45 protein-coding genes and 2 pseudogenes are annotated in these 48,526 nt (G+C 65.4%); 27 read left to right on the forward strand and 20 right to left on the reverse strand.

Features of this window, described 5'->3' with window-relative positions:
* The first annotated feature begins 11 nt into the window (after positions 1 to 11).
* From acpP to purT, 20 genes are all read left to right on the forward strand, one after another.
* Positions 12 to 251 (forward strand): acyl carrier protein, encoded by a 240-nt coding sequence (acpP, locus tag V8Z74_RS02510; protein WP_003058049.1) that lies wholly within the window; start codon positions 12 to 14, stop codon positions 249 to 251.
* Positions 252 to 289: 38 nt separating this feature from the next.
* Positions 290 to 1,534, forward strand: a complete 1,245-nt coding sequence (fabF, locus tag V8Z74_RS02515) for a beta-ketoacyl-ACP synthase II (protein ID WP_349707758.1) — start codon at positions 290 to 292, stop codon at positions 1,532 to 1,534.
* Positions 1,535 to 2,336: 802 nt separating this feature from the next.
* A complete protein-coding gene (gene rpoE, locus V8Z74_RS02520) occupies positions 2,337 to 2,966 on the forward strand; it encodes an RNA polymerase sigma factor RpoE (RefSeq protein WP_066472676.1) in 630 nt (209 codons plus the stop codon).
* A 51-nt stretch (positions 2,967 to 3,017) separates the two neighbouring features.
* Positions 3,018 to 3,788: a sigma-E factor negative regulatory protein gene (locus V8Z74_RS02525; RefSeq protein ID WP_349707760.1), complete on the forward strand. Its 771-nt coding sequence runs from the start codon at positions 3,018 to 3,020 to the stop codon at positions 3,786 to 3,788.
* Positions 3,789 to 4,154: 366 nt separating this feature from the next.
* A complete protein-coding gene (locus tag V8Z74_RS02530; protein WP_349707762.1) occupies positions 4,155 to 5,657 on the forward strand; it encodes a DegQ family serine endoprotease in 1,503 nt (500 codons plus the stop codon).
* Between the two features lie 424 nt (positions 5,658 to 6,081).
* Positions 6,082 to 7,890: a translation elongation factor 4 gene (lepA, locus tag V8Z74_RS02535; RefSeq protein WP_349707764.1), complete on the forward strand. Its 1,809-nt coding sequence runs from the start codon at positions 6,082 to 6,084 to the stop codon at positions 7,888 to 7,890.
* Positions 7,890 to 8,867, forward strand: coding sequence for a signal peptidase I (lepB, locus tag V8Z74_RS02540; RefSeq protein ID WP_349707765.1), 978 nt, complete (start codon positions 7,890 to 7,892; stop codon positions 8,865 to 8,867). The genes lepA and lepB overlap by 1 nt, the downstream gene beginning before the upstream one ends.
* A 79-nt stretch (positions 8,868 to 8,946) precedes the next feature.
* The gene (locus V8Z74_RS02545) at positions 8,947 to 9,297 is read left to right on the forward strand and encodes a DUF4845 domain-containing protein (RefSeq protein WP_066472671.1); all 351 of its coding nucleotides are present in this window, start codon (positions 8,947 to 8,949) and stop codon (positions 9,295 to 9,297) included.
* A gap of 129 nt (positions 9,298 to 9,426) precedes the next feature.
* The gene (gene rnc / locus V8Z74_RS02550; RefSeq protein WP_349707767.1) at positions 9,427 to 10,110 is read left to right on the forward strand and encodes a ribonuclease III; all 684 of its coding nucleotides are present in this window, start codon (positions 9,427 to 9,429) and stop codon (positions 10,108 to 10,110) included.
* On the forward strand, positions 10,107 to 11,213 hold the full coding sequence (gene era / locus V8Z74_RS02555) for a GTPase Era (protein WP_083526502.1): 1,107 nt from the start codon (positions 10,107 to 10,109) through the stop codon (positions 11,211 to 11,213). Before rnc ends, era begins: the two co-directional genes overlap by 4 nt.
* An 82-nt stretch (positions 11,214 to 11,295) precedes the next feature.
* On the forward strand, positions 11,296 to 12,072 hold the full coding sequence (gene recO / locus V8Z74_RS02560; RefSeq protein ID WP_349707770.1) for a DNA repair protein RecO: 777 nt from the start codon (positions 11,296 to 11,298) through the stop codon (positions 12,070 to 12,072).
* Positions 12,069 to 12,842 carry a pyridoxine 5'-phosphate synthase gene (locus V8Z74_RS02565; RefSeq protein ID WP_349707771.1) on the forward strand — a complete coding sequence of 258 codons (774 nt, stop codon included), beginning with the start codon at positions 12,069 to 12,071 and terminating at the stop codon, positions 12,840 to 12,842. Before recO ends, V8Z74_RS02565 begins: the two co-directional genes overlap by 4 nt.
* A gap of 56 nt (positions 12,843 to 12,898) precedes the next feature.
* Positions 12,899 to 13,297: a holo-ACP synthase gene (acpS, locus tag V8Z74_RS02570; protein WP_066472645.1), complete on the forward strand. Its 399-nt coding sequence runs from the start codon at positions 12,899 to 12,901 to the stop codon at positions 13,295 to 13,297.
* Between the two features lie 147 nt (positions 13,298 to 13,444).
* A complete protein-coding gene (nagZ, locus tag V8Z74_RS02575; protein ID WP_349707773.1) occupies positions 13,445 to 14,536 on the forward strand; it encodes a beta-N-acetylhexosaminidase in 1,092 nt (363 codons plus the stop codon).
* Between the two features lie 76 nt (positions 14,537 to 14,612).
* A complete protein-coding gene (locus V8Z74_RS02580) occupies positions 14,613 to 16,424 on the forward strand; it encodes an ABC transporter ATP-binding protein/permease (protein WP_349707774.1) in 1,812 nt (603 codons plus the stop codon).
* A 33-nt stretch (positions 16,425 to 16,457) separates the two neighbouring features.
* On the forward strand, positions 16,458 to 17,522 hold the full coding sequence (locus tag V8Z74_RS02585; RefSeq protein ID WP_066472627.1) for a 6-phosphofructokinase: 1,065 nt from the start codon (positions 16,458 to 16,460) through the stop codon (positions 17,520 to 17,522).
* Between the two features lie 13 nt (positions 17,523 to 17,535).
* Positions 17,536 to 18,006 carry a hypothetical protein gene (locus V8Z74_RS02590; RefSeq protein WP_349707776.1) on the forward strand — a complete coding sequence of 157 codons (471 nt, stop codon included), beginning with the start codon at positions 17,536 to 17,538 and terminating at the stop codon, positions 18,004 to 18,006.
* A gap of 73 nt (positions 18,007 to 18,079) precedes the next feature.
* Positions 18,080 to 18,748, forward strand: coding sequence for a TenA family protein (locus V8Z74_RS02595; protein WP_349707778.1), 669 nt, complete (start codon positions 18,080 to 18,082; stop codon positions 18,746 to 18,748).
* Entirely contained in the window at positions 18,741 to 19,172 is a 432-nt protein-coding gene (locus V8Z74_RS02600; RefSeq protein ID WP_349707780.1) for a hypothetical protein, read from the forward strand. Before V8Z74_RS02595 ends, V8Z74_RS02600 begins: the two co-directional genes overlap by 8 nt.
* 36 nt (positions 19,173 to 19,208) lie before the next feature.
* Positions 19,209 to 20,426: a formate-dependent phosphoribosylglycinamide formyltransferase gene (gene purT, locus V8Z74_RS02605; protein ID WP_349707781.1), complete on the forward strand. Its 1,218-nt coding sequence runs from the start codon at positions 19,209 to 19,211 to the stop codon at positions 20,424 to 20,426.
* A gap of 66 nt (positions 20,427 to 20,492) precedes the next feature.
* On the opposite strand, the gene V8Z74_RS02610 is transcribed toward purT, so the two are convergent.
* From V8Z74_RS02610 to V8Z74_RS02630, 5 genes are all read right to left on the reverse strand, one after another.
* Positions 20,493 to 21,155, reverse strand: coding sequence for a mechanosensitive ion channel family protein (locus V8Z74_RS02610; protein WP_349707782.1), 663 nt, complete (start codon positions 21,153 to 21,155; stop codon positions 20,493 to 20,495).
* Between the two features lie 127 nt (positions 21,156 to 21,282).
* Complete coding sequence (locus V8Z74_RS02615) at positions 21,283 to 22,341, reverse strand: GGDEF domain-containing response regulator (protein ID WP_349707783.1); 1,059 nt, start codon at positions 22,339 to 22,341, stop codon at positions 21,283 to 21,285.
* 146 nt (positions 22,342 to 22,487) lie between these two features.
* Complete coding sequence (locus V8Z74_RS02620; protein WP_349707785.1) at positions 22,488 to 23,507, reverse strand: hypothetical protein; 1,020 nt, start codon at positions 23,505 to 23,507, stop codon at positions 22,488 to 22,490.
* Positions 23,508 to 23,623: 116 nt separating this feature from the next.
* Positions 23,624 to 25,168, reverse strand: coding sequence for a lysine--tRNA ligase (gene lysS, locus V8Z74_RS02625; protein WP_349707787.1), 1,545 nt, complete (start codon positions 25,166 to 25,168; stop codon positions 23,624 to 23,626).
* A 150-nt stretch (positions 25,169 to 25,318) separates the two neighbouring features.
* Positions 25,319 to 25,966 carry an LON peptidase substrate-binding domain-containing protein gene (locus V8Z74_RS02630; RefSeq protein ID WP_066472608.1) on the reverse strand — a complete coding sequence of 216 codons (648 nt, stop codon included), beginning with the start codon at positions 25,964 to 25,966 and terminating at the stop codon, positions 25,319 to 25,321.
* A 102-nt stretch (positions 25,967 to 26,068) separates the two neighbouring features.
* Here V8Z74_RS02630 and V8Z74_RS02635 point away from each other — a divergent pair, with 102 nt between their 5' ends.
* Positions 26,069 to 26,641: a YggT family protein gene (locus V8Z74_RS02635; RefSeq protein WP_349707789.1), complete on the forward strand. Its 573-nt coding sequence runs from the start codon at positions 26,069 to 26,071 to the stop codon at positions 26,639 to 26,641.
* 99 nt (positions 26,642 to 26,740) lie between these two features.
* Here V8Z74_RS02635 and accD read toward each other — a convergent pair whose 3' ends face one another.
* The 12 genes and pseudogenes from accD to V8Z74_RS02695 form a co-directional block, all read right to left on the reverse strand.
* Positions 26,741 to 27,616 carry an acetyl-CoA carboxylase, carboxyltransferase subunit beta gene (gene accD, locus V8Z74_RS02640; RefSeq protein WP_349707790.1) on the reverse strand — a complete coding sequence of 292 codons (876 nt, stop codon included), beginning with the start codon at positions 27,614 to 27,616 and terminating at the stop codon, positions 26,741 to 26,743.
* Positions 27,617 to 27,801: 185 nt separating this feature from the next.
* Positions 27,802 to 28,611 carry a tryptophan synthase subunit alpha gene (trpA, locus tag V8Z74_RS02645; RefSeq protein WP_066472591.1) on the reverse strand — a complete coding sequence of 270 codons (810 nt, stop codon included), beginning with the start codon at positions 28,609 to 28,611 and terminating at the stop codon, positions 27,802 to 27,804.
* The gene (trpB, locus tag V8Z74_RS02650) at positions 28,608 to 29,912 is read right to left on the reverse strand and encodes a tryptophan synthase subunit beta (protein ID WP_349707791.1); all 1,305 of its coding nucleotides are present in this window, start codon (positions 29,910 to 29,912) and stop codon (positions 28,608 to 28,610) included. Before trpB ends, trpA begins: the two co-directional genes overlap by 4 nt.
* Positions 29,905 to 30,618, reverse strand: coding sequence for a phosphoribosylanthranilate isomerase (locus V8Z74_RS02655; protein ID WP_349707792.1), 714 nt, complete (start codon positions 30,616 to 30,618; stop codon positions 29,905 to 29,907). The genes trpB and V8Z74_RS02655 overlap by 8 nt, the downstream gene beginning before the upstream one ends.
* Positions 30,615 to 31,466: a tRNA pseudouridine(38-40) synthase TruA gene (gene truA / locus V8Z74_RS02660; protein WP_349707793.1), complete on the reverse strand. Its 852-nt coding sequence runs from the start codon at positions 31,464 to 31,466 to the stop codon at positions 30,615 to 30,617. The genes V8Z74_RS02655 and truA overlap by 4 nt, the downstream gene beginning before the upstream one ends.
* Positions 31,467 to 31,504: 38 nt before the next feature.
* Positions 31,505 to 34,324: a motility hub landmark protein FimV gene (locus V8Z74_RS02665; RefSeq protein ID WP_349707794.1), complete on the reverse strand. Its 2,820-nt coding sequence runs from the start codon at positions 34,322 to 34,324 to the stop codon at positions 31,505 to 31,507.
* 393 nt (positions 34,325 to 34,717) lie between these two features.
* Entirely contained in the window at positions 34,718 to 35,830 is a 1,113-nt protein-coding gene (gene asd, locus V8Z74_RS02670) for an aspartate-semialdehyde dehydrogenase (RefSeq protein ID WP_349707796.1), read from the reverse strand.
* Between the two features lie 376 nt (positions 35,831 to 36,206).
* Positions 36,207 to 37,282 (reverse strand): annotated as a pseudogene (leuB, locus tag V8Z74_RS02675) (3-isopropylmalate dehydrogenase).
* 119 nt (positions 37,283 to 37,401) lie between these two features.
* A complete protein-coding gene (gene leuD / locus V8Z74_RS02680; RefSeq protein WP_066472562.1) occupies positions 37,402 to 38,058 on the reverse strand; it encodes a 3-isopropylmalate dehydratase small subunit in 657 nt (218 codons plus the stop codon).
* Positions 38,059 to 38,084: 26 nt separating this feature from the next.
* A complete protein-coding gene (locus tag V8Z74_RS02685; RefSeq protein WP_066472559.1) occupies positions 38,085 to 38,210 on the reverse strand; it encodes an entericidin A/B family lipoprotein in 126 nt (41 codons plus the stop codon).
* A gap of 28 nt (positions 38,211 to 38,238) precedes the next feature.
* The gene (gene leuC / locus V8Z74_RS02690) at positions 38,239 to 39,660 is read right to left on the reverse strand and encodes a 3-isopropylmalate dehydratase large subunit (RefSeq protein WP_349707797.1); all 1,422 of its coding nucleotides are present in this window, start codon (positions 39,658 to 39,660) and stop codon (positions 38,239 to 38,241) included.
* A gap of 71 nt (positions 39,661 to 39,731) precedes the next feature.
* Positions 39,732 to 40,703, reverse strand: coding sequence for a LysR family transcriptional regulator (locus tag V8Z74_RS02695; RefSeq protein WP_066472553.1), 972 nt, complete (start codon positions 40,701 to 40,703; stop codon positions 39,732 to 39,734).
* Between the two features lie 285 nt (positions 40,704 to 40,988).
* On the opposite strand from V8Z74_RS02695, the gene V8Z74_RS02700 reads away from it, so the two are divergent.
* Positions 40,989 to 42,278, forward strand: a complete 1,290-nt coding sequence (locus V8Z74_RS02700; protein WP_349707798.1) for a tetratricopeptide repeat protein — start codon at positions 40,989 to 40,991, stop codon at positions 42,276 to 42,278.
* 132 nt (positions 42,279 to 42,410) lie between these two features.
* Here the strand turns inward: V8Z74_RS02700 and dnaJ are convergent, their stop codons facing one another.
* The 3 genes and pseudogenes from dnaJ to grpE form a co-directional block, all read right to left on the reverse strand.
* Positions 42,411 to 43,535 carry a molecular chaperone DnaJ gene (gene dnaJ, locus V8Z74_RS02705; protein ID WP_066472544.1) on the reverse strand — a complete coding sequence of 375 codons (1,125 nt, stop codon included), beginning with the start codon at positions 43,533 to 43,535 and terminating at the stop codon, positions 42,411 to 42,413.
* 103 nt (positions 43,536 to 43,638) lie between these two features.
* A pseudogene (gene dnaK / locus V8Z74_RS02710) lies at positions 43,639 to 45,586 on the reverse strand (molecular chaperone DnaK).
* A 92-nt stretch (positions 45,587 to 45,678) separates the two neighbouring features.
* Complete coding sequence (gene grpE, locus V8Z74_RS02715) at positions 45,679 to 46,221, reverse strand: nucleotide exchange factor GrpE (RefSeq protein ID WP_066472540.1); 543 nt, start codon at positions 46,219 to 46,221, stop codon at positions 45,679 to 45,681.
* A gap of 316 nt (positions 46,222 to 46,537) precedes the next feature.
* Between grpE and rpsF the strand changes: the two genes are divergently transcribed.
* The 5 genes from rpsF to V8Z74_RS02740 form a co-directional block, all read left to right on the forward strand.
* Positions 46,538 to 46,900 carry a 30S ribosomal protein S6 gene (gene rpsF / locus V8Z74_RS02720; protein WP_066472534.1) on the forward strand — a complete coding sequence of 121 codons (363 nt, stop codon included), beginning with the start codon at positions 46,538 to 46,540 and terminating at the stop codon, positions 46,898 to 46,900.
* A 21-nt stretch (positions 46,901 to 46,921) separates the two neighbouring features.
* Positions 46,922 to 47,212: a primosomal replication protein N gene (gene priB, locus V8Z74_RS02725; RefSeq protein ID WP_066472531.1), complete on the forward strand. Its 291-nt coding sequence runs from the start codon at positions 46,922 to 46,924 to the stop codon at positions 47,210 to 47,212.
* An 18-nt stretch (positions 47,213 to 47,230) separates the two neighbouring features.
* Positions 47,231 to 47,512, forward strand: a complete 282-nt coding sequence (gene rpsR / locus V8Z74_RS02730) for a 30S ribosomal protein S18 (protein WP_027016880.1) — start codon at positions 47,231 to 47,233, stop codon at positions 47,510 to 47,512.
* Positions 47,513 to 47,524: 12 nt separating this feature from the next.
* Positions 47,525 to 47,977: a 50S ribosomal protein L9 gene (gene rplI / locus V8Z74_RS02735; protein ID WP_066472528.1), complete on the forward strand. Its 453-nt coding sequence runs from the start codon at positions 47,525 to 47,527 to the stop codon at positions 47,975 to 47,977.
* Positions 47,978 to 48,205: 228 nt separating this feature from the next.
* The coding region (locus V8Z74_RS02740) for an Arm DNA-binding domain-containing protein (protein WP_349707800.1) at positions 48,206 to 48,526 on the forward strand (321 nt) is incomplete at its 3' end.

Below are 48,526 nucleotides of genomic sequence, written 5' to 3' on the forward strand. Positions count from 1 at the left end.
AGAGGGAAACCATGAGCGATATCGAAGCACGTGTCAAAAAAATCATTGCCGAACAACTCGGCGTGGAAGAGTCTCAAGTCACCAACGAAAAGGCCTTCGTGGCTGACCTGGGTGCTGACTCCCTGGACACGGTGGAGCTGGTGATGGCCCTGGAAGATGAATTCGGCATCGAAATTCCCGATGAAGACGCCGAAAAGATCACGACGGTGCAAAACGCCATCGACTACGCCAACACCCACCAAAAGGCCTGACAGGTCTTTTCCGAGCGATCAGTTAAAGGTTTGAACGCATGAGCCGTCGTCGCGTTGTCGTGACCGGCCTGGGCTGCATTTCCCCCGTGGGCAACACGGTGGGCGAAGCCTGGGCCAATCTTTTGGCCGGCCAGTCCGGCATTGACCTCATCACCAAGTTCGATGCGTCGAACTTCTCCTGCAAGATTGCAGGTGAGGTCAAGGGATTTGATGTGGAGAAATACATGAGCGCCAAGGATGCGCGCTCCATGGATACCTTCATTCATTACGGCATAGCGGCTGCGGAGCAAGCGGTTCTGGATGCAGGCCTGCCCACGGGCGAAGCCTTGTCCGAAGACCTGGCGACACGCATCGCCTGCGTGATCGGCTCGGGCATCGGCGGTTTGCCGCTGATCGAAAACACCCACGCAGAACTGGCGGCGCGCGGCCCTCGCCGCATCACGCCGTTCTTCGTGCCTGCCTCCATCATCAACATGGTGGCCGGGCATGTGTCCATGCGCTTCGGCTTCAAGGGGCCGAACCTGTCGATCGTGACTGCCTGCACCACGGGCCTGCACTGCATCGGCGAAGCGGGACGCATGATTGAATATGGCGACGCCGACATCGTCGTTGCCGGCGGCACTGAAGCCACAGTGTCCCCCTTGGGCGTGGGCGGCTTTGCTGCCATGCGTGCGCTCTCCACGCGCAACGACGACCCCAAGGCTGCCTCGCGCCCCTGGGACAAGGACCGCGACGGCTTTGTGCTCGGCGAAGGCGCCGGTGTGATGGTGCTCGAGGAGTACGAACACGCCAAGGCCCGTGGCGCCAAGATTTACGCGGAGCTCGCAGGCTTCGGCATGAGTGCCGATGCCGGCCATATGACGGCTCCCAACATGGACGGCCCGCACCGCGCCATGCTCAATGCCTTGCGCAACGCCGGTGTGAACCAGGATCAGGTCAACTACCTGAATGCGCACGGCACCTCCACCCCTCTGGGCGACGTGAACGAGTCCAACGCCATCAAGGCGGCCATGGGCGACCACGCCAGGAAGCTGGTGGTCAGTTCGACCAAGTCCATGACCGGCCACCTGTTGGGCGGGGCCGGCGGCATCGAGAGCGTGTTCACCGTCATGGCTTTGCATGACCAGAAGATTCCGCCGACGATCAACCTGGACAACCAGGATCCCGAGTGCGATCTGGACTATTGCGCCAACATCGCACGCGATGCCAAGCTGGATGTGGCCGTGAAGAACAATTTCGGCTTCGGCGGCACCAACGGCACGCTGGTCTTCAAGCGCGTCTGAAATCGTTTGGACAATTCAAAGCCCGCTCTCGAAAGAGGCGGGCTTTTTTGTTGCGCCTGCCCCAAGGCCGAAGTGTCCCCCGGGAGGGCCGGTGTGGGAGCGGCGGCTGCATGAAAGGGGGCAGGGCGATGCATTTTCTGTTGTGTCGACGCTTCACGGGTTTGCCTGGTCGTCCCCGGTGGCGGCGGGCTGCACACTGCAGCCATGACGACACGTTACCGGCCACCAGCAGTGGCTTATGCCGCGCAGCGCCCGCACTGGGCAGGAAAGGCCGCCATCGCCTGCTGGCTGGGGCTGGCCGCCGTCATGCTGGGCTGGGCCGCGCAGCCACAGGCCAGCGCGCTGCAGCAAGGCATGGCGGGGCTTTGCTTGCTGTGGGCCGCCCTGGCGTTGCGGCAGCAGCACCGGCTCTGGCCCGCAGGGTGCCTGCTCTGGGATGGCGAGTGCTGGACGCTGAGGCAGGAAGCTTCGGAGGGAGCCGCGGAGCCGGCAGGCGTGCTGCTGCATGTGGCCTTGGATGGCGGCTCCTGGCTATGGATAGAAGCTTGCGCCATCGGGGATGGGCCGGGAAGGGGGCGGCGGTGCAAGGTATATCGGCTGTATTTGTGCGAAAGCCAGAATCCCGGGCGCTGGGGCGATTTGCGGCGTGCGGTATATTCGCCAGTTGCGCCGATGCCGGAGCCTGGATGAGCAGCTGCTGCGAACGCGGGGCCTGCCGCCGGGACTCTTCACGGAATCCGGTTGGATGGCTGAGGCGTCTGATGGGTTCTGCGCCTGGCGGCGGCGCGCTGCACAGGCTTTCATGACACCTCCCGACTTCCCGACCCCTTCTGCAGACAGCGATCTGGCCCTGGTCGAGCGTGCCAACGCCGGCGATACGCGGGCCTTCGAGTTGCTCGTCATCAAATACCAGCGCCGCATAGAGCGGCTCGTGGGGCGCATGGTGCGCGACCAGGACCAGGTGCAGGATGTTACGCAGGAAACCTTCATCCGCGCCTACCGGGCGCTGCACCAGTTCCGCGGCGAGGCCAAGTTCTATACCTGGCTGTACCGCATTGCGGTCAACACGGCCAAGAAGGCGCTGCAGGACATCAAGCGCTCGCCCGTGCTGACCGAGAGCGCGTTACACACTGGGGATGACGAGGATGAAACTTCTCGCTTCGGACAGGAACTAACCACCGAAGAAACTCCGGAAACCGTGCTGGCCGCCCAGGAAATTGCGCAGGCGGTCAATGCGGCGATGGAGGCTTTGCCCGAGGATCTGCGCCAGGCGGTGACGCTGCGCGAGATCGAGGGCCTGAGCTATGAAGAGATTGCCACAGCCATGAATTGCCCTATCGGCACGGTGCGTTCGCGCATTTTCCGGGCGCGCGAGGCGATTTCAGCCAGGGTCAAGCCTTTGCTGGAGCGCCAGAGCGGCAAGCGCTGGTAAACATGCATGAATGCGCGTGAAGCGGGCAAGCAAGATGAGCAGGTGAATTCCATGAACGACGATCTGATCCAACGTGAACAGCTCTCCGCCCTGGTCGATGGGGAAACATCCGCGTCGCAGATGCAGGCCGTGCTGGCCTATGCCGAAAGCGACGAGGGCCAGCAATCCTGGCGCATGTACCATCTGATCGGCGACGTGCTGCGCTCCCCCGAACTGGCGCACCACAGCCAGCACGACGTGCTCCCGGGCGTGCGTGCGCTCATGGCGCGCGAGCCACGCCCCGGCCAAGCCGTGTCCGGCCTAGCCGATGGCCTGCCCCTGGGGCAGCTGGAGCAGGTGGTGCCGCCCTCCGGCGATCATGCCTCGGAGCGGCTGGTGGGCAATGGTGCGCCCGTGGTGGCGTTCCCGGTGCGCTCTGCGGCCAATGCCTCGGTGTTCCGCTGGAAGATGGCGGCCGGCGTGGCTTCGGTGGCGGCCGTGGCGGCCATCGGCTGGAGCGTGATGCTCGGCAGCCCCGGCCAGCAACCGCCTGTGCAGCTGGCAGGCCTGGGTGCTCCCCAGGCTTCGGCGCTGATGGCCGCAGCTCCGGCGGCGCCCGGCAATGCCGGCGCGAGTGAGCTGCCGCTGGGCGAGCAGGCGCAGTCCTCCTCCGTGGTGGCCGTGGCCGGCCCCTATGGCCAGAGCGTGATGCTGCGCGATCCGCGCCTTGACGAGCTGCTGGCCTCGCATCCGCAGTACAGCAGCGCCCCCAATCTCCAGATGCCGGCCAGCTTTCTGCGCAATGCCAACTTTGCCAGCATGCGGCCCGCGCAGCGTCCCTGAGGCAGAGGGGGGAGGCCAAGCGCCTGCACTGACCGGCGTCCGGTTGCTTTTAAAAAAAGAGCAGCTGGCGCTTGATCTGTAAAATTTTCACCATGTTTTGTGCTTCAAGTGCTTGAATTCTCGGCGCAAGAAGCTATCTTTTTGTTGATTCCCTGGTCGAGGCAGGCGGCCGGCTTGCCGGCTGTGGGCGGGACGTTTCGCCGCCGTGGCCGATCGGCCCGCAACCACCGGCGCCATGGCTGACGCTTCTGCGCTTTGTGGCGGGCCCGGGCTTTGCCAGAATGGGTGTCGGCAAGACTGCATCAGCCGGTGGCGCGCGCGGCGCGGACAGGCCGGTTTCGAGGTTCGAACAAGGAAAGGATGACCATGACCACATTTGCCTGGAAGTCGCTCAAAACCCGCGCGTCGGCCGCTGCATCGGCAACAGCGCTCGCCAGCACCCTGGCGGTGGCCGCCACCGGAGCCTCTGCCATGCTGCCGTTCGCTACGGCGCAGGCCCAGAGCGCTGCCACGGCCCGCGGTCTGCCTGATTTCACCGATCTGGTCGACCAGGTCGGCCCGTCGGTGGTCAATATCCGCACGCTGGAGAAGGTCGCGCCCGGCGACGACAGTCTCGGCGTGGACGAGGACATGCTGGAGTTCTTCCGCCGCTTCGGCCTGCCCATGCCCAATATGCCGCGCCGTTCGCCGCGCCAGTCCCCGCCCAGCGAGGAAGAGCAGCCGCGCGGCGTGGGCTCGGGTTTCATCCTCACGCCCGACGGCTATGTGATGACCAACGCCCATGTGGTCGAAGGCGCGGACGAGGTCATCGTGACGCTGACCGACAAGCGCGAGTTCAAGGCCAAGATCGTGGGCAGCGACAAGCGTACCGACGTGGCCGTGGTCAAGATCGATGCCAAGGGCCTGCCGGCCGTCAGAATCGGCGATGTGAACCGGCTCAAAGTCGGTGAGTGGGTGATGGCCATCGGCTCGCCCTTCGGCCTGGAGAACTCGGTCACGGCCGGCATCGTCTCGGCCAAGCAGCGCGACACGGGCGACTACCTGCCCTTCATCCAGACCGATGTGGCCATCAATCCCGGCAATTCGGGCGGCCCGCTGATCAACATGCGCGGCGAGGTGGTGGGCATCAACAGCCAGATCTATTCGCGCTCGGGCGGCTTCATGGGCATCAGCTTCGCCATTCCCGTGGACGAGGCCATCCGCGTCAGCGACCAGCTGCGCGCCACAGGCAAAGTCACGCGCGGGCGCATCGGCGTGCAGATCGGCCCCGTGACCAAGGAAATCGCCGAGTCCATCGGCCTGGGCAAGGCCCAGGGCGCGCTGGTGTCGGCCGTGGAGCCGGATTCGCCGGCCGCCAAGGCGGGCGTGGAAGCGGGCGACGTGATCACCAAGTTCGACGGCAAGCCCATCGACAAGGTCTCGGACCTGCCGCGCATGGTCGGCAACACCAAGCCGGGAACGCACAGCACGCTGTCCGTGCTGCGCCGCGGCAAGAACAAGGACCTGAACCTGGTCATCGCCGAGGTGGAGCCCGACGATGCGGCCAAGGCCAAGGCACCGGGCAGCAAGTCCTCGCCCCAGGGCACCATCATCAACAAGCCCCTGGGCCTGACGCTGGGCGAGCTGACGGCGGCCCAGAAGAAGGAGCTGGCCATCAAGGGCGGTGTCAGGGTGGTGGCTGCCACGGACGCTGCGGCCCGCGCCGGCCTGCGCGAGGGCGATGTCATCCTGCAGCTGGCCAATGTGGAAGTGACCGACCTCAAGAGCTTCGAGGCCGCCTGGGCCAAGGCCGACAAGGCCAAGCCCGTCAACGTGCTGGTGCGCCGCGGCGAATGGGCGCAGTACGTGCTGATCCGCCCCGCCAGGTAAGCCTCGGGTGCTATCGAACGGGATGAACCGGCGGCTGTCAAGGCGGGTTCATCCCCTCTCGGGTAGTGTCCCTATGCCATTGGGTAGAATCCCACGCAAATGCATGGTGGTTGGACGCAAAAAAACGGCTGATTTCAGCGGTTTCCAGGCGGTGCAAAAGCCCTTGCAATTTCCGGCCACTGATGGGCAAACGAGCGAAATATCTCTGTGAACAAGCTGTTGATAAATGAATTCGGCAGACACATTGGATCGCTTGTCAAGCCTTGCTGGGTCTTGGTTTGCGGCCCGTTTTGCCTACAATGAAGTCCCAACTATCGCAGTTGCCAGAGATTGTTGGTTACGGGCGCGCCGCCAATGGACGCGCCCTTTTTTCTTGCGCGTGCGGCCACCCTTTTTTCCAATTCCATAGTCGTCTTTCTCGTTGATGAATCACATCCGAAATTTCTCCATCATTGCGCACATCGACCACGGCAAGTCGACGCTGGCAGACCGTTTGATCCAGCGCTGCGGCGGCCTTGCCGAGCGCGACATGGAGGCCCAGGTGCTGGACTCGATGGACATCGAGAAGGAGCGCGGCATCACCATCAAGGCCCAGACCGCAGCCCTGCAGTACAAGGCCCGGGACGGCAAGGTCTACAACCTGAACCTGATCGACACGCCCGGCCACGTGGACTTTTCCTATGAGGTGAGCCGCTCGCTGTCCGCCTGCGAGGGCGCGCTGCTGGTGGTCGATGCCTCCCAGGGCGTCGAGGCCCAGACCGTGGCCAACTGCTACACCGCGCTCGACCTGGGCGTGGAGGTGATGGCCGTGCTCAACAAGATGGACCTGCCCCAGGCCGACCCCGACAATGCCAAGGCCGAGATCGAGGACGTGATCGGCATCGACGCCAGCGACGCCATTCCCTGCTCGGCCAAGACCGGCATGGGCATCGACGAGATCCTCGAGGCCGTGGTGGCCAAGGTGCCGCCGCCCAAGGGCAATCCCGACGGCCCGCTGCGCGCCATGATCATCGACAGCTGGTTCGACAGTTACGTGGGCGTGGTCATGCTGGTGCGCGTGGTCGATGGCGAACTCAAGAAGAACGAGCGCTTCAAGATGATGGCCACGGGCGCCGCCTACGAGGCCAACAGCCTGGGCGTGTTCACGCCGGCCAACCAGCCGCGCGACGTTCTGCGCGCGGGCGAGGTGGGCTACATCATCGCCGGCATCAAGGAACTCAAGGCCGCCAAGGTCGGCGACACCATCACGCTCGAGAAGAAGCTGCCCAACAACCTGGGCCCCGCCAGCGAGGCGCTGCCGGGCTTCAAGGAAATCAAGCCCCAGGTGTTCGCGGGCCTGTACCCCACCGAGGCCTCGGAATACGACCAACTGCGCGACGCTCTTGAAAAGCTGCAGCTCAACGACTCGTCGCTGCAGTTCGAGCCCGAGGTGTCGCAGGCGCTGGGCTTCGGTTTCCGCTGCGGCTTCCTGGGCCTGCTGCACATGGAGATCGTGCAGGAGCGCCTGGAGCGCGAATTCGACCAGGACCTGATCACCACCGCGCCCAGCGTGGTCTACCAGGTCGTCAAGGGCGACGGCGAGGTCATCGACGTGGAAAACCCCTCCAAGATGCCCGATGTCGGCCGCATCCAGGAGATCCGCGAGCCCATCGTGACCGTGCACCTGTACATGCCGCAGGACTACGTGGGCCCGGTGATGACGCTGGCCAACCAGAAGCGCGGCGTGCAGATCAACATGCAGTACCACGGCCGCCAGGTCATGCTGACCTACGAGATGCCGCTGGGCGAGATCGTGCTGGACTTCTTCGACAAGCTCAAGTCCGTGTCGCGCGGCTACGCGTCGATGGACTACGAGTTCAAGGAGTACCGCGCTTCCGACGTGGTCAAGGTGGACATCCTGCTCAACGGCGACAAGGTCGACGCGCTGTCCATCATCGTGCACCGCTCGCAGTCGGTGTACCGCGGCCGCGCCGTGGTGGCCAAGATGCGCGAGATCATCAGCCGACAGATGTTCGACGTGGCCATCCAGGCCGCGATCGGCGCCAACATCATCGCGCGCGAAACCGTCAAGGCCATGCGCAAGAACGTGCTGGCCAAGTGCTACGGCGGCGACATCACGCGCAAGCGCAAGCTGCTGGAGAAGCAGAAGGCCGGCAAGAAGCGCATGAAGCAGATCGGCTCGGTGGAAGTTCCGCAGGAGGCTTTCCTGGCCATTCTGCAAGTGGAGGATTGATGCAAGTCATGCAATGGTTCACGGCCGCCGTCCTGGCGGCCTTTGTCGGTTACATCGGCGCCTGGTACACCGGCGCGATCGAGGGCAATTTCGCGCTGCTGCTGTTCCTGGCCACGGTGGTGACGGGCCTGTACTGGATTGCCGAGCGCCTCTATTTCCTGCCCCGGCGCCGCGCCGCGGCACAGGCGCTGGAGCAGTCGGCCATCGCGCGCCGCGCCGAGCTGGATCGCATGGGCATCGCCAAGACGGACATCGAGGTCTCGGAAGAGGCCAAGGGCCGCATCCTCATGCAGCCCTGGTGGCTGGACTGGACGGCGGGCCTGTTCCCGGTCATCGCCATCGTGTTCATCCTGCGCTCCTTCCTGTTCGAGCCCTTCAAGATTCCCTCGGGCTCGATGATTCCCACGCTGCTGGTGGGCGACCTGATTCTCGTGAACAAGTTCACCTACGGCATCCGCCTGCCCGTGATCAACAAGAAGATCACCGAAGGCTCGCCCGTGCAGCGCGGCGACGTGATGGTGTTCCGCTATCCGCCCCAGCCCAGCCTGGACTACATCAAGCGCGTGGTGGGCGTGCCCGGCGACGAGATCGCCTACCTCAACAAGCGCCTGACGATCAACGGCAAGGAATTGCCGGTGGCCGAATTGCCGGACTTCCTGGACCGCGACGTGATGCGCTACTTCAAGCAGTTCGACGAAACCCTGGGCGACAAGCCTCACCGCATCATCGTCAACAACGATGTGCCGGCCTTCATCCAGGGCGCCAGCAATTTCGAATTCCGCCAGAACTGCAGCTACAGCGTCGAGGGCGTGACCTGCAAGGTGCCCGAGGGGCATTACTTCGTCATGGGCGACAACCGCGACAATTCGCTGGATTCGCGCTACTGGGGCTTCGTGCCAGACCGCAACATCGTCGGCAAGGCGTTCTTCGTCTGGATGAACTTCGGGGACTTCAAGCGCATCGGCAGCTTCCACTGAACAGGCTGCCGGCCGCCATCACGCCGTTTTCTGGGAATGAGCGGGCAAATACAAGCCCGCCTTTGAGGAGGGAAAAAGCATGAACAGCATTGCAAGCCGCTCGCGTCAAAAAGGCCTGTCCTTCATCGGACTGGTGTTTCTCGTGGCCGTCCTGGTCGCCGTGGTCGGGATTGGTTCACAATCGCTGCCCGTCTTCCTGGAATACCAGGCGGCGGTCAAGGCGGCGAACAAGGCCGCAGCCGAAGGCAGCACCGTGGCCGAAGTCCGGGCCAGTTTCGACCGCGCGGCGGCCATCGACGACATCAAGTCCGTCAGCGGCAGCGAGCTGCACGTGACCAAGGTGAACGACAAGGTGGTCGTAGGCTTCGAATATTCGCGAGAAATCCATCTGGCGGGTCCGGCCTACCTGGTCTATCGTTTCAAGAAATAACCGCGACTTGCGCAGGCAGGGCAGGGCATTGCGCCAGGCCCTGGCGGAACCCGCGCAAGTCCTATCAACAAGGCCGCGGCATGCGCCAGCCAGGCTCCGTTCTGGAGCGCATGCCGTGGAACCATTCCGGTGGAACCTGCACTCAACGCACTGCAGCAGCGGCTGCAACATCTTTTTGCCAATCCGGCGCTGCTGCAGCGAGCGGTCACGCACCGCAGCTTCTCGGCGGACAACAACGAACGCCTGGAGTTCCTCGGCGACTCGGTGCTGAGCCTGGCCATCTCCAGCCTGCTGTATGCGCGGCTGGCTTCCATGCCCGAGGGCGACCTGTCGCGCGTGCGTGCGAATCTGGTCAAGGAAGAGACGCTGCACAAGATCGCGCTGCAGTTGCAGCTGCCGGGCCTGCTGCGCCTGGGCGAGGGGGAATCCAAGTCCGGCGGCAAGCAGCGCCCCTCCATCCTGGCCGATGCGGTGGAAGCACTGATCGGTGCCGTCTATCTCGACGCCGGCTTCGCTGCGGCCGAGAAAGTGGTCCACCACCTGTTCGAAGGCGTGGACATCAATCCCCATATGCGCGCGGCGGAAAAGGACCCCAAGACCGCGCTGCAGGAACTGCTGCAGGGCCGGCGCATGAAGCTGCCCCAGTACCAGGTGATGGAAATCACCGGCGCTGCGCACCGCCAGACTTTCAAGGTCGAATGCGCTGTGGCAGAGTTGAACATCAAGGCCCATGGCACGGGCGGATCGCGCCGTGCGGGCGAACAGGCTGCGGCGGCTGCCGTGCTGGAACAATTGAAAGCCAAACACCTATGACCGATGCTGCTAAGAAAAAAGTAGCGAGCACCGCTGGCGCGGCAAGCGCCAAAGCCAGAAAGAGTGCGGGCAAGCCGGCAGATGCCGGCGTCCAGACCCTGGCCGACATCGATGCCATGCTGGCGGCGGCCAAGCCCGGCAGCGCCGCTGCGGCCGTCCGCCAGGAGACCCCGGAGCTGGAACAGCCCGCGCGCGTCTATGCGCCCGAGGAGCAGCGCTGCGGCCTGATCGCCATCGTCGGCAAGCCCAACGTGGGCAAGTCCACGCTGATGAATGCGCTGGTGGGACAGAAGGTCTCCATCACCTCGCGCAAGGCCCAGACCACGCGCCACCGCATCACGGGCATCCGCACCAAGGACGAGACCCAGTTCGTGTTCGTGGACACGCCGGGCTTCCAGACCAAGCATTCGACGGCGCTGAACAAGTCGCTGAACAAGACGGTGATGGGCGCCATCGGCGACGTGGACCTGATCCTGTTCGTGGTCGAGGCCGGCAGCTTCACCTTGGCCGATGCCAAGGTGCTGTCGCTGTTCAAGCCCGGCATTCCGACGCTCCTGATCGCCAACAAGCTCGATACCGTGGGCCGCCGCGCCGAGATCGCGCCCTGGCTGCGCGACATGCAGGAGCGCCACCCGTTTGCCGAGTTCGTGCCCATGTCGGCCAAGAACAAGAAGGACATCGAGCGCATGTTCGGCATCTGCGCCAAGTACCTGCCGCAGCAGCCCTGGTTCTACAGCCCCGACGAGCTGACCGACCGCAGCGAGAAGTTCCTCGCCTCGGAGACCATCCGCGAGAAGCTGTTCCGCTTCACGGGCGACGAGTTGCCCTATACCTCCACCGTGGTCATCGACAAGTTCGAGGAAGAGCCCAGCCCCAAGCACGGCCGCTTCATGCGCATTGCGGCCACCATCGTGGTCGAGCGCGACGGCCACAAGGCCATGGTCATCGGCCAGGGCGGCGAGCGCTTGAAGCGCATCTCCACCGAGGCGCGCCAGGAACTCGAAAAGCTCATGGGCGCCAAGGTGTTCCTCGAGATCTGGGTCAAGGTCCGTTCGGGCTGGGCCGACGACGAGGCCCGTGTCAAATCCTTTGGATATGAATAAGCGGCTGGCGGCTTGAAACGCCGGCTATGATTTCTTCGACCAAGGCCTCTGCTGAGGCCTTTTCTCATCCCTGAACCCCACCGTGGCCGCCAAACGCGTCAGCGACGAACCCGCCTATATCCTCCACCAGTACGACTGGAGCGAATCCAGCCTGATCCTGGAGGTGTTCACGCGCCACCGCGGGCGGGTGGCGCTGGCGGCCAAAGGGGTCAAGCGCCATACCTCCAATTTCCGCCCGGTGCTGCTGCCGCTGCAGCCCCTGAAGCTGAACTACACGCTGGGCGCCGAGGGCAATGCCGAGATCCACACGCTCAAGGGCGCCGAATGGGTGGGCGGCCATGTGATGCCGCAGGGCGATGCGCTGTGGTCGGGCATGTACCTGAACGAGCTGCTGATGCGGCTGCTGGCGCGCGACGACCCCTATGCCGCGCTGTTCGACATCTATGCGGGCGTGGTGCGCGTGCTGGCGGGACAGCATGGCGCCAGCACCGATGCCATCGAGCCCGTGCTGCGCGCCTTCGAGCTGGTGCTGCTGCGCGAACTGGGCCATCTGCCCGCGCTGGACCAGGAAAGCACCACCCTGAGCGACGTGGCGGCCGCGGTCCGCTACACGCTGGTGGCCGAAGGCGGTCTGCGCCAGGCCGCCCCGCACGAGCGCGCGGCGCTGGCCGGCCGGCAGTGGCAGGCCATCGAGCTGGCCCTGCAGTCGGCGCAGCCCTTTCCCCAGACCCTCCAAGCCCTGGCCGAGCCCGAGGTGGCGCAGGCCCTGAAGCCGCAGCTGCGCAATCTTCTGCAATACCATTGCGGCTCAACCATGCTGCGCACCCGCCAGCTGATGATGGATTTGCAATCGCTATGAAACTTCCCGCCTCTTCGCGCACGGCGCTGTCGGTCAACGTCAACAAGGTGGCGCTGCTGCGCAATACCCGGCATCTGGGCATTCCGTCCGTGACGCGGGCCGCCGAGATCTGCCTACAGGCCGGGGCGCAGGGCATCACCATCCATCCGCGTCCTGACGAGCGCCATATCCGCGCCCAGGACGTGCACGACCTGCACGCGTTGCTCAAGGCCTGGCCGCAGGCCGAATTCAACATCGAAGGCAACCCCACCCAGAACCTGATGGAGTTCATCCGCGCCACGCGCCCGCACCAGGCCACCTTCGTGCCCGACAGCGAAGACCAGTTCACCAGCGACCACGGCTGGAGCTTCCCGCAGGATGCCGAGCGCCTGAAGCCACTGGTTGCCGAATGCCGGGCGCTGGGCGTGCGCGTGAGCCTGTTCATGGACCCCATCCCCGGGCAGATGGCCGCCGCCAGGGCCGTGGGGGCCGACCGGGTGGAGCTTTATACCGAGCCCTATGCCGCCGCCTGGGGCAAGGCGGAGCAGGAGCATCAGCTGCAGGCCTATGCCAGCGCCGCGCAGGCCGCGCTGGATGCGGGCCTGGGCATCAATGCCGGCCACGACCTGAACCGCGACAACCTGCCCGCCTTCGTGGCGCGCGTGCCCGGCCTGGCCGAAGTCTCCATCGGCCACGCGCTGATCGCCGATGCGCTGGAACTGGGCTACGCAGAAACCGTGCGTGCCTACCAGGCGGCCATCGATGCGGGCATGGCGGCCAGGGACTCCTGAATCTGTAGCTGGTAGCGCATGCTGGGCAAGCGCTTGAAGCCATTTGGACTGAAACCATGATCTACGGCATAGGCACCGACATCTGCGATATCCGCCGCATCCGCGCCAGCCTGGAAAGGCATGGCGAGCGCTTTGCCGAGAAGGTGCTGTCCGAGGGCGAGCTGGCCGTCTGGCGCGCGCGCTCGCAGCGCTGGCCCGAGCGCGGCATACGCTATCTGGCCACGCGCTTTTCGGCCAAGGAGGCCTTCAGCAAGGCCATCGGCCTGGGCATGCGCATGCCCATGACCTGGCGCCATTGCGAGATCGCCAATCTGCGTTCGGGCAAGCCCGAAATCCGCCTGCACGGCGAGCTCAAGGAATGGTTCGAAGCCCGGGGCCTGCAGGCCCACATCACGGTGACCGACGAATCCGAATACGCAGCCAGCTTCTGTGTCGTAGAAAAATGCTCCCCCTGAGTCGCTTGCGCACCTTCCCCCTGAGGGGGACGGCCGCCTTTGCTGCGGGACGGCGCGGCTGGCCTCAGCCCATGCTGGCGGCCTCGCTGCAGAGGCCGGCCTGCGGCAAGCGCTGTTTGTCGATCTCTCCCAAATCTTGAAGACCTTATGAACCTGCACGCCCCCCTGATCATCGACATTGCCGGCACGACGCTCACCGATGTGGACCGCGCGCGCCTGGCCCATCCCCTGGTGGGCGGCATCATTCTCTTCAAGCGCAACTGGGAGGACCGCGCCACGCTGGTGCAGCTGTGCGCCGACATCAAGGCTGTCAAGCCCGATCTGCTGATCTGCGTGGACCACGAGGGCGGCCGCGTGCAGCGCTTCCGCACCGACGGCTTCACCCACCTGCCGCCCATGCGTGCCTTCGGCCGGATGTGGATGGAGGACGGCAAGGGCCGCAAGCCGCGGGAAGGCAGCGGTGCCATGGCCGCCATGAACGCGGCCACTGCGGCCGGCTATGTGCTGGGCAGCGAGCTGCGCGCCTGCGGCGTGGACTTCAGCTTCACGCCGGTGCTGGACCTCGACTACGGCGAGTCCTCGGTCATCGGCGACCGCAGCTTCCACCGCGATCCGCGCGTGGTGGCAGCCCTGGCCAGGAGCCTGATGCACGGCCTGCTGCAGGCGGGCATGGGCAACTGCGGCAAGCATTTCCCGGGCCATGGCTTCGTCAAGGCCGACTCGCACGTGGACATCCCCGTCGACACGCGCAGCCTCACGGCCATCCTGAGCGAAGACGCCGCGCCGTATCCCTGGCTCTCTTCCGTGCTCACGGCCGTGATGCCGGCCCATGTGATCTACCCCAAGGTGGACAAGCGCCCCGCGGGCTTCAGCGAGAAATGGCTTAAGGATGTGCTGCGCAGCCGCCTGCGCTACGACGGCGCCATCTTCAGCGACGACCTGAGCATGGAAGGCGCGCGCCGCATCGGCGGCAAGCTCATCAGCTATACCGAGGCGGCCCTGGCCGCGCTCAATGCCGGCTGCGACATGGTGCTGCTGTGCAACCAGAGCCTGGGCCTGGGCGAGCATGTGGACGAACTGCTGGACGGCATGGATGCCGCCCTGCGCGATGGCCGCTGGGTGCCCGACGAGGATTCCGAATCGCGCCGCCTGGCCCTGCTGCCCGAAACCGCGCCGCAGGCCTGGGACGACCTGATGCGCCAGCCGGCGTATCTGCAGGCGCTGGACCTGCTGCCCTAGCAAAGCCTGCGACTTAAGCCTCGCCTCAGTCGGCGGGCGTAAAGTGGTCGGCAAACACTTCAGAAGAAGAGGCCGCATGACCACTACAGCGCCAGCGACGGCTGCCCCCGGGCACAGCCGCATCCAAGTCCTCGGGCAGGCCCTGGCCCTGAGCCGGCCGTACTTCGTCTCCGACAGGAAAGCCAGGGCCTGGGGCCTGCTGGCCGCCATCGTGGCGCTCAACCTCGCGGCCGTGTTCATGCTGGTGCAGATCAACGAGTGGAACCGCGTGTTCTACGATGCGCTGCAGAACAAGCAGGCCAATGTGTTCTGGCAGCAGCTATGGCATTTCCTCTGGCTGGCGCTGGCCTATATCGTCATCGCGGTCTACCGCTTCTATCTGACCCAGCTGCTGCAGCTGGACTGGCGGCGCTGGCTGACCCGGCACATGCTGGGGCGCTGGCTGGCGCACCAGGCCTTCTACCGGCTGGAGCTGGGGCGCTATGGGGAAGGCGCGGGCGTGCCGGACAACCCCGACCAGCGCATCCAGGAAGACCTCAACCTCTTCACCACCTACACGGTCTCGCTCTCCATGGGGCTGCTCAATGCCTGCGTCACCTTCGCGAGCTTTGTCGGCATCCTCTGGGGCCTGAGCGCGGCCATGGACGTGGGCCTGCCGCAGCTGCTGGGCGGGGGCGATCTGCACATTCCCGGCTTCATGGTCTGGATGGCCGTGCTGTACTGCCTGGCGGGCAGCGCCATCACCTTCTGGATCGGCAAGCCGCAGGTCTGGCTCAACAACCGCCAGCAGCAGCTGGAGGCCGATTTCCGCCACCACATGATCCGCGTGCGTGAGCATTCCGAAGCCATTGCGCTCGATGGCGGCGAGCGCGTGGAGGGCCAACAGCTGTCGCTGCGCTTTGCGGACGCGCTGGCCAACTACCTGCAGCTCATCCGCAAGCAGAAGAACCTGACCTGGTTCACCAACTTCTTCGGCCAGGCGGCCGTGGTGTTTCCCTTCATCATCGCGGCGCCGCGCTTTTTCAGCGGCGCCATCCAGCTGGGCCAGCTCATGCAGATCGCCTCGGCCTTCAACCAGGTGCAGGAATCGCTGAGCTGGGTCGTCAACAACTACGCCGACATCGCGGCATGGCGCGCCACCACCAACCGCCTGGGCGGCTTCGAGGCCTGCCTGCGCGCGCAGGAGTCCGCACCTGCAGGCGTCAGCATGCAGGCCGGGGCACAGCTGCATGCCAGCGCGCTGGAAGTGGATCTGCCCAACGGCGAGCGCATTCTGCAGCCCAGCGAGCTCGACGTGCAGCCCGGCGACAGGCTGCTGATCAGCGGCCCCTCGGGCAGCGGCAAATCGACCCTGCTGCGCGTGTTCGCGGGCATCTGGCCGTTTGCCCGGGGGCGCGTGCAGCGGCCCGCGGATGCCATGTTCATTCCGCAGCGCCCCTATTTTCCCGATGGCAGCCTGCGCGATGCGCTGGCCTATCCCGAGCCGGCCTCGCGCTATGCCGATGCGGCGCTGGAGCAGGCGCTGACCCAGGCGCAGCTGCCGCGGCTGGCCGGGCAACTGGACCGGCAGGCGGCCTGGAATGCGCTGCTCTCGGGCGGCGAGCGCCAGCGCCTGGCGATTGCGCGCGTGCTGCTCAAGCGCCCGGCCTGGGTGTTTGCCGACGAGGCCAGCAGCGCACTGGACAGCGCGGCCGAGGCCGAGGTCTATGCGCGCCTGGTGCAGCTGGTGCGCGAGCGGGGCGGGGCCCTGGTCTCGGTGGCCCACCGCGACAGCGTGGCACGCTTTCATGACAGGCGCTGGGTGCTCGATGCCGACAACGGAAAAATCCGCGCGGCCGGCATTTCCTCTGGGGAGCCTGCGCTCGGAGCGGCCCGCGGCATGGGATGATAGAGGCCGGCCCTGTTTTTGGAGAACTCCCGAATGCGCGTTGGTGTGCTGACCGGCGGCGGCGACTGCCCCGGTCTCAATGCGGTGATCCGTGCGGTCACCAAGTCCCTGATCAACCATGGCCAGTGCGAGGTGCTGGGCATTGCCGACGGCTTCGAAGGCCTGATGGACGCGCAGCCGCGCGTCAAGCCCCTGGACTGGGACGAAGTCTCGGGCATTCTGCACATCGGCGGCACCATCCTGGGCACCAGCAACAGCGCCAATCCGCTGCGCGACGAGGCCACGCTGGCCCAGGTGCAGCGCAATGTGCAGGCGCTGGGCCTGGATGTGGCCGTGGTCATCGGCGGCGACGGCACCATGAGCCTGGCCCACGGACTGCGGAACATCGGCCTGCACTGCGTGGGCGTGCCCAAGACCATAGACAACGACATCGCCAGCTGCGAGCGCAGCTTCGGCTTCGACACCGCGGTGGCCACGGTGACCGAGAGCCTGCGCCGCATCGAAAGCACGGCCATGAGCCACCACCGCGTGATGATCGTGGAGACCATGGGCCGCCACGCGGGCTGGCTGGCGCTGGAGTCCGGCATTGCCGGCGCGGCCGACATCATCTTGCTGCCCGAGATCGACTACGACCTGCAGACCGTCATCGAGGCCTGCCGCCAGCGCGAACAGCGCCAGCGCTACACCATCATCTGCATAGGCGAGGGCGCCAAGGAAAGCGGCGCCAGCCTCACGGTGCGCGAGCGCATAGAGCACAGCCCCGATCCCGTGCGCCTGGGCGGCGTGGGCCATGTGCTGCGCGCGCAGCTGCAGCCCCATCTCCAGAGCGAGGTGCGCACCACGGTGCTGGGCCATGTGCAGCGCGGCGGCGACCCGACGCCGTTCGACCGGGTGCTGGCCACGCGCTTCGGCCACCATGCGGCGCAGCTGGTGATGGAAGGGCGCTTCGGCCATATGGTGACGCTGCAGGACGGCAGGATCGGCAGCGTGGCGATTGCCGATGTGGCCAACACCCAGCGCACCGTGCCGCTTACCAGCGACCTCATCACCATGGCGCGCGACATCGGCATCTGCCTGGGCGATCGGCTGCCTGGCTGAAGGAGGAATGGACATGGACCGGCATGAAGAAGCCGTGATGCAGCTGCTCACGGCCAACGGCGAAACCTTTGTGGCGCCCAAGTACGAGGTGGCCGACGGCTGGCAATGCCCGGCCTTCGTGGCGCTGCGCCCCGCGCGGCGCGAGGTCTGCGTGGTGGAGGTGTCCGCCTCGGGCTATCCGCTGGCCCTGGTCAACCGCATCAACGAGCGCGTGGAGCGCTGGTACGGCCCCTTGCTGGCCCAGCTGCAGGCCCATGGCATCGTGTCGCCCGACTGGGGCGTGAGCTGTCTGGTCTTCGTGCGCGACGACCAGATCGCCTGGCTCAAGGAACGGATCAAGGACCTGTCCGGCGTGCATGTGCTGAGCCTGGAGCAGGCCAGCAGCCCCTGGAACTGGGACGATGCGGTGTGGACACCGGACATCGACTTTGCGCGCGAGGAGATTCCGCAGCGCGGCGCCAAGGCGGGCGGCCTCACGCATTGAAGGTATTCGGGCTGTAGTGCAGTATGGGCAAGCGCTGGCAGCTATGGATTCAAGAGTATTGGAAGGCAGCGGAATGAATGTTTTGGCCGAGGGGTTTGCACAACAGCTGCGCCGGTCCTGCAGCGAGGACTGGCAGGCCTGCGTGGACCATCGCTTCGTGCACGAGATCTTCGACGGCACGCTGGATGACGCCGTGCTGCGCCGCTACCTGGTGCAGGACTACCAGTTCATCGACCGCTTCGTGGCCCTGCTGGGAGCGGCCATTGCGAGCGCCGACGAATTCGCGCCGCGTGTGCGGCTGGCGCAGTTCGCGGCCATGATCACCAGCGACGAGAACACTTATTTCCTGCGCAGCTTCGATGCCCTGGGCGTGCCGCAGCCGCAGCGCCTGGCGCCCGCGCTCACGCAGCCGACGCTGGCCTTGCGGCAGCTCATGCACGATGCTGCGCAAAGCCTGAGCTATGCCAACTGCATTGCCGTGCTGGCCGTGGCCGAAGGCCTGTACCTGGACTGGGCCGACCAGGACGGCAAAAAGCATGTGCCGCTGCCCGCGCGCTTCGAGCATGCCGAATGGATAGGACTGCATGCCAACGATTTCTTCCGCGGCTTCGTGGGCTGGCTGCGCAGCGAGCTGGACCGCGTGGGCCCGCAGCTCACGGATGTCCGGCGCGCCGAGGCCGCCGCGTATTTCCGCCAGGCCGTGGCGCTGGAGCGCCAGTTCTTCGACCACATCTATGACTGAAGACCACAAACCACACCGCAAGCCGTTTTGCGCGCCGCTCGGCCGGCGCATTGCCGGCCCGTTTCTGGGGGCCTTGTCCTTGCTGCTGCTGGCTTTCGCTGTCGCGCCGGCCATGGCCGGGCAGTGGCAGATCTGCGAGCTGGGCGTGAAGGTGCGCGACAAGCAGACTTCCAGCAGGCAGCTGCAGACCCGCGTGGTCAGCACCCAGGCCCGGGGCGATGCGGAATGCCCGCAGCCCGGCGCAGCCCTGAGCTTCAGGCCCGAGACGCCCGACTACCAGGCCGAAGTGCCGCGGCGCCAATGGCCGAAGCCGGGCCAGACCGTGAAGGTGCGCTACCGCTATCTGGACGGCGAATGCAAGGACCGCGGGCCCTGCCGCATCCAGCACTATTCGCTGCTGCCCGCGGCGGCAGACGCACGTTGAGCCATACATTTCTTTCATCCTTTGCCGGACCGCTCCATGACCACTCTAGGAACCCCTCTCTCCCCCCATGCCACCAAAGTCATGCTGCTGGGCAGCGGCGAACTGGGCAAGGAAGTGCTGATCGCGCTGCAGCGCCTCGGCGTCGAAACCATTGCCGTGGACCGCTACGAAAACGCGCCCGGCCACCAGGTGGCCCACCATGCGCGCACCATCACCATGAGCGATCCGGCCCAGCTCAAGGCGCTCATCGAAGAGGTCAAGCCGGATCTGGTCGTGCCCGAGATCGAGGCCATTGCCACGCCCATGCTGGAAGAGCTGGAGGCCGCGGGCGTGGTCACCGTGGTGCCCACGGCCCGCGCCACGCGCCTGACCATGGACCGCGAAGGCATCCGCCGCCTGGCCGCCGAGACCCTGGGCCTGCCGACCAGCCCCTACCGCTTCTGCGACTCGCTGGCCGAGCTGCAGGCCGCCATCGACGGCACGGACGGCAGGCCGGCCATCGGCTATCCCTGCGTGGTCAAGCCCGTGATGAGCAGCTCGGGCAAGGGCCAGAGCAAGATCGACGGCCCTGCCGATGTGGCCAAGGCCTGGGACTACGCCATGGCCGGCGGCCGCGTGGCCAAGGGCCGCGTCATCGTCGAAGGCTTCATAGCCTTCGACTACGAAATCACCCAGCTGACCGTGCGCGCCAGGGGCGCTGACGGCCAGGTCCGGACACATTTCTGCGACCCCATCGGCCATATCCAGCAGGCCGGCGACTATGTGGAAAGCTGGCAGCCCCAGCCCATGCAGGCGGCGGCGCTTGAAAAGTCCCGCCAGATCGCCAAGGCCGTGACCGACGACCTGGGCGGCCTGGGCCTGTTCGGCGTGGAGCTGTTCGTCAAGGGCGATCAGGTCTGGTTCAGCGAAGTTTCACCGCGCCCGCACGACACGGGCCTGGTGACGCTGGCCACCCAGTGGCAGAGCGAGTTCGAGCTGCATGCGCGCGCCATCCTGGGCCTGCCCGTGGATGCCAGCCTGCGCAATCCCGGTGCCAGCGCCGTGATCTATGGCGGCCAGGATGCCACGGGCCTGGTGTTCGATGGCGTGGATGAAGCCCTGGCCATCCCCGGTACCGACCTGCGCCTGTTCGGCAAGCCCGAGAGCTTCGTCAAGCGCCGCATGGGCGTGGCGCTGGCCCGCGCGGCCGACGTGGAGACGGCCCGCGCCAACGCCAAGCTGGCCGCCGGCAAGGTGGCGCCACGCCTGCCCTGACGGCAGCGCCATCCATGCGAAAGGGCTCCCGGAAGGAGCCCTTTTTCTTTTTGCGTTCGTGCGCAGTCAGGCACCGGCTTGGTTCGCACTCCGGGCTGCGGGCGTTGCCAGGGCAATGGCGCTGGCTTCCTCGCCGCTGCTGGCGGGTGCGGCTTCCGTCGCCATGGGCATGCCGCCTTTCCAGCGCCGCAGCACGCGCTGGAAGATCAGCGAATTGGGAATCTGCACCACATTAGGCACTCCCTCGGGGGCGCTGTCGTCCTGCAGCGTGGTGTAGAGCATGTTGAGGTCGATCACCTTGCCCTTGGCGCCGGGCTTGTCGGCCGAATCGAGCAGCTCGATGTGGTCGCCGAGCCGGAACGGTCCGACGGTCACGATCAGCACGGCGCAGAACAGGTTGGAGAGCACGCTCCAGGCGGCAAAGAAGGCGACGGCACCCACGGTGGCGAAGCCTGTGAAGGCGGTCCACAGCACCGTGGCCGACATGCCCAGGCGCTCCAGCACCAGCAGCACGGCGGCTGCAATGATGATCCAGCGCAGTACGCCGCGCATCGGCAGCAGCAGCTCATGCGGCAGCGCATAGTGCTGGCCGACGCGGGAGACGATGCGCTTGCAAAGGCGGTTGAGCAGCCAGGCGGCAACGATGATGAGAAAAATCTGGATGCCCGGGACCAGGACTTCCAGCCATTCCTGCATCCATTCCGGCAGGTGCATTTGAAGACGGCGCATAAACCAACAGTGGGGAGAAACAAGAACGCCGGCCGCAGCAGCGGCCGGTCGGAGCCTTGATCCTAGCGCCTAATCGCCGCTGCCGGCGTCGGCGGGCGCGCAGTGCGCCGGGCGGGCAGGAAGAGCCCTAGAGCTGCCTTTGCTCGATGGTGTCCATCTGCATCTCGAAGCTGAAGAAGCGGTTGCGTCCCTGGGTCTTGGCTGCGTACAGGGCTTCGTCGGCGCGCATCAGCATGGTTTCCGCGCTGGTGTGCTCGTCGGGAATGCAGGTGGTGATGCCGCCAGAGAGCGTCAGCTGCAGCTCGCCGGGCGCATTGGGCGGCCGCACCTTGAGGCTCTTGAGCATCTGGCCCAGCGCGCGGGCAAACGTCATCGCGCCGGAGCGCGGCGTGTTGGGCAGGATCAGTGCGAATTCCTCGCCGCCGTAGCGGGCCGCTACGTCGCGCGGGCGCACGCAGACCTCGCGCAGCAGCCGTCCCACGTGCTTGAGGCATTCGTCGCCCTGCACATGGCCGTAGGTATCGTTGAACTGCTTGAAATGGTCCAGGTCGCAGAGCATCAGCGTCAGGGGCTTGCCCTCGCGGCGGGCCGCGGCGATCTCCGCATGCAGCATGCGGTCCATGCCGCGGCGGTTGACCAGGTTGGTGAGCGAGTCCAGCTCCACCATCTCGTTGAGCTTCTGGTTGGCCAGATGCAGTTCGGCCGACAGGGTCACGAGGCGGCGGCGCATGTCCAGCAGGCGCCGCATGGCGCGCAGCTTGGCCACCAGAACGATGGGCTTGACCGGCTTGACCAGATAGTCGTCGCCGCCGGCCTCGATGCCGCGCCAGACATCCAGGTCATTGTCCAGTCCCGACAGGAAGATGATGGGCGTCCACTCGCCGCGCTCGGTCTCGCGCAGCTGGCGCGCCACCCAGTAGCCATCCTCGCCGGGCAGACGGATGTCCAGCAGCACCAGGTCCGGGCGGCGGCTGCGAAACAGCGCCAGGGCTGCACGGCCGTTCTCTGCTTCCAGCACCTCGCTCACACCCGCCTGGTGCAGCTCCCTGACCAGAGCCGTGCGCATGGAGGGCTGGTCTTCCACCACGAGAACGGAAAACGGCGCGCTGGCATCCTGCGGCGTGAAACGCGCAGCGTCCGATTCAATGGCTGAGCGTTCGGAACTCGGGGACGGAATGACGGACATGTGCGTACGGGTCTGCTGATCCGGCGGGATCACATGGAACAGGGCGGCGGGCCGGAATGAATACCGGGAGTGTAGTTTTTTGTTACTTTAACCGCCTTTCATTTACATCAATGTAAAGCAATGTCTGCTTGCGGCGACACGGCGGCTCAGGCCAGCGGCAGTGCGGTGCGGGCGTTGCAGGCCTGGTCATGCCATTGCACAAAGGCCTGGGCCTGCGGACAGCTGGCGCCCGGCCCCAGTTGCTTGATGAAATGGCAGGCCGCGAACTGGGCGGCCTTGCTGTCGTAATCGCGGCACCACGCGGTGCGCGACGGCAGATGCCTGGGCTGCGGCGGCCATTGCCGGTCCTGCGACGAAAGACCGCTCAGGCCCATGCGCCAGGGCTTGCCGGTGACGCGCGCGCGAAAGCACTGTTGCTTGTCGCACAGCATGGCGTAGAGGGGATCCACCGCCAGCGCATCGAACAGGATCTGGACTTCGGGAGACCCGGGGCCGAAGGTGGCGTGCGTGACGATGACGCGCAGGCCCTTGGGCGTCTGGTACAGGCGCAGGCTCCAGTCCGGATGCTGGCTGGCCAGCGTGTGCACGCGCTCCAGTGCCGCCTGCAGCGGCGGTACGGCACGGGCCCGGGCCGTACGCGCATGCTGCCATTGGCGCAGCTTGGACAGCCAATACAGGCCTATCAGCGCCGTCGCGACGATGCCGGCCAGCATCAGGGCATTGACGGCCTGAGGCTGGGTGGCCAGCCAGCCCAGCGCGGCCGCCAGCAGCAGGCTGGACAGCAGCGGAAAGCGCGGCGACCGCCGGGGCTCGGGAAAATCCATGTCGGCAATGGCCACCTGCTCGGTATTGAGGCAGTGGGCACCGTAGCTGTTGCGCGTGAGCACCGTATCGCCGCGGCGCTCCAGCACTTCTTCGCGGATGGGCGTGGCGCCGTCCAGACCGTATTCGCCGCGCCATTCCATGCGCTCGAATCCTGCATCCAGGTTTCTTGCCGCGGGAGCGGCCAGCAGGGCGTTCAGCGCTTCCTGGGCCCGCTGCCGGGCATGGGCTTCGGCATCTTGCGGGCTGCTGTCGGACCAACCCCAACGCTGGACGGTCGCGCCGTGGCGTTGGCCGGTTTCATGGCGCAGCCGCGCTTGCGCCCAGTATCGAGGGATATGCATGGGGGGCCAGTATAGCCACGGGCCGTGACCGGCCGGTTGCATGCTCCCTATATGAAAATAGCTGCCAGCCCTTTCTGGAAAAGGGCTGGCAGCTATTGATCTGGAGGCAATAAGGCTTATTGTTCGCGGCGCAGTGCGGGGAACAGGATGATGTCGCGGATGCTGGCGCTGTCGGTCAACAGCATCATGAAGCGGTCGATGCCGATGCCGCAGCCGCCGGTGGGAGGCATGCCGTATTCCAGGGCGCGCACGAAGTCGTGGTCGAAGTACATGGCCTCGTCGTCGCCACCGTCCTTGGCGGCGACCTGGGCGTTGAAGCGCGCGGCCTGGTCTTCGGCGTCGTTGAGCTCGGAGAAGCCGTTGCCGAACTCGCGGCCGGTGATGTACAGCTCGAAGCGCTCGGTCACCTCGGGACGCTCGTCGTTGGCGCGGGCCAGCGGCGAGATCTCCGTGGGGTGCTCCATGATGAAGGTGGGGTTCCAGAGCTTTTCCTCGACCACTTCCTCGAAGTACAGCACCTGCAGGCTGGCCAGCGTGCGGGTGGACAGCTTGTCCTTGTCTTCCTTCATGCCCAGCTTCTTCAAGGCATTGATCAGCCAGTCGCGGTTGCCCACGTTCTCGCCGGCGTCGGTGTACTTGACGATGGCTTCCACGATGGTCAGGCGCTCGAAGGGCTGGGCCAGGTCCACGCTCTTGCCGCCATAGGTCAGCGAAAGCGTTCCCACGGCCTTCATGGCCGCGTCGCGGATCAGCGCCTCGGTGTAGTCCATCAGGTCGCGGTAGTTCCAGTAGGCCGCGTAGAACTCCATCATCGTGAACTCGGGGTTGTGGCGCACCGAGATGCCTTCGTTGCGGAAGTTGCGGTTGATCTCGAACACGCGCTCGAAGCCGCCCACGATCAGGCGCTTGAGGTAGAGCTCGGGCGCGATGCGCAGGTACATGTCCTGGTCCAGCGCATTGTGGTGGGTGATGAAGGGCTTGGCGTTGGCGCCGCCCGGAATGGGGTGCAGCATGGGCGTCTCGACCTCGAGGAAGCCGTGCTCGACCATGAATTCGCGGATGCCGGCCACGGCCTTGCTGCGGGCCACGAAGCGCTTGCGGGCCTCTTCGTCCATCATCAGGTCCACATAGCGCTGGCGCACCTTCTGTTCGAGGTCGGCCATGCCGTGGAACTTGTCGGGCATGGGTCGCAGGCTCTTGGTCAGCAGGCGGATGCGCGTGGCCTTGATGGACAGCTCGCCGGTCTTGGTCTTCATCAGCGTGCCTTCGGCGGCGATGATGTCGCCCAGGTCCCACTTCTTGAAGTCGGCGTACACGTCCTCGCCCACGGCATCGCGCGTCACATAGATCTGGATGCGGCCCGTGGCGTCCTGGATGGTGGCGAAGCTGGCCTTGCCCATCACGCGCTTGAGCATCATGCGGCCGGCCACGCTGACGGCGATGGCCTCGGCTTCCAGGGCCTCGGCTTCCTTGCCGGAATGCGCGGCGATCAGCGCGTCGGCGCGGTGCTCGGGCTTGAAATCGTTGGGGAAGGCCGCATTGCCGCTGGCCTTGGCCTGCTCGCGCAGGGTTTTGAGTTTTTCGCGGCGCTCGGCGATGAGTTTGTTTTCGTCCTGAGGGGCGGTGTTTTCAGCCGCTAAAGAGGTGTTTTGTTCAGTCATGAAAATGAGCGCCAGCGCCAGGCGCCGGAAATAAAGGCAGGAAGCCCGGAAAATGGGGCCGCACGGCTTGCGGCCCGAACCGGCGATTTTAGTTTTTTTTGCCAGGGGAGCACCTCAAGCCCCAAATGGCCCCCTTGAAAGGCGCTGGTGCTAGGTGGCGGGGGCTTGGCCGATGCCGTTGCGCTCCAGCAGGTCGGCGATCAGCTCCAGGCGCAGCAGCGGGCTGTCCAGCGTCATCAGCTGCTGCTTGACGGCCAGCGGCAGCGGCAGCAGCTCGGCCCAGCGGTTGGCGACCCATCCGCAATCGGCCATCTGGGCGGGTGTAGGCAGTTGCGCATGGTCGGGGTCCTGGGCGCGCGCATGCAGTTGCAGCAGTACCTGGGCCAGTGCATGGGCCACGCTGCGCAGGTGCTGGGGCACCGCGATCTCGGCATCGTCCGGCAGCATCTGCACATCGGCCACCCAGAGCCCGTGGGGCAGCTGCCGGCTGCCGAGAATGCGAAAGCGCTGCTGGCCCCGGCATTGCAGATGCATCAGCCCCAGCTGCACGGTCTCCAGCCGCGTCAGCCGGGCCAGCGTGCCTTCGGCATACAGCTGCTCGGGCCGGGCGCCGGCCTTGCGCACCTCGTGGCCGGCCTGCAGCGCCACCACGCCGAATGGCGCGTCCGCGGCCTGGCATTTGCGCACCATGTCGAGATAGCGCACCTCGAAGACCCTCAGGCTCAGAAGCCCTTGCGGGAACAGGACGGTGCCCAGCGGAAACAGGGGCAGGGAATGCAGTGTGGCGGCTTCGGTCATGGTGCCCGGCTATCATCCCATGATCTGTGGGGCATGGCCGCGGCAATGTCTGCGGTGCCGGCCCGGTTTCATGTCTGCCAACTTGCCGATAGATTCAACTACATGCTTTTTCAAATCGTTTGGTTTCTGCTGGATGTCGCGGTCAGCCTGGTCGGGGGCGCCTGCCTGCTGCGCCTGTACATGCAAAGGCAGCGCGTTCCGTTCGGCAATCCCATAGGCCAGCTGGTGTTTGCGCTGTCCGACTGGATCGTGCTGCCGCTGCGCAAGCTGATGCCCACCAGGGGCAGCTGGGACGTGCCCAGCCTGGTGGCGGCTTCTGCTTTGCTGCTGCTGCAGATGGTGATCGGCTGGCTGCTGGGTGCTGCCGCGTCGGTGCTGGCCGTGCCCTGGCTGGCGTTGTGCGGCCTGGTCAAGCTCGCGCTGATGGGCATGATGGGCATCCTGCTGGCCTATGCCATCCTGTCCTGGGTGCAGCCGTACTCGCCGATCTACAACGTGCTGCAGCGCCTGGCCGACCCTCTGCTCGTGCCCATCCGCAAGATCGTGCCGCTGATCGGCAATGTGGATCTCTCCGCCCTGGTCGGGATGATCGTGCTGCAGGTGGGGCTCATCGTGCTGGCCCATGTGCAGGCCTGGGGGCTGGGTGCCATCGCCATGGGAGCCATGGGGATGTGAGCGCCGGCTGATCGGCATTGCCCGGCAAAAAGCCCGTGCAGATCTCGGTCTGCACGGGCTTTTTGCTGGCAGGCGCAGAATGCGCCCGGGTGCTTGTGCTTATTGCACGGCGTCGGCCGGCAGGCGCTGCAGCATGGCCAGCGAGCTGGAAATGCGGTCGCGCAGTTCCCGGCGGTCCACGATCATGTCCACGGCACCCTTGTCTTGCAGGAACTCGGCGCGCTGGAAGCCTTCGGGCAGTTTCACGCGCACCGTGGTCTCGATCACGCGCGGGCCGGCAAAGCCTATCAGCGCATTGGGCTCGGCCATGACGATGTCGCCCATGAAGGCGAAGCCGGCCGAGACGCCGCCCATGGTCGGATCGGTCAGCACGGAGATGTAGGGCAGGCCCTTCTTGGCCAGGCGCGTGAGCGCGGCATTGGTCTTGGCCATCTGCATCAGCGACAGCAGGCCTTCCTGCATGCGCGCGCCGCCGGTGGCGGTGAAGCAGATGAAGGGTACCTTCTGCTCGATGGCGGTTTCCACGCCGCGCACGAAGCGCTCGCCGACCACGGAACCCATGGAGCCGCCCATGAAGTCGAATTCGAAGCAGGCAACGACCACGTTGACGCTCTTGACGGCGCCGCCCATGACGACCAGCGCATCGGTCTCGCCGGTGTTCTCCAGTGCTTCCTTCAGGCGCTCGGGGTACTTGCGGCTGTCCTTGAACTTGAGCGCGTCGACCGGAATGACTTCCTGGCCGATTTCATAGCGGCCTTCGGCGTCGAGGAAATGGTTCAGGCGCGCGCGGGCGCCGATGCGGTGGTGGTGACCGCAGCTGGGGCAGACGTTCTGGTTCTTCTCCAGATCGGTCTTGTAGAGAACGGTTTCGCAGCTGGGGCATTTGATCCACAGGCCTTCGGGAATCTGCTGGTGGCGCTCCGTCGGATTGGTCTGCTGGATCTTGGCAGGCAGAAGTTTTTCGAGCCAGGACATGGTGTTTCCTTTTCAGTTTCCACTGCACTGCGCGCCACCCGCAACCCATGAGGGCGGCGCGGCGCAGGCACTGGCGCAATCCCGTCAGGGACAGCGAGCAAGGGCCGCCCCGCTGCGAAGCGGTCGTCCCCCTTCAGGGGGGAAGCGGCAAAGCCGCTCAGGGGGTGGCTGATTTCAGGGCTGCATTATGCGTCGAGAGCCTTTCGCACACCACGCAGAAAGTCTATTGTCAGCGGAACAATCTTCTCGTGGGGCTGGCCGTCGAGCATTTCGATGATGCGGCTGCCGATGACCACCGCATCGGCCACGCGGCTGATGGCGTGGGCGGTCTGGGCGTCGCGGATGCCGAAGCCCACGCCCACGGGAATGCTCACATGCGCGCGGATGCGCGGCAGCATGGCTTCCACGGCCGAGGTATCCAGGGCGCCCGAACCCGTCACGCCCTTGAGCGAGACGTAGTACACATAGCCGCTGGCCACGCGGGCCACCTGTTGCATGCGCTCGTCCGTGCTGGTCGGGGCCAGCAGGAAGATCAGGTCCATGTCGCGCGCGCGCAGCTTGGCGGCGAATTCCTCGCATTCCTCGGGCGGGTAGTCCACGATGAGCACGCCGTCCACGCCGGCCGCGGCCGCGTCGTTGACGAAGGCATCCTCGCCATGCATCTGGTCGTAGCGTTCCACGGGGTTGGCGTAGCCCATGAGCACCACGGGCGTGGCCTCGTCCTTCTTGCGGAATTCGGCCACATAGGCCAGCACCTGCCTGAGGCCCACGCCGTTGGCAATGGCCTTGTCACCCGCGCGCTGGATGGTGGGACCGTCGGCCATGGGGTCGGAGAAGGGCACGCCCAGCTCGATCACGTCGGCACCGGCCTCCACCATGCCGTGCATGAGCGAGGGCGTGATGGCGGCAAACGGAAAGCCGGCGGTCACATAGGGAATCAGGGCCTTGCGGCCTTCTTCTTGGAGCTTGCTGAAAGTGGTGGCAATACGGCTCATAGCTTGTTGTTTCCTCCCGCAGCGCCGTGGGCCGCCTTGGCGGCATCGTGGCCTGGCGCACCCTTGACGGTGTGGCCGCGCATGGAAGGGCGGTCATAGTATTCGGCGCCCGACAGGTCGGCCACGGTGCCGATGTCCTTGTCGCCGCGGCCCGAGAGGTTCACGAGGATGGACTGGTCGGGTCGCATGGTCTTGGCCAGCTTCATGGCATAGGCCACGGCGTGGCTGGACTCCAGCGCGGGAATGATGCCTTCGGCGCGGCACAGGTAGTGGAAGGCGTCCAGCGCCTCGGCGTCGGTGATGCCCACGTACTGGGCGCGTTTGATTTCCTGCAGCCAGGCGTGCTCGGGGCCCACGCCGGGGTAGTCCAGGCCGGCGCTGATGCTGTGCGTTTCGGTGATCTGGCCGTTCTCGTCCTGCAGGATGAAGGTGCGGTTGCCGTGCAGCACGCCCGAGGAGCCGCGCTGCAGGCTGGCCGAGTGCTTGCCGCTGTCCAGGCCCTCGCCCGCGGCTTCCACGCCGATCAGGCGGGTGTTCTCGTAGGGAATGTAGGGGTAGAAGATGCCCATGGCATTGCTGCCGCCGCCCACGCAGGCGATCACCGCGTCGGGCTGCCGGCCTTCGCCCAGGAATTCGGACATCTGCGTCAGGCATTCGTCGCCGATCACCTTCTGGAAGTCGCGCACCATCATGGGATAGGGGTGCGGGCCGGCCACGGTGCCGATGATGTAGAAGGTGTTGTCCACGTTGGCGACCCAGTCGCGCATGGCTTCGTTGAGCGCGTCCTTGAGCGTGCGGCTGCCCGACTCCACGGGCACCACGGTGGCGCCCAGCAGGCGCATGCGGTAGACGTTGGGGCTCTGGCGCTTCACGTCCTCGGCGCCCATGTAGACGATGCACTCCAGGCCGTAGCGCGCACAGATGGTGGCCGTGGCCACGCCGTGCTGGCCGGCGCCGGTCTCGGCGATGATGCGCGGCTTGCCCATGCGCTTGGCCAGCATGGCCTGGCCGATCACATTGTTGATCTTGTGGGCGCCCGTATGGTTCAGGTCCTCGCGCTTGAGGTAGATCTGGGCGCCGCCCATCTCGCGCGACATGCGTGCCGCGTGGTAGACGGGCGAGGGGCGGCCCACGTAATGGGCCAGCTCGGACTGGAATTCGGCGATGAATTCGGGGTCGTTCTGGTACCTGGCGTAGGCGTCGCGCAGCTCGGTGAGCGCGTGGGTCAGGGTCTCGCTGGCAAAGCTGCCGCCGTAGCGGCCGAAATGGCCCTGGACGTCGGGGTATTGGTATTCAAACATGCGTGGTCTGCAAATAGGAGGCATCGGCTGCGCGTACGGCAGCAACGAAGCGGTGGATCTTGTGGGCGTCCTTGATGCCCTTGAGCGGCTTGCCGTCGGGGCCGTCGGCCTCGACTCCCGAGCTCACATCAACGGCCAGCGACAGCCCGCGAGGGCGCACTTGCAAGATGCCATCGGTCACGTTTGCAGGCGTGAGTCCACCAGACAAAACGAGGTGAGAGGCGACGCTTGTTGGCAGGAGTGACCAATTGAATGCTTTTCCGCCACCGCCATAGCCGTCGACATGGGCGTCGAGCAGTATGGCCTGGGCTTTCGAATAACGTTGTGCATATTCTACGAGGTCGAACTGCGCGGCACCGTCTCCAAGGGGTATGCGTGCCGCCCGCAGATAGGGCCGGGTGCCCAGCGTGGCCGCTGCGCAGTCCTCGGGGGATTCGTCGCCATGGAATTGCACGCAAGCGCCCGGTATGCGGGCGCAAGCTGCTATCACGCTGGAAGCGCTTTCGTTGACGAACAGCAGCACCGGCGTGACAAAGGGCGGCAGGCGCCGGGCCAGCTCGGCCGCGCGCTCCACGCTGACGGCGCGCGGGCTCCTGGCATAGAGCACGAAGCCGATGGCGTCGGCGCCTGCGGCCACGGCAGCATCCACGTCCTCCTCGCGCGTCAGGCCGCAGATCTTGATACGGGTTCGTTGTGGGTGGTTCATGGCAGCCAGTCGAATGCGGCCGTGCGCGTGGGCAGGCCCCATTTCTCATCGTACATGGGGCCGAGAAAGTACAGGCCGTCCGGGGCGAAGGTGGGCGCTGCCGCATCGCGCGAGCGCGCCGCCAGCACCTGCTGCATCCATTCGGGCGGGTGCAGCCCCTGGCCGATGGCGATCAGGCAGCCCATGATGTTGCGCACCATGTGGTGCAGAAAGGCGCTGCCGTCGAATTCGAAGCGCCAGTAGCAACATTCCATGGGCTCGGTGTCGCCCGGGCGCATGGAGCTGACGGCGGCCTGCCGGGAGCCGCCATCGGCCATGCGGCGGCTGACGCGGATGTCGTACAGCGTCTTGACCGGTGTCTTGGCCTGGCAGCCCGAGGCGCGAAAGGACGAGAAATCGTGCTCGCCGATCAGGTGGCGGGCCGCCTCCTGCATGGCCTGGCCGTCCAGCGCATGGAACACCCAGCCCACCCGGCCGGCTTCCACGCTGGGGCGCACGGGTGACTGCAGCAGCACATAGGCGTAGCGGCGGCCCGTGGCGCAGGCGCGCGAGTGGAACTCGTCCGGTACCGGCTGGGCCCACTGCACGGCAATGTCGGGCGGCAGAAAGGTGTTGGTGCCACGCACCCAGGAGAACGGCGCACGCTGCAGTGCGGTGTCGAAGTGCACGACCTGCATGAGGCCGTGCACGCCGGCATCGGTGCGGCCCGCACAGATCGTGGACACCTCTTGAGCAGCAAAGCGGCCCAGGGCCGCTTCGAGGTGATCTTGTACGGTGTTGCCCGAAGGCTGGCTCTGCCAGCCGTTGTAGGCCTGTCCGTTGTAGCTGACGCCGAGGGCTATGCGCATGGCAAAGCCTCTGGCGTGGAGTTCAAACGCATCAAATATCAACCAATTTCAGAGAGCAGGCGCTGGGCCCGGGCCTTGAGATCGCCCTGGGCTTCGGCGATCACTTCCTCTATCAGTGTACGTGCTCCGTCGCTGTCGCCGATGGCATTGAATTCCTCGGCCAGCGCCAGCTTGGTGGCCAGCGGGTCTTCCGGCGCCACGGGGGCTGGCGACGGGGAAGCCGGCGCGTTGCTGTTGCCCAGATCCAGCGACAGGGCGCTCAGGTCGAATTCCATGACGTTGGAGTCGGCAGGATCGTCTTCTGCCAGGGACTCGGCAGCCACAGGCCTGTCGGTTGCTTCTGCGTGGGTCGACGAGGGCAGGGCGAAGTCGCTCAGGTCGAACTCCAGGCCCTCGGGCGTGGCGGGCGCGGCCGACGCTGCCTCGGTATCCATCACGCCGCCCGGCGAAGCCGAGGGGGGCTGGGCTGCGGGCGCTTCCAGGGCCGAGCCGAAATCCATGTCCAGGCTGTTGTCGTGCTCGGAGGCGGGAGCTGCTTCGGGAAGCGCCGCAGCGGGAGCTGCCGGGGTGGCGCTCCAGCTGCCGAGATCGGCAAAGTCCTGTTCGCTGGGCTGGGGGATGGCCGGTGCTTCGTCGAGCTTGTGCACGGGCTCGGCGTCGGCCAGGCCGCCGGGCAGGTCCAGATCCATGTTCAGGTCCAGGCCGGCAGGCAGGGTGGCGGGGCCTTCGCGGTCGGCATCCAGTTTCGACTGGGCCAGCGCGGCGCCAAAGCCCATGGCGGCGGCGCCTGCGGCCAGACCGCCGGCCAGCGCTGCGGCGGGCTCTGCGGCAGCGGGCTGAGCGCTGGCGCTGCCGGCCTGGGGCAGGGAGGTATTGCCGCCTTGCTGGTACAGGGCGTTCTCGGGGTCGAGGATGCGGCCCTGGTCGGCCAGGCGTTGCCATTCCGGACCCTGGCCCTGAGTCAGGTTGCGCAGGGTCTGGGCCGTGGCTTCAAAGGCCTTGCGGTCATGGCGCTTGGCATAGATTTCGGCCAGCTTCTGGTGCAGCACCAGTCGGTTGGGATCGGTGCGCAGGGCTTCCTTGAGGATTTCCTCGGCCTGCAGGTCGCGGCCATAGGCCAGATAGACGTCCGCCTCGGCCAGCGGATCCACGTCGCCGGCATCGAGCTGGCTGGGCGAATACTGCATGGAATGGCCCGACATCTGGCTACTGGTGCCGGTATCCACATGCTGGCCGCCGCTGGCGCCGAAGAAAGAATCGGCAGCCAGCTGGCTGTCGCCCAGCGTGCTGTCCGCCACGGCGGCTGCCGCCTTGCGGCGCTGCGCCACGCGATAGCCGCCGTAGCCGAGCAGCAAGGCAAGGATCGCGGCACCGGCCAGCGGAATGGTGGGGTCTTCCATCAGGCTGTCGATAAAGCTGGGCTCCTGTGGCACGGGAACTGGCGCTGGTGCCGGCCTGGGCTGGGGCGCCGGTGCGGCCGCTGGGGCTGCAGCCTCGGCTGGCTTGGCTTCGTCGGTACTCTTGTCTGCAGGTTCTGCCTGCGATGCGGCTGCTTCGGGCGCAGCGGCGGGCGTGCCTGCGGCATCGGCTGCCGGGGTGGCTGCGGCCGGCTCGGCCGGCGTTTCGCCTGCTGCAGGTGCTGCGGCTGCCGGTGCCGCTGCGGGTATGGCCACCCCTGGTGCCGCGGTCGCGGAACTGCCGGTGCCGGCCGCACTGGCAGCGGAACCCTCGGGCTTGGTGGCGGCGGCGATCTGGCTGAGCTCGGCCATGTTGCGCTTGAGTTCGTCCATGCGCGAGGACTGGTCGGCCGACTGCTTTTGCTGGGCCAGCTTTTCGTCGGCTTCCACACCCTTGACCGCACCCTTGGACAGCGTGAGCTTGTCGGGGGCTGCCGTGCTGGGTTTGGCCTCTTCGACCTGGGCCTGGATCTTGCCGGAAGCCGCGCGCGATGCCGCTTCCACCGGTGCGGCGGGGGCGGCACCGGCCAGCTGGCGGCGGAACTGGTTGAAGTCGCGCGACTGCGCGGCCATGATGCGGCGCGCCTCGTTCTGCGGCGTGGCTTTGGCGGCGGCCTCATCGGGCATCTGGATCACGACGCCGCTGCGCATGCGGTTGACGTTGCCGTTGATGAAGGCCTGGGGATTGGCGCGCAGCATGGCCACCAGCATCTGGTCCAGCGAAACGCCGGCAGGGCGGTGGGCCGCGGCCAGGCGGCCGGCCGTGTCGCCTGTCCTGACGCGCACTTCCTCGCCGGATGCCGTTGCGGCCAGCGGGGCCTGGCGTGCGGCAACCGCCGGCGGCGCGGGCTTGCGCGGCGCTGTGGGGCTGCTTTCGTCCTGGGCGGGTGCCGTGACGGTGGGGGTATTGACGGCGGGGCGGCCAGGGCGTGCCCGAGCGGCTTCGGGGGCCGAAGCCTGGGCCGCAGCCGTCACGCCGGGCGCGGCACGGCGCGCGGCCGGCGGATCCAGCAGCAGCGTGTAGTTGCGCTGGAGCTTGCCCGAAGCCCAGCTGGCATCGATGACGAGATCGAGGAAGGGATCGTTGACAGGCTGGAAGCTGCTCAGCTGCAGCACGGCCGAGCCGTTGGCATTTCTGACGACCTTGACGCGGATCGAGTTGGCCGTGCCCGAATACTCCACGCCCTGGGCGCGGAAGGCCTCCGGCGAAGCCACGCCGGCCTGCAGGCTGTCCGCCTCCGCGGCGCTGAGCTGCGGAATCTCCACTTCGGCGCGCAGCGGCTCGCCAAGGGCCGACTGCACCGTGATGCGGCCCAGGGCAAGGGCCCACGCATTGGTGGCCGTCATGCCGGTCAGGGCCAGGGTCGCGGCGGCGAGCGCAGAGAGTTTCCAGCGTTGCATAAAGCTCAAACTTTTGTGGGTGCGTTCCGCTGGCGCCTATTGTTTTTCTGGGAATGCCGGCGGGTACACATGTAAATAAAACTTACCAAAGGCGCATGAACAGGTTCAAGGCCCAGGGCACACGGCTTGCATTGTCATCCACGCTATTGCGTTGCCAGCGATAAGGCGGCAGGCCAGCCTGCGCAATGTTGTCGATTGGCAACGAGATGAAACCTAATGTATCCCTGTTGGCAACTGTCGAAACGCCCGAAAAGCGGCATCGGTGGCGCCCGATTGTGCCGCATGCATGCCGCCTGGGCTGTGCTGCAGAGGCGAAAAAAGCGCCATCCATCCAAGGGATGGCATGGCGCTTCAGGGGGAGTTGCGCTGGCTCAAGAGCCAGGCCGGCGCCGCTCAGGCGGCCAGCAGGATGCGCAGCATGCGGCGCAGCGGTTCGGCGGCGCCCCACAGCAGCTGGTCGCCGATCACGAAGGCGGACACGTACTCGGGGCCCATGTTGAGCTTGCGCACGCGGCCCACGGCCACTTCGAGGCCGCCGGTCACGGCGGCAGGGGTCAGTTCCTTGACGGTGAGCGCACGCTCGTTGGCGACGAACTTGACCCAGGGGTTGCCGCTCCGGATCAGGGCCTCGATCTCGGCCAGCGGCAGGTCCTTCTTGAGCTTGAGCGTCAGCGCCAGCGAGTGGCAGCGCATGGCGCCGATGCGCACGCACAGGCCGTCCACGGGGATGGTGGCTTCGGTGCCCAGGATCTTGTTGACCTCGGCCTGGCCCTTCCATTCTTCCTTGGACTGGCCGTTGTCCAACTGGGCGTCGATCCAGGGGATCAGGCCGCCGGCCAGCGGGGCGCCGAAGAATTCGGTGGGCACGTCCTCGCGGATGGTGGTGGCCACCTTGCGGTCGATCTCCAGGATGGCGGAGGCAGGCGTGGCCAGCTCATCGGCCACGGCGGCGTGCACCACGCCCATGCCCTTGAGCAGCTCGCGCATGTGGTTGGCGCCGCCGCCCGAGGCAGCCTGGTAGGTCATGGAGGAAACCCACTCGACCAGGCCAGCCTTGAACAGGCCGCCCAGGCCCATCAGCAGGATGGAATTGGTGCAGTTGCCGCCGATCCAGTTCTTGCCGCCGGCAGCGAGCTTCTGCTTGATCAGGCCTTCATTGACGGGATCCAGCACGATGACGGCGTCGTTCTCCATGCGCAGCGAGGAGGCGGCGTCGATCCAGTGGCCGTTCCAGCCGGCGGCGCGGATCCTGGGGAAGACTTCCTTGGTGTAGTCGCCGCCCTGGCAGGTGATGATGATGTCGCACTTGGCCAGCTCGGCGATGTCGTTGGCATCCTTGAGCTGGGTGTGGGTCTTGGCCATGGCCGGGGCCTTGCCGCCGGCATTGGAGGTGGAGAAGAAGACCGGCTCGATCAGCTCGAAGTCGCCCTCGGCCTGCATGCGGTCCATCAGCACGGAACCGACCATGCCGCGCCAGCCTACCAAACCAACCAGTTGCTTGCTCATTTGAAACGCCCTTTCAGTTTTGAAAACAGTAGCTTGAGACTGCTTCGTCCGGCTCGTCTGGCCGGATCAGGGGCGCACGACGAACCGGGCTGGGTCAGCCTGTAATCGTCTTAATGGTCTTAACGATTTGCGCGCGCACGTCCACACCGGCAGAGGCTGCGGGTGCTGCGGTTTCAGCGAGGAAAGGGCGGGCGGCAAACATAAGAGCTGTGATTGTAGCGACTGCGGTAAAAGCACGGTTTGTTAAATGTGCTTTATGTAATCGTCAAATCGTCGAAATTTGTGATTTATTTTTGACGTTTTGATCAAAAACGTCCGAAAACATGATCTGCTGCAAAGGCCGGGAGCTGGCCCCGGCCTTTGCGGTGCCGGTGGCTCAGACTTCGGCCAGCGCCCGGACCACGGCGTCGCCCATTTCGCGGGTGGAAACCTTGGTCGTGCCTTCGCTGTAGATGTCGGCGGTGCGCAACCCTTTGGCCAGCACCTTCTGCACGGCGGCTTCGATGCGCTGGGCGGCGGCTTCCTGGTTCAGCGAGAAGCGCAGCATCATCGCGGCCGACAGGATGGTGGCCAGCGGGTTGGCGATGCCCTTGCCGGCGATGTCGGGCGCCGAGCCGTGGCTGGGTTCGTACAGGCCCTGCTTCCTGTCGTTGAGCGAGGCCGAGGGCAGCATGCCGATGGAGCCGGTGAGCATCGAGGCCTCGTCGGACAGGATGTCGCCGAACATGTTGCCGGTGACCACCACGTCGAAGCGCTTGGGCTCCTTGACCAGCTGCATCGCGGCGTTGTCCACGTACATGTGGTCGAGTTGCACGTCCGGGTACTGCTTGCCGACTTCGGTGACCACGTCCTTCCACAGCTGGAAGGTTTCGAGCACGTTGGCCTTGTCCACACTGGTCACGCGCTTGCTGCGCTTTTGCGCGGCCTGGAAGGCGACGTGGGCGATGCGCTCGATCTCGGGACGGGTGTAGCGCATGGTGTCGAAGGCTTCCTCGGCGCCGGGGAAGTGGCCGTCGGGAGCGCTGCGGCGGCCGCGCGGCTGGCCGAAGTAGATGTCGCCGGTCAGCTCGCGGATGATGAGGATGTCCAAGCCCGCGACCAGCTCGGGCTTGAGGCTGGAGGCGTGGGTCAGTTCCTTGTAGCAGATGGCGGGGCGGAAGTTGGCGAACAGGCCCAGGGCCTTGCGCAGGCCCAGGATGGCCTGTTCGGGGCGCAGGGGGCGGTCCAGCGTGTCGTACTTCCAGTCGCCCACGGCGCCGAACAGGATGGCGTCGGCTTCCTGCGCCAGCTTGAGTGTGGCGGGCGGCAGCGGATGGCCTTCGGCTTCATAGCCGGCGCGCCCACGGGGGCGGTCTGCATTTCCAGGCCCAGGTTCAGGGCTTCGAGCACCTTGACGGCTTCCGCGACGATTTCGGGGCCGATGCCGTCTCCGGGCAACACTGCGATCTTCATGATGTTCCTTTGATTAATTTGATAGCTGCTTGCGCTTGATATTCATAGACTTCATATTGAATTTGCTTGGAAGTCTATGAATGGAGAGCGCTGGCAGCTCATTTATTGATAGAAATGAATCAGCGCTGGATCAATGTGTGAGCCAGCCAGGGCTTTTGCGCCAGACGCTCGGCCTCGAAGGCCTTGATCTTGTCGGCATGGCGCATGGTCAGGCCGATGTCGTCGAAGCCGTTGAGCAGGCAGTACTTGCGGAAGGCAATCACGTCGAAGGGGATTTCCTCACCCTGGGGGCGCACGATCACCTGGCGCTCCAGGTCGATGGTCAGCTCGTAGCCGGGGAAGGCCGCCACTTCGTTGAACAGCAGGTCGATCGTGGCCTCGGGCAGCACGATGGGCAGCAGGCCGTTCTTGAAGCTGTTGTTGAAGAAGATGTCGGCAAAGCTGGGGGCCAGGATGGCGCGGAAGCCGTACTGGTCCAGCGCCCAGGGGGCGTGCTCGCGGCTGGAGCCGCAGCCGAAGTTCTTGCGTGCGATCAGGATGCTGGCGCCTTTGTAGCGCGGCTGGTTGAGCACGAAGTCGGGGTTGGGCTTGCGTTCGGACTCGGGCACGCCGGGCTGGCCGGGCTGGTCCAGGTAGCGCCATTCGTCGAACAGGTTGGGGCCGAAGCCCGTCTTCTTGATGGACTTCAGGAACTGCTTGGGAATGATGGCGTCGGTGTCGACGTTCTCGCGGTCCATGGGGGCGACAAGGCCCTTGTGCACGGTGAATTTTTGCATGGCTTGAAGGCGTATGTTCTGGGGGATCAGCGAGCGGCGCGCTCGATGGCGCTGCCTGCGCTTTGCACGTCCTGGCCAATGCCCTTGACGGTGTTGCAGGCGGCCAGGGTGAGGGCCAGGCCAATCAGGAGGATCGGAAACGGTGGCTTCATGGTCGGACTCGCTGAAGAGAGGATGTGTTCAGGCGAACTTGCGGATATCGACGAAGTGGCCGTGGATGGCGGCGGCCGCGGCCATGGCCGGGCTGACGAGGTGGGTGCGGCCTCCCGCGCCCTGGCGGCCTTCGAAGTTGCGGTTGCTGGTGGAGGCGCAGCGCTCGCCGGGCTCCAGGCGGTCGGCGTTCATGGCCAGGCACATGGAGCAGCCGGGCTCGCGCCATTCGAAGCCGGCGGCCTTGAAGATCTGGTCCAGGCCTTCGCGCTCGGCCTGTTCCTTCACGAGGCCGGAGCCGGGCACGACCATGGCCAGCTTGATGTTCCTGGCCACCTTCTGGCCCAGCTTTCTGACCACGGCGGCGGCCTCGCGCATGTCCTCGATGCGGCTGTTGGTGCACGAGCCGATGAAGACCTTGTCCACGAAGATGTCGTTGATGGGCTTGCCGGGCGTAAGGGCCATATAGGTCAAGGCGCGCTCGATGGCGCCGCGCTTGTTGGGGTCCTTTTCCTTGTCGGGATCGGGTACGGTGGCATCCACGCCCAGCACCATCTCGGGCGAGGTGCCCCAGGTGACCTGCGGCACGATCTCGGCGGCGTTGAGCTCGACCACGCGGTCGAACGTGGCGTCGGCGTCGGAGTGCAGCGTCTTCCAATAGGCGACGGCGGCATCCCACTCGGCACCGGTGGGCGCCAGCGGGCGGCCCTTGATGTAGTTGATGGTCTTGTCATCCACGGCCACGAGACCGGCGCGCGCGCCGCCTTCGATGGCCATGTTGCAGACGGTCATGCGGCCTTCCATGGACAGGTCGCGAATGGCTTCGCCCGCGAATTCGATGGTGTAGCCCGTGCCGCCGGCCGTGCCGATCTTGCCGATGATGGCCAGCACGATGTCCTTGGCCGTGATGCCGGGGGCGACCTTGCCGTTGACCTTGACCAGCATGTTCTTGGCCTTCTTGGCCAGCAGGGTCTGCGTGGCCATCACATGCTCGACCTCGGAGGTGCCGATGCCGTGGGCCAGCGCGCCGAAGGCGCCGTGCGTGGAAGTGTGGCTGTCGCCGCAGACCACGGTCATGCCGGGCAGCGTCGCGCCCTGCTCGGGGCCCATCACGTGGACGATGCCCTGGCCCTTGTCCATGAAGGGGAAGAAGGCAGCCGCGCCGAATTCGGCGATGTTGCTGTTGAGCGTGGTGATCTGTTCCTTGCTGATGGGATCGGCAATGCCGTCGTAGCCGCGCTCCCAGCCGTCGGTGGGCGTATTGTGGTCGGCCGTGGCCACCACGGAACTGATGCGCCACAGCTTGCGCCCGGCCATGCGCAGGCCCTCGAAGGCCTGGGGACTGGTCACTTCGTGCACCAGGTGGCGGTCGATGTAGAGGATGGAGGTGCCGTCTTCCTCGGTGTGAACGACGTGCTCGTCAAAAATCTTGTCGTAAAGGGTGCGTCCCATGGCGGTCTCGTGAGGTTGGGGTTGTCGGGGTGTGGATTCGGTAAAGCCGTGCGGCAGGCCGTCAGCAGGCGTCAGGCCCGGGCGCTGCCGGCAGGGCATAGGTGGTCCACCAGCAGGCGGGTGGTGACGGGCAGGGCGTCGAAGTCGCGCGCCACCACGCACAGTTCGCGGCGTGCCCAGTCATCGCTCAGGTGCACGGCCCGCAGATGGCCCACGCCGTGCATGAGCTCGAAGGCCCGGTCCGGCAGCAGGCCCAGGCCCAGGCCATTGTCGATCATGCGGCACATGGCATCCAGGCTGGTGACCTGGATGCGCTGGTGTAGCGCATGGCCGGCCTGGGCTGCGGCCGCGCGCATGGCCAGGCTGATGGAAGATCCCGCATGCAGGCTGACGATGTCCCACTCCAGCACTTCGGCGAAGGCCACGCTTTCGCGCTCGGCCAGCGCATGGCGCTCGGGCACGACGACGACCAGCCGGTCCTCGCGGTAGCGGCGGTATTGCAGCGGCACATTGCCCTGGGTCAGCTGCACGGTGGCCTGCTTGCTGCCAGGCTGCAATGCATTGCCCAGCGTGCAGATGCCGATATCGGCCGTGCCCTCGGCCACGGCGCTCAGCACGTCGGGGCTCAGGTGCTCCTGCAGGTCGATCTTGATCTGGCTGTGCTCGCGGGCGAAGGCACCCAGGTCTTCGGGCAGGAACTGCACGATGGCCGACATGTTGGCGTGCATGCGCACATGGCCGCGCACGCCGTCGGCATACTCGGACAGCTCGCCCTGCATGCGTTCCAGGCCATAGAGCACGTTGCGCGCATGGTGCAGCAGGCTTTCGCCCGCAGGTGTCAGCGTCACGCCGCGGCTGTGGCGGTACAGCAGCGCGGTATCGACGGTGGCTTCAAGATCGGACAGGCGCTTGCTCACGGCCGAAGCCGCGATGAACTCGCGCTCTGCGGCGCGGCCGATGCTGCCCAGCTCGCAGACAGCCACGAACAGCTGCAGCGAGGTGAGGTCTATGCGCCTTGCAAAACTACGCTCGGAATTCTTCATGGGGGAGACTCTGTCTTCTCGTTTAGAGAAGTTGATTGCATTCTTACCTATAAATCATTGCTTAACCATCTTTGAATGAGATGTCTTTGCTGGCGATGGGTGATGCTTTTGCGATGGGTCTGCTATCGGCTGGCGATGTGCCGGCCGGGCTGCCGGAGTTTTTTTCAGCTGTTAACAGACAGTAAAGTGGCGTGACGCTTCGAGAGCATGCTGCAAAAATATGAGCCTCGACAGACTTGTCCCTCCAACTGCCGGAAGCTTTCCGGCCTTTTTTTCGATACCGCCTTGTCCTCGTCCTCACCTTCTTCTTCCCATGCCTTGCGCTGGAGCCATGCCTGCCTGACGGCTGTGGCAAGCCTGGCTCTGGCACTGGGTTCTGTTGCTGTGCACGCCGCGCCCGCCAAGGGCAAGACCGCAGCCGCCAGCAAATCTTCCAAGCCGGCGCCCGCCCGTTCCCCGGCCGGCGCCGCGAAACCTGCGGCCAAGGCCGCACCAGCCAAGGCGGGCAAGGCAGCCAAGGGCGGCGCGGCCAGGAAGGGCGCGGCACCTGCCCGCCACGGTCGTACCGGCCGGGCCGCAGCCGCTGGCGCCGCGGCGGCTGCCGTCCCCATGGGCCTGGAGCACTGGAGCCCGGCTCCCAATGCAGCGGCCGGCAGTGCCGACGACGCCAAGGAGCTGGCGGCGCTGCGCGAGTCGGCCCAGGCCGGCGATGCCAAGGCCCAATACCTGCTGGGGTCGCGCTACCGCTTCGGCAACGGCGTGAAGCAGGACCTGTCGCAGACGGTGCAGCTGTACCGGCGCGCGGCCGAGCAGGGCTATGCGCCGGCCCAGTCGGACCTGGGCGTGCTGTATGCGAATGGACGGGGCGTGGCCCAGGACGACGCCCAGGCGGCCCTGTGGTACCGCAAGGCGGCCGATCAGGGCGACGCCATTGCCCAGAACAACCTGGGCCTGATGTATGCCGAAGGCCGCGGCGTGCCCAAGGACGAGGCGCAGGCCGTGCAGTGGTTTCAGCGCTCCGCCGAGAAAGGCGAGGCCGCCGGGCAGTACAGCCTGGGCGTGATGTACGCCAGCGGCCGCGGAGTGAAGGAGGATGCCAAGGCCGCGCTCAAATGGTTCGAGAAGGCGGGCGAGCAAGGCCATGTGGATGCCCAGTACAACGCGGGCATGACCTATGCCGAGGGCGCCGTGGTCAAGCAGGACATGCAGCGCGCGGCCCAGTGGTTCGAGAAGGCCGCGAACCAGGGCCTGGCTTCAGCCCAGTCCACGCTGGGCTTTCTGTATGCGAACGGCCAGGGGGTTGCGGCCGACCCGGCCAGGGCCGTGCAATGGTTCGAGCGTTCGGCCAAGCAGGGCTATACGCTGGCCCAGTCCAATCTGGCATCGCTCTACACCAGCGGCCAGGGCGTGGCCAAGAATCCGCAGAAGGCCTATTTCTGGCTGCTGGTCGCCAGGGACAAGGATGCGTCGCTGGAAGCCCGCACCCAGGCGGCCGGCGAAGCCCTGACGCCGGCGGAGCGCCTGCGCATCCAGCGCGAAGCCCGAAGCTGGAAGCCTGTCCGGGAGCCGGGCTGAGCGGGGGTCGTCCGGCCATGAAAAATGGCTCCCCCGCTCCTCGCCACGCGTAGTCGCGGCCCCTTCGGGAGGGCGCTTTCATCTCGGCGCGGCCCGGAGAAGAAAAAACGCAGCCAGTGGCTGCGTTTTTGTTCAGCTGAAGAAGCTCTTGAGGCGATCGGTCCAGCTTTCGCCGCTGGGCGAGTGCTTGGAGCCGCCCTTCTTGAGCGATTCGTCCAGTTCCTTGAGCAGCTTGCGCTGGTGCTCGGTGAGCTTGACCGGCGTTTCCACCACGATGTGGCAGTACAGGTCGCCCGGGTAGCTGGAGCGTATGCCCTTGATGCCCTTGCCGCGCAGGCGGAACTGCTTGCCGGCCTGCGTGCCTTCGGGGATGTCGATGGCCGCCTTGCCCGAAAGGGTGGGGACTTCGATCTCGCCGCCCAGCGCGGCCGTGATGAAGCTCACCGGCACGTTGCAGTGCAGGTCGTCGCCATCGCGCTCGAAGATGTCGTGGTCCTTGATGCGGATCTCGATGTACAGATCGCCCGCCGGGCCGCCATTGGTGCCGGGCTCGCCGTTGCCGGCCGAGCGGATGCGCATGCCGTCGTCGATGCCGGCCGGAATCTTGACTTCCAGCGTCTTCTGGCGCTTGACCTTGCCCTGGCCGCCGCAGGAGGGGCAGGGCTCGGGAATGATCTTGCCGGTGCCGCGGCAGTGCGGGCAGGTCTGCTGCACGCTGAAGAAGCCCTGGCGCATCTGCACGCTGCCCATGCCGTTGCAGGTGGAGCAGGTCTTGGCGCTGGTGCCGGGCTTGGCGCCGCTGCCGTGGCAGGTGTCGCAGTTGTCCCAGCTCGGAATGCGGATCTGCGCATCCTTGCCCTTGGCAGCTTCTTCCAGGGTGATCTCCATGGAATAGCTGAGGTCGTTGCCGCGATAGACCTGACGGCCGCCGCGGCGGCCCTGGCTGAACATGTCGCCGAAGATGTCGCCGAAGGCTTCGGCAAAGCCGCCAAAACCTTCGCCCATGCCGCCCATGCCCCGGTTGGGGTCGACGCCGGCATGGCCGTACTGGTCGTAGGCTGCGCGTTTCTGGGCGTCCGAAAGCATCTCGTAGGCCTCCTTGGCCTCCTTGAATTTTTCTTCGGCTTCCTTGGCCTTTTCACCCTGGTTGCGGTCAGGGTGGTATTTCATCGCCAGCTTGCGATAGGCTTTTTTCAGTTCGTCGTCCGAAGCGTTCTTGGCAACGCCCAGGACTTCGTAGTAGTCACGTTTGGACATGGTAATTCTTCCGCCAGAAGGAGCAGGAACGCCGCGTCAACCCCTTGTCGGAGCCGGCGCGGCGGCAAGCGGTCAGTGAGTGGACTCAGGACCGAGGGTGGGATCAGTCCTTCTTGACTTCCTTGACTTCGGCGTCGACCACGTTGTCGTCGCCAGCGGTGGAGGAGCCTGCGGCGGATGCGCCTGCACCGGCGGCAGCGGCTGCCTCGGCACCGCCTGTGGCGGCCTGGGCGTCGGCGTACATCTTTTCGCCCAGCTTCTGGCTGGCGGTCATCAGCGCCGTGGTCTTGGCATCGATGGCGTCCTTGTCGTCACCCTTGAGGGCTTCTTCCAGGTCCTTCACGGCAGCCTCGATGGCCGACTTCTCGGCGGCGTCGAGCTTGTCGCCATGCTCGCCCAGGCTCTTCTTGACGCTGTGCACAGCGGCTTCGCCCTGGTTCTTGGCCTGGATGATTTCCAGCTTCTTCTTGTCGTCGGCTGCGTTCAGTTCCGCATCCTTGACCATCTTCTGGATCTCTTCCTCGGACAAGCCGGAGTTGGCCTTGATGGTGATCTTGTTTTCCTTGCCCGAAGCCTTGTCCTTGGCGGACACGTTCAGAATGCCGTTGGCGTCGATGTCGAAGGTCACCTCGATCTGCGGGATGCCGCGCGCTGCGGGCGGAATGCCTTCCAGGTTGAACTCGCCCAGCAGCTTGTTGCCCGAAGCCATTTCACGCTCGCCCTGGAACACCTTGATGGTCACGGCGGGCTGGTTGTCCTCGGCCGTCGAGAAGGTCTGCGCGAACTTCGTCGGGATCGTGGTGTTCTTGGTGATCATCTTGGTCATGACGCCGCCCAGGGTCTCGATACCCAGGGACAGGGGAGTCACGTCCAGCAGCAGCACGTCGGAGCGCTCGCCGCCCAGCACCTGGCCCTGCACGGCAGCGCCCACGGCCACGGCTTCGTCGGGGTTCACGTCCTTGCGGGGTTCCTTGCCGAAGAATTCCTTGACCTTTTCCTGCACCTTGGGCATGCGGGTCATGCCGCCGACCAGGATCACGTCGTCGATATCGGACACGGAGATGCCGGCGTCCTTGATGGCCGTGCGGCAGGGCGCGATGGTGCGCTCGATCAGCTCGTCCACCAGCGATTCCAGCTTGGCGCGGGTCAGCTTGATGTTCAGGTGCTTGGGACCCGAGGCATCGGCCGTGATATAGGGCAGGTTGATGTCGGTCTGCGAGGAGTTCGACAGCTCGATCTTGGCCTTTTCGGCGGCTTCCTTCAGGCGCTGCAGGGCCAGCACGTCCTTGGACAGGTCGACGCCCTGTTCCTTCTTGAACTCGGTGATGATGTAGTCGATGATGCGCTGGTCGAAGTCTTCGCCGCCCAGGAAGGTGTCGCCGTTGGTCGACAGCACTTCGAACTGCTTTTCGCCGTCCACGTCGGCGATCTCGATGATGGACACGTCGAACGTGCCGCCGCCCAGGTCATACACGGCGATCTTGTGGTCGCCCTTGCCGCCCTTGTCCAGGCCGAAGGCCAGCGCCGCGGCCGTGGGCTCGTTGATGATGCGCTTGACTTCCAGGCCCGCGATGCGGCCCGCATCCTTGGTGGCCTGGCGCTGGGCGTCGTTGAAGTAGGCCGGCACGGTGATCACGGCCTCGGTCACGGGTTCGCCCAGGAAGTCCTCGGCGGTCTTCTTCATCTTGCGCAGCACTTCGGCGCTGATCTGGGGGGGGCGCCAGCTTCTGGCCGCGCACTTCCACCCAGGCGTCGCCGTTGTCAGCCTTGACGATGGAGTAGGGCATCAGGTCGATGTCCTTCTGCACTTCCTTTTCGTCGAACTTGCGGCCGATCAGGCGCTTGGCGGCGTAGATGGTGTTCTTGGGGTTGGTGACGGCCTGGCGCTTGGCCGAGGCGCCGACGAGGATCTCGCCGTCGTCCTGGTAGGCAATGATGGAGGGGGTGGTGCGGGCACCTTCGCTGTTCTCGATCACGCGAGTGTTGTTGCCATCCATGATGGCGACGCAGCTATTGGTCGTGCCCAGGTCGATACCGATGATTTTTCCCATGTTTCTCTCCGTATTCGTGAAATGTTCGATTGGTTGTTAGTTGGTGGCCGCTGTGCCCGGGTTCAAGAGCCGCGGCGCAATTTCTTGCTGCTTCAGCCTTGGGCAACCGTCACCAGGGCGGGGCGCAGGATGCGGTCGGCAATCATGTAGCCCTTTTGCAGCACGGTGACCACGGTGCCGGCTTCCTGCTGGGCAGGCACCATGCTGATGGCCTGGTGCTGATGGGGGTCGAATTTTTCGCCGGCGGCCGGATTGATGGGCACGACCTTGTTGCGCTCCAGGGCCGAAACCAGCTGGCGCAGCGTGGCGTCCGAGCCTTCGCGCAGTTGTTCGGCCGTCGCGTTCTCGATGGACAAGGCAGCATCCAGGCTGTCGCACACGGGCAGCAGGCTTTCGGCAAAGCTCTCGATGCCGAACTTGCGGGCCTTGGCCACGTCTTCCTCGGCGCGGCGGCGCACGTTCTCGGCTTCCGCCTTGGCGCGCAGATACTGGTCGGCCAGCTCGGAGCTCTTGGCCTTGAGTTCCTCCAGCTCAGCCTTCAGCCTATCCATCTCGTCAGACGCGTTGGCAGCCATTGCGGCTTCGACTTCTTCGGGGGAGGCGTCTTGCAAAGGGTTGGGATTGTTGTCGGACATAGGTAAGTGTTTTTCAGAACTTAAGACAATCTTGCGAGTAGATGTGCGCGGCCCGGATTATTTCAAGCCTTGCCCGGGTAGGAGATGGCCGAATGCGGCTGCCCTTGAGGAGCTTCATGCCTGGCAAGGCTTTCGGGTGAAGTGAGTGCTTCGATGATTGCCTGCTGCACCGGCGCATGCCTGCTTTCCCGGCCGGGATGCCGGGTTTATGAAGCCCCAAGTGTACAGATACAAAGCAGCTGCGCTAGAATCTCACGTTTTGCCTTGCCGCACCGCTACCGACGCAGTGGGCGGCGTTTTCCCAAAAGGAGTCGTTATGCGTCATTACGAAATCGTTTTGTTGATCCATCCGGATCAGAGCGAGCAAGTGCCCGCCATGCTGGAGCGCTACAAGGGCATGATCACCGCTGGTGGCGGCAAGATCCACCGCGAAGAAGACTGGGGCCGCCGTCAGCTGGCCTACCTGATCAACAAGCTCGCCAAGGCCCACTACCTGTGCCTGAACATCGAAGCCGACCAGGCTGTGATGGCTGAACTGGAACACGCCTTCAAGTTCAACGATGCCGTGCTGCGTCACCTGACGGTTCAGAAGAAGAAGGCCGAAACCGCTCCTTCCTCCATGATGAAGACCGTCGAGCGCGAAGAAGCCCGCAAGGCCAACCAGGCCGAGCACGCTTAAGGCATCCAAGACGCTGAAGGAGTGGAAAACCGCGTTGCACTGACGGGCACCCTCGCCGAGCTAGCCGCTCTGCGCTACACGCCCGCCGGATTGCCCGCCCTGGATCTGCGCATCGAGCACAGCTCGCAGCAAGCAGAGGCCGGCAGCAAGCGCAACGTCACTGCATCCGTCAAGGCGGTGGCCTTCGGCCCGCTGGCTGAGAAGCTGGCCCGCCAGGCCCCAGGCAGCCAATGGACATTCCAGGGCTTTCTGGCCACGCCGCGCAATACGAAGATGCTGGTTTTGCACATTCAGGACATTCAACAAAACTAATTTTCAAGAGGTCCAGAAATGGCCACGTTCAAGAAATTCAACAAGGACAAGCGTCCCAAGCGCAACACCCAGTCGCTGCTGTTCAAGCGCAAGCGCTTCTGCCGCTTCACCGTCGCCGGCGTCGAGGAAATCGACTACAAGGATGTCGACACCCTGCGTGACTTCATCGCCGAAAACGGCAAGATCGTGCCCGCTCGCCTGACCGGCACGCGCGCCATCTACCAGCGTCAGCTGAACACTGCCATCAAGCGCGCCCGCTTCCTGGCTCTGGTTCCTTACACTGACCAGCACAAGATCTAAGGAGCACAACCCATGCAAGTTATTCTGCTCGACAAGGTTGTAAACCTGGGCAACCTCGGCGATATCGTCAAGGTCAAGGACGGCTACGCCCGCAACTTCCTGATCCCCACGGGCGCTGCCCGTCGTGCCACCGAAGCTGCCAAGGCCGAATTCGAAGCCAAGCGCGCCGAACTGGAAAAGGCTGCTGCCGAGAAGCTGGCTGCCGCTCAGGCCATGGGCGAGAAGCTCAACGGCGTGAACGTCAAGCTGACCCAGAAGGCTGGCGTGGACGGCCGCCTGTTCGGCTCCATCACCAATGCCGACATCGCTGAAGAACTGACCAAGGCCGGTTTCGAAGTGCACAAGGCCCAGGTGCGCATGCCCAACGGTCCCATCAAGATGGTTGGCGACGCTACCGTGGTGGTGGCTCTGCACACCGATGTGTCCGCCGAAGTCTCCGTTTCGGTGTACGGCGACCACTCCTGATTCGGACTCCGTTCCGAACTGGCAAAAAGCCGCCTTCGGGCGGTTTTTTTTGTTTCACGATGACTCCAGCCCGGTAGTTCGCTGGACTGCGCCGCAGCTCGATACAGCAGGTTTATCAATAACTTACGCGCGTCCATCATATGCCGGTGCTTTCTGAAACTTGACCCGGTTTTCCCTCGCGCCGCTCCTATCTGGCTCCTGGAATCCGGGTCGTTCCGAGGAGTCATCATGGCAAAGATCAAGCTCACAAAGACCGCCGTGGAGTCGGCGCAACCCCAGGCCAAGGATGTTGAACTGCGGGATACCGTGGTGCCCGGCTTCCTGTGCAAGATTACCCCGACGGGCCGCCGGGTGTTCATGCTCCAATACCGCACGAACTCCGGCCAGCCCCGCAAGCCCTCGCTGGGGCTGTATGGGGAACTGACCGTCGAACAGGCACGGGTCAAGGCACAGGACTGGTTGGCCGAGGTTCGCCGGGGCGGCGATCCTGGCGGCGCCAAGGCCGATGCGCGCAAGGCGCCCACCGTCACGGAGCTGTGCAAAAAGTTC

Source organism: Comamonas sp. w2-DMI (assembly GCF_040187735.1).
Classification (GTDB): Bacteria; Pseudomonadota; Gammaproteobacteria; order Burkholderiales; family Burkholderiaceae_C; genus Comamonas; species Comamonas terrae.

Bases quoted from the DNA above. Each gene is read 5' to 3' on its own strand.
- acpP (WP_003058049.1), top strand. From the start codon at position 12: ATGAGCGATATCGAAGCACGTGTCAAAAAAATCATTGCCGAACAACTC.
- fabF (WP_349707758.1), top strand. From the start codon at position 290: ATGAGCCGTCGTCGCGTTGTCGTGACCGGCCTGGGCTGCATTTCCCCC.
- rpoE (WP_066472676.1), top strand. From the start codon at position 2,337: ATGACACCTCCCGACTTCCCGACCCCTTCTGCAGACAGCGATCTGGCC.
- V8Z74_RS02525 (WP_349707760.1), top strand. From the start codon at position 3,018: ATGAACGACGATCTGATCCAACGTGAACAGCTCTCCGCCCTGGTCGAT.
- V8Z74_RS02530 (WP_349707762.1), top strand. From the start codon at position 4,155: ATGACCACATTTGCCTGGAAGTCGCTCAAAACCCGCGCGTCGGCCGCT.
- lepA (WP_349707764.1), top strand. From the start codon at position 6,082: ATGAATCACATCCGAAATTTCTCCATCATTGCGCACATCGACCACGGC.
- lepB (WP_349707765.1), top strand. From the start codon at position 7,890: ATGCAAGTCATGCAATGGTTCACGGCCGCCGTCCTGGCGGCCTTTGTC.
- V8Z74_RS02545 (WP_066472671.1), top strand. From the start codon at position 8,947: ATGAACAGCATTGCAAGCCGCTCGCGTCAAAAAGGCCTGTCCTTCATC.
- era (WP_083526502.1), top strand. From the start codon at position 10,107: ATGACCGATGCTGCTAAGAAAAAAGTAGCGAGCACCGCTGGCGCGGCA.
- V8Z74_RS02565 (WP_349707771.1), top strand. From the start codon at position 12,069: ATGAAACTTCCCGCCTCTTCGCGCACGGCGCTGTCGGTCAACGTCAAC.
- acpS (WP_066472645.1), top strand. From the start codon at position 12,899: ATGATCTACGGCATAGGCACCGACATCTGCGATATCCGCCGCATCCGC.
- nagZ (WP_349707773.1), top strand. From the start codon at position 13,445: ATGAACCTGCACGCCCCCCTGATCATCGACATTGCCGGCACGACGCTC.
- V8Z74_RS02580 (WP_349707774.1), top strand. From the start codon at position 14,613: ATGACCACTACAGCGCCAGCGACGGCTGCCCCCGGGCACAGCCGCATC.
- V8Z74_RS02585 (WP_066472627.1), top strand. From the start codon at position 16,458: ATGCGCGTTGGTGTGCTGACCGGCGGCGGCGACTGCCCCGGTCTCAAT.
- V8Z74_RS02590 (WP_349707776.1), top strand. From the start codon at position 17,536: ATGGACCGGCATGAAGAAGCCGTGATGCAGCTGCTCACGGCCAACGGC.
- V8Z74_RS02595 (WP_349707778.1), top strand. From the start codon at position 18,080: ATGAATGTTTTGGCCGAGGGGTTTGCACAACAGCTGCGCCGGTCCTGC.
- V8Z74_RS02600 (WP_349707780.1), top strand. From the start codon at position 18,741: ATGACTGAAGACCACAAACCACACCGCAAGCCGTTTTGCGCGCCGCTC.
- purT (WP_349707781.1), top strand. From the start codon at position 19,209: ATGACCACTCTAGGAACCCCTCTCTCCCCCCATGCCACCAAAGTCATG.
- V8Z74_RS02610 (WP_349707782.1), bottom strand. From the start codon at position 21,155: ATGCGCCGTCTTCAAATGCACCTGCCGGAATGGATGCAGGAATGGCTG.
- V8Z74_RS02615 (WP_349707783.1), bottom strand. From the start codon at position 22,341: ATGTCCGTCATTCCGTCCCCGAGTTCCGAACGCTCAGCCATTGAATCG.
- V8Z74_RS02620 (WP_349707785.1), bottom strand. From the start codon at position 23,507: ATGCATATCCCTCGATACTGGGCGCAAGCGCGGCTGCGCCATGAAACC.
- lysS (WP_349707787.1), bottom strand. From the start codon at position 25,168: ATGACTGAACAAAACACCTCTTTAGCGGCTGAAAACACCGCCCCTCAG.
- V8Z74_RS02630 (WP_066472608.1), bottom strand. From the start codon at position 25,966: ATGACCGAAGCCGCCACACTGCATTCCCTGCCCCTGTTTCCGCTGGGC.
- V8Z74_RS02635 (WP_349707789.1), top strand. From the start codon at position 26,069: ATGCTTTTTCAAATCGTTTGGTTTCTGCTGGATGTCGCGGTCAGCCTG.
- accD (WP_349707790.1), bottom strand. From the start codon at position 27,616: ATGTCCTGGCTCGAAAAACTTCTGCCTGCCAAGATCCAGCAGACCAAT.
- trpA (WP_066472591.1), bottom strand. From the start codon at position 28,611: ATGAGCCGTATTGCCACCACTTTCAGCAAGCTCCAAGAAGAAGGCCGC.
- trpB (WP_349707791.1), bottom strand. From the start codon at position 29,912: ATGTTTGAATACCAATACCCCGACGTCCAGGGCCATTTCGGCCGCTAC.
- V8Z74_RS02655 (WP_349707792.1), bottom strand. From the start codon at position 30,618: ATGAACCACCCACAACGAACCCGTATCAAGATCTGCGGCCTGACGCGC.
- truA (WP_349707793.1), bottom strand. From the start codon at position 31,466: ATGCGCATAGCCCTCGGCGTCAGCTACAACGGACAGGCCTACAACGGC.
- V8Z74_RS02665 (WP_349707794.1), bottom strand. From the start codon at position 34,324: ATGCAACGCTGGAAACTCTCTGCGCTCGCCGCCGCGACCCTGGCCCTG.
- asd (WP_349707796.1), bottom strand. From the start codon at position 35,830: ATGAGCAAGCAACTGGTTGGTTTGGTAGGCTGGCGCGGCATGGTCGGT.
- leuD (WP_066472562.1), bottom strand. From the start codon at position 38,058: ATGCAAAAATTCACCGTGCACAAGGGCCTTGTCGCCCCCATGGACCGC.
- V8Z74_RS02685 (WP_066472559.1), bottom strand. From the start codon at position 38,210: ATGAAGCCACCGTTTCCGATCCTCCTGATTGGCCTGGCCCTCACCCTG.
- leuC (WP_349707797.1), bottom strand. From the start codon at position 39,660: ATGGGACGCACCCTTTACGACAAGATTTTTGACGAGCACGTCGTTCAC.
- V8Z74_RS02695 (WP_066472553.1), bottom strand. From the start codon at position 40,703: ATGAAGAATTCCGAGCGTAGTTTTGCAAGGCGCATAGACCTCACCTCG.
- dnaJ (WP_066472544.1), bottom strand. From the start codon at position 43,535: ATGTCCAAACGTGACTACTACGAAGTCCTGGGCGTTGCCAAGAACGCT.
- grpE (WP_066472540.1), bottom strand. From the start codon at position 46,221: ATGTCCGACAACAATCCCAACCCTTTGCAAGACGCCTCCCCCGAAGAA.
- rpsF (WP_066472534.1), top strand. From the start codon at position 46,538: ATGCGTCATTACGAAATCGTTTTGTTGATCCATCCGGATCAGAGCGAG.
- rpsR (WP_027016880.1), top strand. From the start codon at position 47,231: ATGGCCACGTTCAAGAAATTCAACAAGGACAAGCGTCCCAAGCGCAAC.
- rplI (WP_066472528.1), top strand. From the start codon at position 47,525: ATGCAAGTTATTCTGCTCGACAAGGTTGTAAACCTGGGCAACCTCGGC.